The organism is Duganella sp. GW822-FHT06D06, from assembly GCF_058799615.1.
The window spans coordinates 224937-279435 of the sequence record NZ_JBXALQ010000008.1; the positions used below are offsets into that span (position 1 = coordinate 224937).

Below are 54499 nucleotides of genomic sequence, written 5' to 3' on the forward strand. Positions count from 1 at the left end.
CTTCCAGACCAACATCCTGGCGCTGAACGCCGCCGTGGAAGCGGCGCGCGCCGGCGAGCAGGGCCGCGGCTTCGCGGTGGTGGCCAGCGAGGTGCGCACGCTGGCGCACCGCTCGGCCGCCGCCGCCAAGGAAATCAAGGCGCTGATCTCGGCCTCGGTGGCCACCATCGACAGCGGCAGCGCCTCGGTGCACCAGGCCGGCGAGCGGATGGAGGCCATCGTCGAGTCGGTGCAGCAGGTCAACGAGGTGATCGCCCGCATCAGCAAGGCCAGCGTCGAACAGGCCCAGGGCATCGCCGAGGTCAACCAGGCGGTCGGGCAGATGGACGATGTGACGCAGCAGAACGCCGCGCTGGTCGAACAGGCCGCCGCCGCCGCCGCCAGCCTGCAGGAGCAGGCGGTGCAGCTGTCGCAGGCGGTGTCGGTGTTCAAGGTGGAGCCGCAATCAGCGCATGGGCTTGCTCAAAAAACGCGAGCCGGCCAGGCCGAAGCGCCACGGCAGCTCCATCGCCTTGCTGATGCCGATGCGCGGGCCGGCTAGCACCTCGGGCGCCGGCCGCCCGGGCGCCAGCAGCGCGAACGGCGCCGCGTCCAGCGCCAGGTTGTTGTGCGCGCGCGTGACGCCCAGCGCCTGGCACAGCCGCCCCGGCCCCGCGCACAGCAGCCGCTCGTCGTCCAGCCCGCGCCGTGCGCGCATCTGCGCCAGTCCCGCCAGCGGCTCCAGCGCGCGGATCAGCACGCCGGCGCCGTGGCCCTCCTCGCGGCAGACGAAATTCAGGCACCAGTGCAGGCCGTGCGAGCGGTACACATAGCTGCGCCCCGGCGGCCCGAACATGGAAAAATTGCGCGGCGTCGGGCCGTTGTAACTGTGCGCGGCCAGCTCGCTGCGGTCGTAGGCCTCGGCCTCGACGATGCGCCCGCCGACCCCGGCCACCAGCAGGGTGACGCCGATCAAGCGCCGCGCCACCTCGGCCGGGGGCGCGCTGAAATCGATGCCTGCCAGGTGCTGGTCCATGGCCGTATTGTAGACGCCCGTCTGGCCTGGACAACCACCAAACACATAACAAATGATTATCGAATCGCCGCACTTAACGGAAATTAGCGACAAAATATGGTGGGGGCGGCAGAAATTCAGGATAAATTCACGCCCGCCGCGCACGCTTGCGGCGATAATCGGGGTAAGCATGCCCAGCATGAGTGAGCGCCGCTGGTTTATAGTGCTGTATTGCATCGCCCACCCCGTACCCCTGAAGAACACCATGACGACAGTTGCAGCCCCAGCCATGCCAGTTGAAAACGCGGTGGAAGAAGCGCTGATGCGCTCCATCCGTATTCCGCCACGGCCCAGCCTGCTCGTCGACCTGCAGCGCGAGCTGGCCCAGTCCGACCCGTCGCCGCGCCGCATCGCCCGCATCATCGGCAACGACGTCGGCATGTCCGGCGCCCTGCTCAAGCTGGCCAACTCGCCGTTCTTCGGCGCCGCGCGCAAGGCCAAGTCGGTCGAGCAGGGCATCAACTTCCTCGGCATCAACCAGTGCGCGGCCCTGCTGACCGGGCTGCTGGCGCGCCAGGCCATCGACGGCAAGGAAGCCGACCTGAACGCGTTCTGGGAAATCTCGGCGCGCCGCGCCCAGGCCGTGGTGTTCTTCTCGCGCACGCTGCGCATCGCCCCGCCCGACATCGCCCACACCTTCGGCCTGTTCTGCGACATCGGCGTGCCGCTGCTGATGAACCGCTTCGCCGACTACGCCGCCACCTACGCCGACGCCTGCGACGACGCCGAGCAAGCCTTCACCGTCATCGAGGACAGCCGCTACAGCACCAACCACGCCGCCATCGGCTGCCTGCTGGCGCGCAACTGGGGGCTGTCGCCGGACGTCTCCTGGGCCATCCTGCTGCACCACGACTACCGGGTGCTGGACGACCCGGCCACCGACGACGCCGTGCGCTCGCTGGTGGCGCTGGCGCTGCTGGCGGAAAAAGGCATCGCCCGCTTCCACGGCAGCAAGCTGTCGTATGAGTGGGAAAAAGGCGGCGAGCGCGCCTGCCGCCACCTCGGCCTGTCCGAGGATGAAACCGCCGACCTGCTGGACGAACTGCACGAAGCCTTCCACACCGAACGATAAATAAAAATGCCAAAAAATAAGCGCCCGCAAGCGCGCAAATCCGCGAACTCCCCGGAACTCAAAGACGAACAGCAAACCACCGAATTGTGCGCGCTGGCGCTGGACCTGGCCGATGGCGAGTTCAACCACGACATCGTGGCCGACAGCACCCGCGCCGAACTGGCCCAGAAGACGCTGGACTTCCAGCGCCTGCTGCGCAAGCTGCTCAACCAAAGCAAGGACGAGGTGCTGTACGGCGCCATCGAGCTGGCGCGCGACGAGTCGCGCGACGGCTACCGCTACCTGCGCAACGCCGTCGAGGAGGGCGCCGCCAGCCTGATGCTGCGCCGCGAAGGCGCGCCCGAGATGGAGATCGACGCCTTCGCGATTCCGGTGTTCGTCCACAGCCAGGGCGGCCTCGACCCGGCCTTCGATTTCCAGGACGCCGCCGCCTACGAAGCCCTGCTGGCCAGCTTCACCGACGCCGGCCTGGAAAGCCCCAAGGCCAAGGTAGTGCTGGTCAGCCACGGCTACGACCTGGATCAGTTCGAACGCGTCAGCTACGGCCAGCTGCACACCATGGTGCGCGAGGCGGCGCAGTCGCTGACCGAGAAAAAAATCGCCGCCGCGCCGGCGCTCGAGCGCAGCATGGCGGCCGGCTGGGCGGCCACCGGCTTCGGCGCCGACGACACCGCGGTCGAGCTGCGCTTCCTGCTCGGCTTCGCGCTGAAGCGCGCCGACGACGCCTTCTACCAGGTGCCGGCCGGCGAGAAGGCGGCCGACGCCTATTTCGCCCGGCGCGCCGAGCGCTACCAGAAGTGGACCGAACAGCACGCGCCGCTGGTGGCGCGCTGCCTGGGGCGCGGCCGCGGTGACGGCGCGCTGCGCCTGAACTTCCTGTACCAGGACCTGTTCTTCGGCGCCCGCGAACAGGGCCAGTCCGAATACGCGATGCTGCAGCTGCTGTCGGCGCTCAACCAGGCCATCGACGGCCGCGCGCCGGCCGGGCTGAACGCCGTCATCGCGCCGGCCGACATCGACGACGAGATGGTGCTGCGGGTCCAGCTGCGCGACGGCGAGGCCGTGCTGGCCAGCGGCGACAAGCCGCTCGACCTCGGCGCCGACCTGGAACTGGAGGTCGACGACCTGCGCGACGCCCTGGCCAGCATCGGCATCGGCGCGGTGCAGGTGGCGCTGCGCTTCGACGCCGACGGCGAGCCGCTGGAGCTGCGCCCGCTGGCTTAAGCCGGCCGCAAATTCCCGTTTGACATCGCCCCGCGAGCCGAGGATACTTTCCTCAAGCGGAACCCAGAATCCGCTGCCTGGTGCGGCGCCGGCTTGTGCTCCGCAGCAAAGGGAGACACGTCATGAAACCATGGGCCCTGACCTTGTGCGCCGCGCTGCTGTGCGGTTGCGCCGGGCCGTCGTTGACGCCGCGCGCGGCGGCGCCGATGCTGTTCCACGATCCCCTGTTCCAGCCGCCGGCGGCGCCGGTCGACACCGCCCACGTGTTCGCCGTCAGCCCCGCCATGCGCAGCTACCTGAGCCGCGAAATCGGCCACAGCCTGACGCGCAAAGATCCGCGCCGCGAGCTGTTCGACGCCCTCTACCGCAAGGACAAGCTGCAGCTCGAATACGATTCCGCCATCACCCGCGACGCCGCGCAAACCTTCGAGGCGCGCGCCGGCAACTGCCTGTCGCTGGCCATCATGACGGCCGCGCTGGCGCGCGAGCTCAACCTGGTGGTGCAGTTCCAGCAGGTCGAGGTCGAGGAAAGCTGGAGCCGCGCCGGCAACCTGTACTTCGCCAGCAACCACGTCAACCTGGCGCTGGGCCGGCCGCGCCTGTCCCATGGCGACGCCTACAGCGTCGACCTGTCGAACGCGCTGACGGTGGACTTCATCCCCATCCCGCCCAAGGCGCGCGAGAACGCCCGGCCGCTGGAAGAACACACCATCGTCGCCATGTACCTGAACAACCGCGCCGCCGAGCTGCTGTCGCAAGGCCAGCTGGACGAGGCCTACTGGTCGGCCCGCAAGGCGGTCGAGCAGGACCCGGGCTTCCTGCACGCCTACAACACGCTGGCCGTGGTCTACCAGCACCACGGCAACCTGCCCGAGGCCGAGCAGGCGCTGCGCTACGCGCTGTCGCAATCGCCCGACAACACCATCTTCCTGTCCAACCTGGTGCAGTCGCTGGACGCCCAGCACACCCCGGACAAGCAGGCCGAGGCGGCCAGGCTGCGCATCCGCCTGACCCAGCTGGAACCCGACCCGCCCTTCCATTTCTTCAACCTGGGCCAGGCCGCCATGCAGGCCGGCGACTACCGCCGCGCGCGCGAGCTGTTCAAGCGCGAGGTGGAGCGGGTGCCGGACTACCACGAGTTCCACTTCTGGCTGGCGCTGGCCAATTACCAGCTGGGCAAGCTGCGCGAAGCCGACGCCCACATGGCCAAGGCGCTGGCCAACAGCACCACGCGCGGCGACCACGACCTGTATTCGGCCAAGCTGGACCGCATCCGCGCGTATGAGGCGCACGCGACGGGCAAATAGCTGCGCGCGATGGTATTCTGGCCGGGGCGCGGCCGTGCGCGCGTCCCGACGCTTGACACATAGTTGCAAATACGCAACAATTGTAAAATGTGTAAATCAAGCTGTGCTTACCCCAAGGATACCGCCATGCAGAGACCCAGGTCCGTCTACCTCCTGCCACTATTGCTGGCCGCCCTGCTGACCGGATGCGGCGGCGGCGGCGGCGGTGGCGGCGGCGCCGATCCTGGCACCCCGGTGGTCTCGCCGGCCCTCAGCTTCAATCCCGACACCGTCCGCGCCAGCGTCACCGCCGGCACCTCGACCACCCTCAACGTCATCGCCACCGTGGCCAGGCCGGCCGACTTCGCCAATACCGCCAGCGTGCTCGCCAGCGTGGTCGACAACAACGGCGTGCTGCTGCCGAACGCCCAGCTGATCCGCGACAGCGACAGCCAATACCACGCCGTGCTGCACACCGCGCCGTCGCTGACAGCCGGCACCTACAGCGGCACCTTCACGGTGCGCCTGTGCCGCGACAGCGGCTGCGCCTCGCAATTGCCCGGTTCGCCGATGCAGCTGCCCTACAGCCTGCAGGTGACGGCGGTCGGCCAGCTGGCCTTCAGCGCCACGCCGGCCGTCGCGCTGAGCGGCACCGCCCGCGTCGGCGCCGCCGCGCCGGCCGCGATCGACGTCGCCATCCGCAGCGAAGGCCGCAACTGGACCGCCAGCAGCGGCGCCGCCTGGCTCAAGCCGGGCGCCGCCGCCGGCAGCGGCAGCGGCAGCCTCAGCGTCGCCTTCGACGCCAGCGGCCTGGCCGTGGGCGACTACAGCACCACGCTGACCATCAGCGCCAGCGACGGCCAGAGCGCCATCCTGCCGGCCACGCTGTCGGTGCAGCCGAGCGGCCTGGTCACCGCCGGCAGCGTCACCTTCAACGCCATCAACGGCGCCCCGGTGCCGAACCAGGTGATCGCGCTCGACACCGACGACAAGCTCAGCGCCAGCTGGAGCGCCGTCGCCAACGGCGCCTGGCTGCGCGTCTCGCCCACCAGCGGCACCACGCCGTCCACCGCGGTGCTGACGGTCGATCCCACCGTCGGCACGCTGGCCAGCGCCAGCTACAGCGGCAGCGTCACGCTGAGCGCCAGCGGCCAGGCCGGCCGCAGCCTGCCGGTCACGCTCAACCTGAGCCCGGCCACCTTGAGCACCTCGCTCAACAGCATCACCCTGGGCGGCGCCTACGGCCGCGACTTCAGCACCAGCCCGAGCCTGTCGCTGAGCCTGAACACCGTCACCAATTCCTGGCCCTGGTCGTTCGACACGCTGCCCGCCTGGGCCGACGCCAGCCTGGCCGGCGGCGTCGTCAACCAGGCCGCCCGCAGCGTCGCCTTCAGCGCGCTGCCGGCCAACGCCGGCGTCGGCGTCAGCTCGACGCTGGTCAACGCCACCGCCCGCGTCAACGGCGACCGCGTGGTGGCGCCGGTGCTGCTGACCATCAACAAGGACCAGCACAAGCTGCTGCCGTCGGAAACCGGGGTCGCCTTCAGCGCCACGCCGTCCTGGACCAGGCTGACCCGCACCCTGACCGTGCGCGACAACTACGGCAGCTTCGGCGGCATGAGCGCCGTCTCCAGCCAGGGCTGGCTGGTGGCCGGCGTCAGCGGCAACCAGCTGATCCTGACGGCCGACCCGGTGTCGCTGGGCGCGAACACGCTGAGCATCGCCACCGTCACGCTGACCCCGCTCAATACCGACGCCAGCGCGCCCGAGCCGATCCGCGTCGCCCTGTGGAAAGGCACGCGCACGCCGCAGGCCAACGTCAGCACCGTGCTGACCTACGCCAACGTGGTCACCGACCCGATCCGGCCCTATGCCTATGTGCACAACGGCGGCGCCTACATCGACGTCTACAACCTCTACAGTGGACAAAAGACCGCCACCATCGCCGGCCTGGGCGCCAGCCTGGGCGACATGGCCACCAGCACCAACGGCGACTACCTGTACCTGTTGAACCTGAGCAGCCGTTCGCTGGTCACCATCGACCTCAACACCCAGACGGTGCTGTCGCAGATCGCGGTCGACGCCGACCAGGCCACCCGCCTCAAGGTGATCCGCCCGAACGGCGTGGAAATGCTGGTGCTGAGCAACGGCGCCGCCTACCTGACCGCCAACAACGCCCGCGTCAGCCTGCCGCTCAGCGGCGGCGGCACGCTGGCCGCCAGCGGCGACGGCAACCGCCTGCTGCAGCAGTCCGAGAACGCCGCCGTGGTGGCGATCACCACGCTCAGCGTCGACTACGCCGCGCTCAACGGCGGCACCCTGTACCCGGCCAAAATCCCGGCCGCCAGCCACGCCAACACCGGCACGCTGGGCCAGGACATCGCCGTCAGCCAGGACGGCACGCGGATCTACACCGCCAACAGCGCGCCCAAGCTGTGCAGCATCATCAATCCGAGCGACCTGGGGGTGCTGGGCTACCTGGCGGCCGGCGACGGCACGCCCAACAACATCGAGCTGGGCAGCGACGGCCGCATCTATTGCGGCGCCGCCGTCAGGGCCGCCTTCAGCGATGTGTGGATGTACGACAGCACCGGCAAGCTGCTGAACCAGTACAAGCTGGTCGGCAACGGCAAGCAGCTGCTGCCGCGCCAGCTGGCGGTGTCCGGCGACGGCCTGCTCTTGATCGGCATCACCGACGACGGCGTGGCCACCATCGTCCCGGTGGGGCCGTAAGGCGACTCAGTAGCCGGTGCTGCGGCCGGCGATGAGCGGCAGCTCGTCGTCGCTGGTCATGGCCCAGATCAGGCGGGCGATGGTTTCCGAGGCGATCACCGTGTGGTGATTGCCTTGCGCCATCAGTTTTTCGCGGATCTCGCGCCGCACGGCGGGGATGCCGGTCAGGTCGAACAGGATGTCGACGCCGCCGCCCAGGGCGACAATCTGGTCCAGCGTCAGCACCGCCAGGCCGGCGTCGAGCGCCAGCTGGCGGCCCGGCGTATCGCCGCTCTCGGCCACGCCCACCAGCTCCACGCCGCGCTCGCGGCGGCCCAGCATATTGCGCAAGAAGGCCGAGCCGATACGGCCCAGGCCGACGATGGCGATTTTCTGATTATCCATTTTGTCCCCAGCTAAGTTGAACTGCGATGTATACCCCTGTCAAATCTGTGTTAAAAAGAAAGTGTATTTAAAGCAAGCATAACCACGCTCCCTCGACAAGGCAAGCTGCATGGAACGCAACGACCTGCTGGACCACATCTTTTGGCACACCCTGACCGGCGCCCACGCGCGCCACGCCGACGGCAGCGGCGGCGCGCGCCGCTACACCCAGGGTTTCTCCCCCATCGTCGCCTTCGCCGATCCGGCCCGGCCGGACTTCGCCGCGCTGGCGGCGGTGTGCGCGCCGGGCGAACCGTTCTACTGCGACAGCTGGCACGGCGCCGCCCCGCCCGGCTGGAAGATAGACGCCGAGAGCACCATGTTCCGCATGCTCTGGAGCGGCGCCACGCCGGCCGCCGATCCGGCGCCGGAGGCCCTGCCGCTGGGCCCGCAGCACGCGGCGCAGGCGCTGGAGCTGGCCCTGCTCTGCAAGCCGGGGCCGTTCGGCCTGCGCACCATCGAGCTGGGCGACTACTTCGGCTACTTCGACGGCGAGCGGCTGATGGCCATGGCCGGCGAACGCCTGCGCGCGCCCGGGCTGTGCGAAATCAGCGGCGTCTGCACCCATCCCGACTACCAGGGCCGGGGGCTGGCCAAAAAACTGATACTCAAGCTGGTGCGCCGCCACCTGCGGCGCGGCGACCGCTCCTTCCTGCACGTCATGCGCAGCAATGACGCGCACCAACTCTACCTGCGCATGGGCTTCGAGGATTACCTGGAGTCGGTGGTGCGGGTGATCTCCCGCGAGGAAACATAAGATGCAAGCATTGATCATCATCGACATGCAACAAGGCATGGCCAGCCCGGCCGCCGGCGCGCGCAACAACCCCGACGCCGAGCGCCACATCGCCGCCCTGCTGGACGCCTGGCGCGCGGCCGGCGCCCCCGTGGTCCATGTGCGCCACCTATCGCGCACGCCGGGTTCGCCGTTCTGGCCGGGCCAGCCGGGCGCCGAATTCCAGCCGCGCCTGGCGCCGCTGGCGCACGAACATGTGGTGGAAAAGAATGTGCCGGACTGCTTCGTCAACAGCGGCCTGGAGCGCTGGCTGCGGGTGCGCGGCATCGATCGCCTGGTGCTGGCCGGCGTCAGCACCAACAACTCGGTGGAGGCCAGCGCCCGCAGCGCCGGCAACCTCGGCTTCGCCACCAGCGTGGTGGCCGACGCCTGCTACGCCTACGCCAAGAACGACTACGCGGGCGCGCCCCGCAGCGCCGACGATGTACACTACATGGCATTGTCCAACCTCGATGGCGAGTACGCCGCCATCGTCGATACGGCCGGCTTGCTGGCCACCTTCAAGGATAGCTAGCCATGCGCATCGCCATCGTCTCCGACATCCACGGCAACCTGGCCGCACTGGAAGCGGTGGTGGCCGACATCCGCCACCAGGGCGTGGACGCGGTGGTCAACCTGGGCGACAGCCTGTCCGGTCCGCTGCTGCCGCTGGAGACGGCGCGCTACCTGATGGCGCAGGACTGGGTCCACCTGGCCGGCAACCATGAGCGGCAGATCCTGGAACTGCATCCCGGCTCCGGCGCAGCCGACGCCTACGCCCGCGCGCAGCTGACACCGCCCGAACTGGCGTGGATCGCCACGCTGCGGCCGGCGCTGCAATACAGCGAAGACGTGTTCCTGTGCCACGGCACGCCCACCAGCGACCTCACCGGCCTGCTGGAAACGGCCGAGCGCCACGCCGGCGCCGCCGACATCGAACAGCGCCTCGGCCAGGTCGACGCCAGCCTGGTCGCCTGCGGCCACACCCACGTGCCGCGCAGCGTGCGCAGCGCGCGCGGCACCTTGCTCGTCAATCCCGGCAGCGTCGGCCAGCCGGCCTACGCCGACGACCATCCCTATCCCCACGCCATCGAATCCGGTTCGCCCGACGCCCGCTACGCCATCGTCGAGCGCCGCCAGCAACGCTGGCAGGCGCAGCTGCTCAGCGTCCCCTACGACCACCGCAGCATGGCCGAACTGGCCTGCGCCAACGGCCGCGAAGACTGGGCCGTCGCGCTGATGACCGGCTATGTCACATCTGGCGAAAGCGCCGCACAAACGCCTCGGCCACCGGCAGCGACTCGCGCCGGCTCTTGAGTTTCAAGGTCAGCTGGCCCGCCATATTGGGGGCGATGCTGGCGATCTCCGTCGCGTTGACCACCGTCGAGCGGTGGGTTTGCCAGAACTGATCCGGGTCCAGCTCGCTCATCAGCTCCTTCAGCGTTTTCTTGATCAGCACCTCGGAATCGGCCAGCACCACCCGGGTATATTTCTGGTCCGACTGGAAAAACACCACGTCGTCCGTCATGATCAGCCGGATCGCATCGCCCACCGACGCGGTGATCCAGCGCAGATACGACGCCGGCCGCTGCGGCGCGTGCGGCCCGACCTGCGGCGGCAGGCCGACCGGCCTGGCGGCCAGGCGCTGCTGGAGCCGGCCCACGGTCAGCGCCATCCGTTCGGGATCGATCGGCTTCAGGATGTAGTCGACCGCGCCATGCTCGAACGCTTCGATCGCGTGGGCGTCGAAGGCGGTCACAAACACCACGTGGCAGCGCTCGCGCACCAGGCGGGCAAGCTCGAGTCCATTGGGACCGGGAATCTGAATGTCGAGAAAGACGATCTCCGGCGCGTGGCGGGCAATCTGGCGCAAGGCCTCGTCGCCATCGGCCGCAAGGCCGGCGATCGTCAACGCCGGCCACAGCTCGCTGAGCAATTCGCGCAACTCGTCCTGCATCGCCGGCTCGTCTTCGACGATCAATGCCCTCGGGGCCGTTTCACTGGCAGACTTGCTTGACCACATATCCATACACTCCCGGGTTGACCACTGTTTGCAATCCAGACCGACCGGCCGGCAGCAGCGCCGCCACGGCCTGCGCCAGCGCGGCCATGCGCACCGGCGTGATGTTGACAGATCCAGTGGCGAGCTCGACACCGACATACCCGTCCCAGGCCGCCAGCTCCAGTTGCAGCGCGCGCGCGCCGGCATCGATGGCTTCGTCGAGCAAGGCGGACGCGATCAAGAACAAGGGGCCGGAACGGGTCTGCGTACCGGCGCCCTGAGGCAACACGCGCAGCTCGATCGCCATCCGGTGTTCGGCCGCGCGCAAGGCCACCAGCGCTCGGATCAGCGCTATCTCGGCGGCGAGGCTGTCCTGGCCGCCGCGTCCGCGGCTCATCGCCAGCCGTAGATAACTGATCAGATGGTCGAGCAAGGCCGATGCATCGGCCGGCGTGCCGCGGTAGCGACGCTGGACCACACTCAACACGCGCGCCACCATGGCCGGATCGACCTGGGCGCGGGCGCTCCCCAGGCGTGCCCGCGCCAGCTGGTGCGCGAGCCGCGCCCGCGTGCCCAGCAGGTCGGTGAACCTGGCATGGTCTTCGGCGCGCCGCAGGGAAAGCAGATACAGCCATCCGATCAGGCCGCCCCATAGCAGCGTCTGCATCCAGAAATTGACCAGCTGCGCGGGGTGCCCGCCGAAGTCGGCGCTCGGCCCATTGCCCAGCACCAGCGGCAAGCCTCTGGCGAGCAGCGTGGCGGCCGTGGTGCCGAGCGTTAGCAGGAGCAGGAATCTGGCCGGGTGGCGGATCAGCTCCGATCCGCTGTCGATGCACAGCCGGACAGAGAAAGCGACCACCAGCGCGGCCAGCGCGCAGGCCAGCGAATCCCAGGCAAACGCGGCCAGGAACACATCCCAGCCGTCGCGTTCGATGCGGACCAACCACGCCGGCACCTCCGTGAGCCGCTCGGTGACCGTGCCGATGGCGGCAAACGCCAGCGTCTGGCGGTAGTTCGAACGCAATCGTCCGAGCGCGGCAGCGCCCCGCTGTCGGCTCCACTCAAGCATGTCCGGCCCCCAATGCGATGCGGATCGCTGCGCGCACGCCAGCGCCGTCGCCTGGCGCCACCGCCAGCGTGGCGCCGCCGCCGAACTTGCCGCGCAAGCGGGCGCGCACGGTCGCAAGGCCCAGCCCATGTCCCGACGACAGCCGCAGACCGACGCCGTCGTCGCTGACGTCGATCGACAATACACGCTGGTCCAGTCCGACGTCAATCCGGACCAGGCCGCCGCCGGCCTGCGGACCGACTCCGTGGCGCACGGCATTTTCGACCAGGGTGGCGATGGTCAGCGCCGGCAAGTGGACCGCGTGCGACGCCGGCGACGCACAGATGGCGTAGCGCAAGCGGCCAGCGCTACGCTGTTCGATCAAGCCCAGGTAAAGGGTCACCAGATCGAGTTCGTCGGCGACGCTCCAGTCGGCCTTGCGCAACGCCGGCAGCGCTCGCTCCAGGTAGGCGATCAGGCTGCTCAGCACATTATCCGCCGCCGCGTCGTCCACGCGGTACAGCCGTTTCACATGCGCCAGCGTATTGAACAGGAAGTGCGGCTCGATCTGCGCTTCCAGCATCGCCAGTTCGCTGCGATCGACGTCGGTCCCCAGCATATCGGTTTCCAGCTGCAGGCGCAGCGCGCGCGCGGCCTGTCCATACGCATGGTCGCGCATCAACAACCAGCCATAGATGAACATCGCCACCATGACGGCGCGGTAGACCACCAGATAGTGGCCGGCGCGCACATCAGGACGCCCGGCCCCGGCAGGAAACAGATAGAGGTAGACCACGCCGGCGGCGAGTATTCCTCCCGCCAGCACGACCGGCAAACCCACCAGCATGCGCGCCGCCAACGCCAGCGGATAGCGCCGTTCGAGGAGCGGGCTCAGGTGCGTCGCGCAAGCCCATACCAGCAAGGCCATCAGTGTATGAAAAAACAGCAAGATGGTTTGCGCGGCCGAAAAGAAGGCGGGATCGTCCGCGAATAGCCAGTCGGGCAGGATCGAGTGCAGCGTCAGCACGCCCACGGCGAGCAGCCCCCACAGCGGCGCGGGAAGCTGACCATGCCGCAAGCGTTGGTATTGCTCATGCATACAGTAGACCTATAGTCATCGATGCCAGAGTATAAGCCTAGGCTCGCCACGCCCGGCATCGGTTCGGAATCCTACAACCATCCCTGGTATCGGTTGGCCAACCAGCCAGCGGCCTCGTCATACTGCTGCCACTGCATATAGACCAGCAAGACCAGGGTTACCACGCCAAAGCCGCGCCGCAGCGCCAGGCCGTTGCGGGCCAGGATGGGCAGACGCGCACTGATCGTTTTGCCGCCATACGCGATCAGCAGCATCGGCAGGCCGGTGCCCATGCCAAACGCCAGCAGCAAGGCCAGGCCCCGGCCCAGATTCCCGGAGCCCGCCACCAGGGCGATGATGGAGGCCAGGACCGGTCCGGAACACGGCGTCCACACCGCTCCCAGGCTCAAGCCGATGATGAATCCCCCGGTTTTCCCCGCGCCCGGGCTGGGAGCCAATTTCATGCCCAGGTCCGAAACACCCTGCAACATCAGGCTCATGCGCGCATACAAGGCAGGCCACAGCAGTACGACGGCAAACGCGGCAAGCAGGAGAATGGCTATTTGACGTATCAGGACCGGCGATGCCCCCGCAACACCCACGCCTTTCGCAAACGCCAACGCCACCGTGGTAAATGAAGTGACAAAACCCAGGATGATAAAAACGGGTCGGCTGCTCCGTTCTGTGGTGCTACCCAACAAAATCGGCAATACCATCAGTATGCAAGGGCTAGCAATCATCGCCAGGCCCGCCAGGAAGGCAAACCCCAACTCTATTCCATTCATTGTCTATCCCTGTCTTGATTGATGAAGCCTGGCTCCAGGCGAAATTCGTTTGTATCGGCGATCAGTCTAGGGCGTGCTTGCCAGGGCAGGTGAGCCAGGGGGATGAAGGCAGTTATTCCGGGGATGGAGCTGCGCTTTTCGGCGATACAGCGGCGGAGCGGCCTCCGGCCACTTGCAAAAATTCGCTTATAAGCTAATTTGTATCGCATAACCCACTATCTTGATGTTCATGGAAAAGATCACTATCAGGAATCGCCGCGGCCATTGAAATGCTGCGTGACTGGAAGGGAAGAAATGACAAAAGCACACCGCTCTCATGACGAAGCGACCGCCGCCATGTTCCGTAACGACCCTGCGCTCGCCGCTGAATATCTCAACGATGTACTCGCAACCGGCGACGAAGTGGACCTGATGCTGGCGCTCAGGGCCCTCAGCAAGGCGTTTGGAGGCATACAAGAAGTGGCGCGGCAGGCCGACTCCAATCCCAATACGATGTATCGCACTCTGTCGAAACAAGGAAACCCCTCACTGAAGACCTTGCGTGCGGTGTTGAATGCCATGGGTTTGCGCTTGGCGGTTCACCCCATCCGCTGAATCAAGCGAGCTTCCCTGGCGGACTTGGACCGAATACTGCAGGAGGTAAAAAAGTGATGAAACCGATTTTTATTGGCATCATGCCGCAAGAGAAAATTCGCGAGCGCGTGCTCGCGAGCGCCCGCGGCAGCTACAAACCGAAACCTAACGAACCCAAGTCTGGTTCACCTCCATGGCAGGACCGGCGTATTCAAGTGGCGTAAGATGAGCGATGTTGATCACTCGATCGTCAGAGGGAAACATGCGCACCACTTTAGCAATTGACGACGATGTCCTCGCTGCCGCCAAAGAGCTAGCATCGTTTCATCGCAAAAGCGTCGGTGAAGTTATCTCTGTGCTCGCCCGGCAAGCACTTCAACTGCAGGCGACCAGCCATGTCACGCGCAATGGTGTGCCGCTACTCCCAATGAAATCGAAAACCATGCCTTCCACACTGGAAATGGCCAACAAATTGCGGGATGAGCTCCCAGGATGAAATTCCTGCCAGACGTAAACGTTCTGATTGCACGGATGGCCCCTGGCCACATCCAATGCGACGGGATGGTCTACAGCAGCACTTTCCACTGCTCCAGCTTTTGAGCCAAACTAAGCGAGGCATGTGCCGGAGATGTCGAGGGCAGCACCAGCGTCCGATACCCCTCGGCGGCAAACTGCGGCGCGAACTTGCCCGAGGTCTGGCCGTTGAAACCCACCGTTTCCAGCTGCGGGCACAGCTCGCGCAGGCGGGCGAAGTCGTTGGCGGCCGGCTTGCGGATGGCGGAGTCGAGGCTGCCCTCGCGCTCGCAGGCGCCCAGCACATCCCACAGGCCGAAGCCGTGCGCCAGCAGACGCGGCAGGCGTTCGTCGTACGGCAGTTGGGCCAGCGGCTCACCCGTCAGCGCCGACAAAATCGGCCACAGCAGATTGCGCGGATGCGCGTAGTACTGCTGCGCCGCCAGCGAGGCGGCGCCGGGAAAACTGCCCAGCACCAGGATGCGCGTGCGCCCATCGATCACCGGCGCGAGGCCGGTCAGTGCGGGGCGGAGGGGATCTGTGGCATGGATCATGGCCGCATTGTACCCAAGCGCGGCGACGCCGCGTTTCAGGTGTAGAATTTACCGACGGCACGACCATACTAAAAAAAACCGGAGACACCCATGTCGCAACCCCGCACCATCGATACGCTGCTGGCCCAGTACAGCGAAAGCCACCTCAACCCCATCAATGAAATGATCCACTTCGTCTGCGTGCCGATCATCGTCTTTACGCTGCTGGGCTTGCTGTGGGCGGCGCATCCCTTGCTGGCGGTGGCGGTCACGCTGGCCTCGCTGGCCTACTACTTCAAGCTGTCGAAACCGTTCGCGGTGGGCATGCTGCTGATGACGACGCTGATGCTGGCCCTGCTGGCCGCCCTGCCCGACCGCGCCATCCTGCCGCTGTCGCTGGCGATCTTCGTGCTGGCTTGGATAGGACAGTTCATCGGCCACAAGATCGAGGGCAAGAAGCCGTCGTTTTTCGACGACCTGCGCTTCCTGCTGATCGGGCCGCTGTTTGTGCTGGGATTTTTGTATCGCCGGATGAAGCTGGCGTACTAGTGGAAGCCTGAAAACGCCAGCAGCGTCTGGGCGGCGCTCTGCATCTCCTCGTCGGCCAGCAACAGCACCAGCGCGGTACTGACCGCGACATAGCCCAGCAAGCCGACGACTTTGATTTGCAGCGCGGTATTCATGCCGCCCTCCCTTGATTGATGTGTCATTCCATCATACTTGCATTTTCAGCAAATTGCTCAAGATTTACGCAGCGATACCGACAAATCCGCCGATCTGTTGCGCCGCAACAAAATCATGGCTACTAGGCAAGGAATCGCCGGGGCGGCTATACTCGTTCGATGTCCTCACCACTCCTGTTCATCATTGCCTGCCTGATCTGGGGCTCCACTTTCTTCGCCATCACGCTGCAACTGGGCGAAGTCGCGCCCGCCGTGTCGGTGGTCTACCGTTTCGCACTGTCGGCGGCGGTGCTGTTCGCCTGGTGCCTGGTGCGCGGCGACAAGCTGCTGATGCCCTGGCGCACCCAGCGCTGGATGTTCCTGCAAGGCTGCGCCACCTTCGGCCTGAGCTACATCTGCACCTACAGTTCCGAGCAATACCTGGTCTCCGGCCTGGTCGCCGTGCTGTTCGCGCTGATGGTGTTCTGGAACCCCATCCTCAACCGCATGGCCTTCGGCACCTCGGTCAGCTGGCGCACCTGGAGCGCCGGCGCGGTCGCCATCTGCGGCGTCACGCTGCTGTTTTTCCAGTCGATCCGCGGCGCCTGGACCGAAATCATGTCCGGCGGCAACGGTCACTTCCTGCTCGGCCTGGGCCTGGCGCTGACCGCCACCATCGCCAGCTCGGTCGGCAACGTGGTGGTGATCAAGGTGCGCGAGCAATCGTCCAACGTGCTGCTGACGATGGCCTGGTCGATGCTGTGGGGCAGCCTGCTGGTGGCGCTGTGGGTGGTGGTCAGCGGCCAGTCCTTCACCGTGCCGGCCGGCCTGCCCTACTGGGGCGGACTGCTCTACCTGTCGCTGTTCGGCTCGGTGATCGCGTTCGCCGCCTACTTCACGCTGATCCACCGCATCGGCTCGCACAAGGCGGTGTACATCGGCGTGGTCACGCCGGTCATATCCGTGCTGCTGTCGATCCAGCTGGAGCACTTCCGCCCCGGACCGCTGCAATGGGCCGGCATGATTTTGTGCCTGTCCAGCGTCGCCTGGGCGCTGCAATCCGATTCCCCTTCCACCACACCAAGCACTGTAGAGGCCTAATGAGCACTTCCAACCTGACCATACGCCCGGCCCAGCCGGCAGACGTCGCCGCCATATTCAGCATGATTGTCGAATTGGCGGTATTTGAAAAACTGGAACACATGGTCGTCGCCAACGAAACCATGCTGCACGACAGCCTGTTCTGCGACAGGCCGGTGTGCGAAGCGCTAGTCGGCGAGACCGACGGCGAAGTCGTCACCTTCACGCTGTTCTTCCACAACTTCTCCACCTTCCTGTGCAAGAAGGGCCTGTACCTGGAAGACTTGTACGTCAGGCAGAGCGCGCGCGGCAAGGGCTACGGCAAGCAGATGCTGGTGGCGCTGGCGCAACTGGCGGTGGAACGCGATTGCGGCCGCTTCGAATGGTCGGTGCTGGACTGGAACAGCAACGCCATCAAGCTGTACGAAAGCATGGGCGCCTCGCTGCTGCCGGAATGGCGCATCTGCCGCGTCACCGGCGAGGCGCTGACGCATATGTCTCAAAGGGCTTGATATAGCGCAAAGCATGGCGTAGTCATGCTTGCAGAATGAATGTCGAACCTATCGCAGGAGACAGTCATGCCCAAATTGCCGCCCCTGGCCACCGCCGTCTACAAAGCCTGGCTGCGCGCCCGGCTGGAGCGCCACACGCAGGCGCTGGAAGCCATCGCCGCCCAGCGCGAGAACGATTTCCTCGCCGAGCGCCTGCTGCACAAGGAAATGGTGCTGCTGCGCTCCAAACTACACTCGCTGTGACGGCGCGCGGCTGGCCAGCCGCTCCAGCAGCTCGAACGCGGCCTGCGTCAGCAGCGCCAGCAACGCCGCCGGTATCGCCCCGGCCAGCAGCATGGCGTTATCGTTCAGCGCCAGGCCGATGGTGATGCGTTCGCCGTAGCCGCCGGCGCCGATGAAGGCGGCGATGGTCGCCGTCCCCACGCTCATCACCGCCGCCGTTTTCACGCCGGCCAGGATCACCGGCACGGCCAGCGGCAGCTCGACATGCACCAGCCGCTGCATCGGCCGCAGGCCCAGCGCCTGCGCCGCCAACCGCAAACCGGGCGGCACCTGCAACAAGCCGGTGCAGGTGTTGCGCACGATCGGCAGCAGCGCATACACCACCAGCGCCACCAGCGCCGGCGCCGTGCCTATCACGCCCAGCAAGGGTATCAGCAGCGCCAGCAAGGCCAGCGAGGGCACCGTTTGCAGCACGCCCGTCAATCCCAGCACCACCTGCCGCAGGCGCGGAAACGCCGCCGCCAGCACACCCAGCGGAATGCCGACCACGCAGGCCAGCAGCACCGCCACCAACACCAGCGTCACATGCTGGCGCGTCAGCGGCCACAGGTTCTTGTCGAAGAGCTTGGCCAGCAGGCCGTCGCGCAGCGGCGCCGCTTGCGCGGCCTTGCCGGCATCGGCGGATGGCGTCCCGGCGGCCAGCGGCTGGTGCGCGGCCAGCCAGTCGCGCGCCACCCCGGCGAAATTCTGGCCGTCGATTTCGGCGGCGGCGTTCATCGCGATCATGTCGGCCGCGCTGATGCGGCCCTCCAGTTGCGTGATCGCCTTCCACGCGGCCGGGAAGCGCTCGGCCGCATCGAGCCGGTACAGCAGCACCGCGTCGTAGCGCGGGAAGTAGGCGCGGTCGTCCTCCAGCACGCGCAAGCCATACTGGCGGATCTTGGCGTCGGTGGAGTAGATGTCGATCACGTCGACCTGGCGTTGCATCAGGCCCTCGTAGGCGATGCCGTGGTCCAGTCCTTCCGGTTGCTGCGGCAGGCCGTAGCGCTTGGCCAGGCCCGGCCAGCCGTCGGCGCGGCCGATGAATTCGTGCGACAGGCCGAAGCGCAAGCGCGGCTGCGCGGCCAGCTCGCTGAGTTTCGTCAGCCCGTCCGGCCCGCCGCGCATCGCCAGCGCGTAGGTGTTGTTGAAGCCCAGCGGCACCGCCACGCCCAGCCCCATGGGCGCCAGCTCGCGGCGGATCTGCTCCAGCGGCGCGGCCTGCGGGTGCTTGAGGATTTCCAGGTCGATGGTGCCGAGGTACTCGGGATAGACGTCGATGCGGCCGGCCTGCAAGGCCGCCAGCACGATGGCGGTATTGCCCAGTCCTTGCAGATGCTCTACTTTTGTGTGCGGGGCCGCGCTCTGCGCCAGCACCTCGCCCAAAATATAGGATTCGGTGAACCGCTTCGACCCCACGTGCAGCGTATCGGCCGACGCGGCACCCGCCGCGCCGGCCCACAACAGGGCCAGCAAAACTAGCAATCGTCCTTGCACACGCTCTCCGAAATGATGGTCAATCCAGAGAGCTTACCATCAAGCGCCCGCGCGCAACATGGCCGCCTTCAAGGCCTGGCTCAGCGTTTCATACGACTCCGACAGGTGCGCCTTGGCCTCGCGGCTCATCGGCTTCGCCATCGCGCCGCGGATATCGCGTTGCAGCGCCAGCGCGTTCTCGCGTTGCAGGCTGCGCGCATCGGCCGGCGTGATGGGCGAAGAGCGCAGCAGGATCGCGGTCAGGCGCTTCAAATGCTCGCGCTGCAGATTGCGGCGCATGCCGTTGATGTCCTTGCCGGTTTTTAGCTCGCTCCACACCGCGTCCTGCACGGTGGTGTACAACTCGTCGAGGCTGAGCGCCTGCTTGCGGTCGTCCAGCTTTTCCTGCGAATCGAGCAGGCGCACCGCCACCAGGTCGGACATCAGCTGGTCCAGCGCGCCGGACTGCAAGGACAGCACGCGGCCGCTGACCGACACGTCGGCCCGTCCACGCGACTCAAAATGGTCCGATCCCAGACGGCTGATCATCGCCGGCGAGAACTGGAAGCTGTCCGACTTGAACAGGCTGTTGGTCAGCATCTGCAAGGCGGCCCGCTGGCGCGGCAACGGCACCGGCGTGAAGGTGGCGCGGCCGGTGCCGGCGTGGTCGCGCAGATAGGTCACGCCGCCCACGTACTTGACCACCACCGGCATGGTGCGCGCGAACTGCTGGAAGCCGTAGTCGAAACTGCGGCGCAGCGTGTCATAGCTTTCGCCCGGTTTCAGCGTGCGGTTTTGCAGGCGGTCCCACAGCTCGCGCGAGATCGTCAGGCGGCGCTGGAAATAGGCCAGCGGATCGCTGCCCAGGTCGAACACGTTCACATCGGGATCGGAATTGAAGCCGCCCGCATCCTGGTCGGTGCCGAAGGCCAGCAGCGGCTCGTTCGAGCGCGCGGCGATCTTCGCCAGTTCTTCCTTCTCCTGCGCCGCTTCGAGCGGCTTGTAGGCGTACTCGATGGCCCAGTAATCGTAAGGCCCCAGCGTCGACGTCACATACTCGCCCTGCTTCTCGCCCTTGAGCGACAGGTTGAACGGCGTGTAGTCCATCACCGATCCGGCCAGGCCGTTCTTCCTGGTGAACTCCGGGTCCTGCAACTGCTTCATGCTGTAGATGGTCGACGAACGGAAGTTGTGCCGCAAGCCCAGCGTGTGCCCGATCTCGTGCATCACCACCGAGCGCACATAGGCTTGCGCCACCGCGTCCGCCTCCGGGCTGCCCATTTCCAGTTCGCCGCGCGCCTCCAGCAGGCCCATGGCGAAGCCCATCTCGGACGCCGACTCCAGCAAGTAGTCGCAGCGCGCTTCCTGTCCCGGCGTCGCCAGCGCATCCTGCAGCGGCATGCTGTCCTCGCCGATCATGCGGCGCGCGCCGCGCGCGAAGATGTCGGACATGCCGATGTCCGCATCGAGGATCTCGCCGCTGCGCGGATCGACCTGGCGCGGCCCGATGGCGAAGCCGACATCGCTGCCGACGAACCAGCGCACCGACGCATGCCGCGCATCCATCGTATCGAAGCGGTCCTTCTCGCCCTGCTGCCGGGCGACGATGGCGTTCTTGAAGCCGATGCGCTCAAACGCCTCGTTCCAGGCCAGGACGCCCTGCTTGACCGACTCGCGGTACTTCTCGGGGATGTTCGCGTCGAGCCAGTAGACGATGGGCTGCTTGGGTTCCGACAGCGCCTGCGCCGGGTCCTGCTTCTCCAGGCGCCAGCGGCTGATCAGGTGCACGGCGGTGGTCGGCGTCACGTCGTCGGAGTAGTCGTGCATGGTGTTGACAAAATGGCCGACGCGGTCGTCCGCCAGGCGGCCATGCATGGGCTGCGCCGGCAGCGGCATGAAGCTGTAGTAAAAACCGAGGAACATGCTGCGCGGGTCCGGCAGCGTGGTCGGCGGCATGGCGACCGCCACCGGCGTGGTCGGCATCACCAGCGGCGGCGCCGCGATGCGCGGCACGAAGAAGTGGGCGTTGACCTGCAGGCCGGTCATGGACTCGTCGGAACGGATGGTCTGGAAGCTGCTGTTGCGCGCGTCCATCGCATACGGCATGCGGAAGGCGGCCTCCAGCCGGGTCGTGAAACTTGGAATATCGCCGAACAGCAGGATGTTCGCCTCCACCAGGATCGCGCGGCTCTGCGGATGCGGGCCGCTGGCCACCGGCGCGATCGCCAGCAAGCTGTCGGAGAAGGCTTGCGACACCGCCAGCGCCTGCGGCGTGCCGGGCTTGGCGCCGTGGCGGGTGTTCTTGGCGATCATCTGCACCAGGTTGCCGACGCGGTGGAACACCACCACCTTGCTCAGGCCCATCTGGCTGCCATAGATACCGCGTTCGCCTATCCCGTTCGGCATGTTCACGGTCATGAAGATCGGCCGGTCGAACTGGTCGGGCCGCAGCTCGATCCAGACCTTCTCCTCCTTCTGGTACAGGTTCAGGAAGCCCTGCACATGGGCGGCGCCGCGCACCACCTCGGCGTAGGGCTTGGGCGCGGCTGCCGGAGCGGCGGCCGGCGCCGGAACGGAGGCTGGCTGCAAAGGCGTCGTGGCGACTACCGGGACTTCCGGTGCGTGGGGTACGGGCGTGGGCGGCACCGGCTCCTGGGCCAGCGCCTGCGCGCCGAGCGTCAGCAAGACGGCGGCGCGGAGAGAGTTCAAGACAGACATGGATATCCTGTTACGTTAGAAGAGGCATCCCGGTACTGTAACCGAAACAACAACTAACGAAACAGAATTTCCAGAGGCTGCGCTCTAAACATGCGGCGAACGCAACACGCCGGCATTGACCACGCCCCGGCAGGGATTGAGGCCGATGGCGTACGACAGGTCGGCCGGACGGGCGATGCGCCACAGCGCGAAGTCGGCGCGCTTGCCCACTTCCAGGCTGCCGATCTGCTGTTCGCGGCCCAGCGCGCGGGCGGCGTGCAAGGTGCAGCCGGCCAGCGCCTCCAGCGGCGTCAGACGCCACAGGGTGCAGACCATATTCATCGCCAGCAGCAGTGACGTCATCGGCGAGGTGCCGGGATTGCAGTCGGTGGCCACCGCCATCGCCACGCCGGCGGCGCGCATCGCGGCCACCGGCGGCGGCGTGGTGTCGCGCAAAAAGTAGTAGGCGCCGGGCAGCAGCACCGCCACGGTGCCGGCGGCGGCCATCGCCGCGATGCCGGCGTCGGTCAGGTGTTCGAGATGGTCGGCGGACAAGCCCTGGTAGCGCGCCACCAGCTCGGCGCCGCGCTGGTCGGACAACTGCTCCGCGTGCAGCTTGACCGGCAGGCCCTGCGCGCGCGCAGCCTGGAACACGCGCTCGGTCTGCTCGTGCGAGAAGCCGATGCGTTCGCAGAAGGCGTCCACCGCGTCGACCAGGCCTTCGGCGGCCAGCGGCGCGATCATCGCGCATACTGCGGTGATGTAGGCGTCGGCGCGGCCGGCGAACTCCGGCGGCAAGGCGTGCGCGCCGAGGAAGGTGGCGGCGACGCCGACCGGCAGCTCGCGGCCGATGCGGCGCGCCACGCGCAGCATATTGGCTTCCGATTCCAGCGTCAGGCCGTAGCCGGACTTGATTTCCAGCGTGGTCACGCCTTCGGCCAACAGGCTGCACACGCGCGGCAGGCTTTGCCGCAGCAGCTCGTCCTCCGACGCGGCGCGGGTGGCGCGCACGGTGGACATGATGCCGCCGCCGGCGCGGGCGATGTCTTCGTAGGTGGCGCCGTTGAGGCGCGCCTCGAATTCGTCGCTGCGGTTGCCGGCGTGGACGATGTGGGTATGACAGTCGATCAGGCCCGGCGTCAGCCAGCAGCCGCCGCCATCGTGCACGGTGACGGCCAGCACGTCCGGCGGCATCCCGGCCTGCGGCCCCAGCCACGCGATCTTGCCGTCCTTGACGGCGATGGCGGCATCGCGGATTTCACCGTAACCATCGGCCATCGTGGCCAGATGCACGTTCGTAAACAACACATCCCACATGCTTGCTACTTTCTTTAATTGTTGATGATGTCGACCACGAATACCGTCGCGCGCTGGGCTTCCATCGACCACTCTTCTTCCGCCTCCAGCACCAGCAGGTCGTAGCGCACCATGGCGATGCGTTCGCGCGCGCTGCTCACTGTCAGGCTTTCGCCGTCGGCCAGGAACAGCAGCGTGGTGCCGCTGCGGCGCTTGAGCTGCTCGGCGCCGCTTACCGCGCACGACTCCAGCCGGTGGCGGCAACGGCCGCGCCGTGTCATCACGTTGAAGTCGGTGGTCTGGCTGCCGGTGACGGTGGCGTGCACCGCCGCCTCGCCGTCGAACTCGATCAGCGGTTCGCTGGGGCTGAGCACAAAGCGCTCGTCGCCGAAATCCAGCAGCACGCCGTCGCCGTCGACCAGCGCCAGCGAACGGTCGATGCCGGGGAAGCTGGAAAAAGGCCCGCTCTGCGAGATGGTCGCCAGGCTGACGCGCCAGTCGAATTCATCGAAGCCGGCGCCGATCGGAGCGACGGCGATTTCCGTCGTGCTGCCGCCGCCGTTTTTCCACGGCGCGGGCCGCAGGCTTGCATACTGGATCAGCTGGGTCATCGGAACTCCCTCAGTTCGGCCAAGGTCTGCTTGAAGCGCGCAGCGATCGCCTGCTGCGCAACGTGCTGCTGATTGCGTACTACCCACTGGCCGCCGACCATAACGTCCTTGACCAGATTGTCATTGCCGCAGAAGACGAAGCTGCCGAGCACCTCGTCCAGCGCCAATCCATACAGATTCGGGTGCTGGTCGTCCAGCACGATCATATCGGCGCGGCGGCCCGGCGCCAACGCGCCCACCCGCCGACCGCTGGCCTGCGCGCCGCCGAGCAAGGCGCCCTGCCACAGGAAGTCGCCGACATTGCGCTGCTGCGCCGACACCGCGATATTGCGGCGCTGGTGTTGCAGGCGCTGGCCGTATTCCAGCCAGCGCAGTTCTTCCACCGCGCTTTGCGAAATATGGCTGTCGCTGCCGATGCCGAACCGTCCGCCCGCCGCCAGGAACTCCTCCAGCGGGAACAGGCCGTCGCCCAGGTTGGCCTCCGTGGTCGGACACAGCCCCGCCACGGCGCCGCTCCGCGCGATGTTGTCCACCTCGTCGCGCATCAGGTGCGTCGCGTGGATCAGGCACCAGCGTCGATCGACTTCCACCTGGTCCAGCAACCACTGCACCGGGCGGCGTCCGCTCCAGTCCAGCGACTGCTGCACTTCCTGCTTCTGTTCCGCGATGTGGATGTGCACCGGACGGTCGTCCGGCAGCGTCACCAGCACCTCGTTAATCTGCGCCACCGAGGCCGCGCGCAGCGAATGCGGCGCCACGCCCACTTCGGTTTGTCCATCGCGCAGGGGCTCGAGCGCCTCGATCACCCGCAGCACATCCTGCGGATCGGTCTTGAAGCGCTGTTGCTCCGGCTTCAAGGCGCTTTCGCCGAAGCCGGAATAACTATACAGCACTGGCAGCATGGTGATGCCGATTCCCGCCAAACGTGCGGCGGCGATGACACGCTCGGCCGTTTCCGCCGGGCGTGGATACATGGCGCCGTCCGGCGCGCGCTGCACGTAGTGGAACTCGCACATCGACGTGTAGCCGTGGCGCAGGCACTCCGAAAACAGCTGAGCCGCAATGGCCTCGATGTGCTCGGGCGTGATGTTGCGCGCGAAGCGGTACATCAGGTCGCGCCAGGTCCAGAAGCTGTCCTTGATGTTGCCAACTGCATCGCCGGCCTTTTCCGTGCGCCCGCCCAGCGCCCGCTGGAAGCTGTGCGAATGCAGGTTGATCATGCCCGGCAAGGCGTACTCCACCACCGGCGCGATCAGCTGCGCGCCGGCCGGCGCCACCACGCCGGCATCCACCCGGACGATGGTGCCGTTGGCGTCCCACTCGACCAGCACATCCTTGCGCCAGCCCTCCGGCAGCAGCGCGTTGCGCGCGAACAGCCGGTTCATGCGCGCCCCCAGTCGGCGGCGGCCTGCGTCATTTGCTGCAACACGCCTTGTATCTGCTGCGCGCGGTCCGCGCGGTAGCCGTACGGCGCTTCCTCATCCATGTAGGTCGACTGGCACATCTCCAGCTGGATCGCGTGCACATTGCTGGCCGGCTGGCCGTAGTGACGGGTGATGTGCCCGCCCTTGAAGCGGCCGTTGACCGCCACGCTGAACTGCTGCTGCGCCTGTGCGCGCGCGACGATGGCGTCGCTCAGGCCTTGCGCGCAGCTCTTGCCGTCGGCGGTGCCGAAGTTCAGGTCCGGCAGCTTGCCCTCGAAGAAGCGCGGCACCACCGACGCGATCGAATGCGCGTCCCACAGCACCACGCGGCCGTGCAGCGCCAGCAGCCGGTCCAGCTCCGCGCGCAGTTGATCGTGATATGGCTTCCAGTAGGCGGCCAGGCGGCGCTGTACTTCGGCCTCGTTTGGCGTATGGCCTTCGCGGTACAGCGGCTCGCGATGGAAGGTATCGACCGGGCACAGGCCGGTCGTATCCTGGCCCGGATACAGGTTGGTGTTTTCCGGCGGCCGGTTCAAATCGATGACGTAGCGCGACCAGCGCGCCGACAGCGTCGACGCCCCCATCTCGCCGAGGAACTCGTACAGGCGCACCAGGTGCCAGTCCGTGTCCTGCTTGTCGACGGCGGCCGGCGTCATCGCCGCCGCCACGTCGTCGGGAATATCGGTGCCCACGTGCGGCATGGACACCAGCAAGGGAATACTGCCTGCTTTGAACTGATAGTCCATGACGCCTCCTCTTATGGGTGCAGCGGCGTGAACAGGCTCTGGCACGACGCGCTCAACTCGCCGCGCATGACCATGCCCTTGGCCGCTTCGATATCCGGCGCGAAGAAGCGGTCGGCGTCGAAGAACGGCACCTTCTGGCGCAGCTGCGCATGCACGTGCTCCAGATGCGGCGAGGTTTTCAGCGGACGGTGGAAGTCGATGCCCTGGGCGGCCGCCAGCAGCTCGATGCCGATGATGACGGCGGTATTGTGCGCCATGTCGTCCAGTCGGCGCGCGGCGTAGGTGGCCATGCTGACGTGGTCTTCCTGGTTGGCCGAAGTCGGGATCGAATCGACGCTGCCTGGATGGGCCAGCGACTTGTTCTCCGACGCCAGCGCGGCGGCGGTGACGTGGGCGATCATGAAGCCCGAGTTCACGCCCGGATCGCGCACCAGGAACGGCGGCAGGCCGGACAAGGTGGCGTCGATCAGCAGCGCGATGCGGCGTTCGGAGATCGCGCCGATTTCGGCGATCGCCAGCGCCAGCGTGTCGGCGGCGAAGGCCACCGGCTCGGCGTGGAAGTTACCGCCCGAGACCACCACCGACAGTTCGCCGTCCTTGAACAGCAGCGGATTGTCGGTCACGGCGTTGGCTTCGATCAGCAGCGTGCGGGCGGCGTTGCCGATGATGTCCCAGCAGGCGCCCATCACTTGCGGCTGGCAGCGCAGGCAGTACGGGTCTTGCACGCGCTCGTCGCCGACCAGGTGCGAGGCGCGGATCGCGCTGTTGCTCACCAGTTGGCGATAGATCGAGGCGGCGGCGATCTGGCCGGGCTGGCCACGCACTTCATGCACGCGGGCGTCGAACGGCGAGTCGGAACCCTTGGCCGCATCCAGCGACAGCGCGCCGGACACCATGCCCGCTTCCAGCAGGCGCTCGGCCATGAACAGGCCGTGCAGCGCCAGCGCGGTCGACACCTGGGTGCCGTTGATCAGCGCCAGGCCTTCTTTCGCGGCCAGCACCACCGGCGCGATGTTGGCGGCTTTCAGTGCGTCGGCGGCAGGCATGATTTCGCCGTTGACGCGCACGTCGCCCACGCCCAGCATCGCCAGCGTCATGTGCGACAGCGGCGCCAGGTCGCCCGAGGCGCCGACCGAACCCTTGGCCGGGATGGCCGGCATGATGCCGGCGTTGTACAGCGCGATCAGCGTGTCGATGATCAAAGGACGCACGCCGGAGTAGCCGCGCGCCAGGCTGCCGATCTTCATCAGCAGGATCAGGCGGCAGACGGCGTCCGACAGCAGGCCGCCGGTGCCGACCGAGTGCGACAGGATCAGGTTGCGTTGCAGCTGTTCCAGCTTGTCGTCCGGGATGCGGGTCTTGGCCAGCAGGCCGAAACCGGTGTTGATGCCGTAGGCGGCGTCGCCCTTGGCGACGATGGCGCGCACGGCGGCGGCGGATGCTTCGATGATCGGGTAGGCTTCAGCGGCCAGCGCCAGCGGACCGGCGGCGCTCCACACGGTGCGCAGTTCGGTCAGGGTCATCGCGCCCGGTTTCAGGGTCAGTGCATTTTTCATAGAGGTTCTCAAATTATTTAATCATAGGAAGATTGAGGCCGTTGCGCTTGGCGCAGGCGACCGCTGTCTCGTATCCCGCATCGGCGTGACGCATCACGCCCGAACCGCTGTCGTTGACCAGCACGCGCGCCAGGCGCTTGGCGGCGGCGTCGGTGCCGTCGGCCACGATCACCACGCCGGAGTGCTGCGAATAGCCCATGCCCACGCCGCCGCCGTGGTGCAGCGACACCCAGGTCGCGCCGCCGGCGGTGTTGAGCAGCGCGTTCAGCAGCGGCCAGTCGGAGACGGCGTCGGTGCCGTCCTTCATGCTTTCGGTTTCGCGGTTAGGGCTGGCGACGGAGCCGGTGTCCAGGTGGTCGCGGCCGATGACGATCGGCGCCTTCAGCTCGCCGTTGCGCACCATCTCGTTGAATGCCAGGCCGGCGATGTGACGCTCGCCCAGGCCCAGCCAGCAGATACGCGCCGGCAGGCCCTGGAAGGCGATGCGCTCGCGCGCCATGTCCAGCCAGCGGTGCACGTTGGCGTGGTGCGGGAACAGCTCCTTGATCTTGGCGTCGGTCTTGTAGATGTCTTCCGGGTCGCCGGACAGGGCCACCCAGCGGAACGGGCCGCGGCCTTCGCAGAACTGCGGGCGGATATAGGCCGGCACGAAGCCAGGGAAGTCGAAGGCGTTCTTGACGCCGTGGTCGAACGCGACCTGGCGGATGTTGTTGCCGTAGTCGACCACCTTGGCGCCCAGCGTCTGGAAGTCCAGCATCGCCTGCACGTGCACGGCGCAACCCTCGGTGGCGGCGGCCTTCAGTGCTTCATGACGAGCGACGTCGTGCTGCGCGGCCTTCCACTGCTCGACGGTCCAGCCCTGCGGCAGGTAGCCGTTGATCAGGTCATGCGCGGAGGTCTGGTCGGTGACGATGTCGGGCACGACGCCGCCGGCCTTGGCGCGGCGCACCAGTTCCGGCAGCACGTCGGCCGCGTTGCCCAGCAGGCCGATGGAGATGGCGTCGCCATTGGCCTTGTGCAGTTTGATCATCTCCAGCGCCTCGTCGATGCTGGCGGCCTGCTTGTCGAGGTAGCGGGTGCGCAGGCGGAAATCGATGCTGCTCTGCTGGCACTCGATGGTCAGCGACACAGCGCCGGCCATGGTCGCGGCCAGCGGCTGCGCGCCGCCCATGCCGCCCAGGCCCGCGGTCAGCACCCAGCGGCCTTTGAGGTCGCCGCCGAAATGCTGGCGGCCCGCTTCGGCGAAGGTCTCGAAGGTGCCCTGCACGATGCCCTGGGTGCCGATGTAGATCCATGAACCGGCGGTCATCTGGCCGTACATGAACAGGCCTTTGCGGTCCAGTTCATTGAAGTGTTCCCAGTTGGCCCACTTCGGCACCAGGTTGGAGTTCGCGATCAGCACGCGCGGCGCGTCTTCGTGGGTCTGGAACACGCCGACCGGCTTGCCGGACTGGATCAGCAGGGTTTGATTGTCTTCCAGCTCGCGCAGCGAGGCCAGGATCTGGTCGTAGCATTCCCAGTTGCGGGCCGCGCGGCCGATGCCGCCGTAGACCACCAGGTGTTTCGGGTTTTCCGCCACTTCCTTGTCCAGATTATTCTGGATCATGCGGTAGGCCGCCTCGGCGCCCCAGTTTTTACAGGTACGCTCCGGTCCGCGGGGGGCGCGGATTTCGCGGCTGGCGTCAAAACGTGGATCGCTGTCTAAATGGGTCGTCATGGTGGCTCCTGCTCCTGAGTGAGTGGGACCGGCCAAGCGCGCAACAACGCACGCACGGCCAGCGCATCCTCAAAGGATAAGTTGTATATACAACCAAGTCAATCAGTTTTTAAGCGCTTCGCAGGGAACAAACAATTCCTGAGCTTGTCAAATATGTCATCAGTGCTTGATATCTTGCCAGCATACGCCGGCGCATGCTCACCGGGAGCTTCGATATGGTTGCCTTGCCGATCAACCTACAGAATCTGTTGCGCCATCGCACAGTGGAAAGCGAACGCATTGAGTACAAGGCGGCATGGAACCCGGATGCAATTATCCGCACCCTCTGCGCCTTCGCCAACGACTTCGAAAATCTCGGCGGCGGCTACATCATCATCGGCCAGGACTGCGATGCCGAAGGCCGGCCGATAACACCGCCTCTCGGATTGGTCGAGAGTCAGATCGACAAAATCCAGCGGGAATTGCTGGCCGCATGCCAGCAGATACGCCCGCCCTATTTCCCCAGTCTGAGCATCTGCGACGTCGATGATCGCAAGCTGATCTCGTATCAAGAGCGGGAGCCGATAGAAGTGCGCATCATGCGCGATGAAATACTGGTACTAAGCTATCCGGGCCCGGACCGGTCGATAAAACTAGCGGACTGGATCGCTGGACATGCAACCTGCCACCGCTATCGGAACCGGCGCATCTGAGAATTTCTGAAGGAACTTGGCCTGACCGAGGGGCGCTCCACCGGCGTCCCCAAAATCCTGAAGGCGATGGCAGCGAATGGTTCGCCACCGCCGCAGTTTGACACCGACGACGATCGCAGCGGGTGTTTGGTCAGGCTGCCGGTTCACCCACTGGCGCAATGGCCCGTCGATCAGTCCACCCCGGAAGTTACCCCCCAAGTTACCCCCCAAGTTACCCCCCAAGTTACCCCCGAAGTTCGAAGCATCCTCGACTTGCTGGTGGCAGAATCGACGCGCCTGCAACTTCAGGAGGCGCTAGGGCTGAAGGACAGCAAACACTTCCGTAAGACATACCTGCAACCAGCAATCGCGGCAGGCTTGGTGGTGATGACTCAACCCGACGCACCTCGCAGCAGAAGCCAGCGATATCGACTGACCCCGGAGGGCCAGCAATGGCTTAAGCAACACGCCGACGGCTAATCCGGCCGCTTGTCTTTCTTGTACACCCGCTTGCCGCCCATCCAGGTCTGCAGCACCTGCGTCTTGCCGATCTGCTCGGCCGGCACTTTGAACAGATCGCGGTCGATCAGGATGAAATCGGCCCACTTGCCCGGCTCCAGCGTGCCGATGACGTTTTCCTGGTGCGCCGCGTAGGCCGCGTCCAGCGTGAAGCAGCGGAACGCTTCGGTCAGCGTCATCGCCTGGTTCTTGTACCAGCCGCCCGCCGGCACGCCGGCGTTGTTCTGCCGCGTCACCGCCGCATGCAAGCCCTCGAACGGATTCGGCGACTCCACCGGGAAGTCCGACCCGCAGGCGATCCGCGAGCCCTGGTCGAGGAAGCTGCGCCACGCATAGGCGCCCTTGATGCGCTCATGCCCCACGCGCTGCTCTGCCATGTTCTGGTCCGAGGTCGCATGGGTCGGCTGCATCGACGGGATGATGCCCAGCGCCTTGAAGCGCGGGATGTCCTCCAGCGCCACCACCTGCGCATGCTCGACGCGGTGGCGCAGCTCGACGTTGTTATATTTCGGGATCAGCTGCGCATAAGCGTCGAGGATCTGGCGGTTGCCGGCGTCGCCGATGGCGTGCACGTTGACCTGGTAGCCGGCCTTCATGGCCTTGTTCATCTTGGCCAGCATCTCGGCGGTCGGATAGAACAGCAGGCCCCGGGTCGACGGCATGTCGCTGTACGGCGCCAGCAGGGCCGCGCCGCGGCTGCCCAGCGCGCCGTCCGAGTACAGCTTGACGGCGGCCAGCGCGTACACGTCGTTGCCATAGGATTTGAGCGGGCCTTCCTTGGACAGTTCGTCGAAATCGGCCGTGGTGTCGCCGATCATCGCGTACACGCGGGTGGTCAGCTTGCCGTGGTCGGCGTAGTCGCGATACAGGTCGTCCTGCACCACCTTGACGCCGGCGTCGTGCACGCTGGTCAGGCCGGCCTTGGCCAAGGCGAGCAGCGCGTTGTCCAGCATGCCGCGCGCCTCGTTGGGCGTGGGCAGCGGCACCACCTTGTCGACCAGCTCCATCGCCGCATCCACCAGCACGCCGCTAGGCTTGCCGGCGGCGTCGCGCTCGATCTTGCCGCCCTTCGGGTCCGGCGTATCCTTGGTGACGCCGGCCATTTCCAGCGCCTTGGTGTTGACCCAGGTGGCGTGGCCGTCGACCCGATGCAGCAGCACCGGACGGTCGCCCACCGCTGCATCGAGCTCGGCGGCGGTCGGGAAGCGGCCCAGCTTCCACACTTCCTGGTTCCAGCCGAAGCCGATCACCCAGGCGTTCTTCGGGTGCGCGCGGCTGAACTCCGCCACCGCCCGCACCGCCCCGCCCAGCGAGGTGGCGCTGAACAGCTCCACGCCGGAGGCGATTTCGCCCAGTTCGAACACGTGGCCATGGGCGTCGATCAAGCCTGGCAGCAGGGTCTTGCCCTGGGCGTCGATGTGCTCCGCCTTCGGCAGCCGGATCGCCGTTTCGCGCTCGCTGCCCACCGCGACAATGCGGCCCAGGTCATCGAAAGCCAGCGAACTGAATCGCTGCAAAGCGCCGGCCGCATTCAGCGTGTAGCCGTTGGCGTGGTCGATGATGGTGTCGGCCTGCGCCAGCGGCAGCACGGTGGACAGGGCAAGGCTGACGGCGGCGGCCAGCGGGACGGGCGAAAACTGGGATGTGCGCATCGAAACTCTCCATTCAGAAGCAAGAACAGAGTGTAGCGCACAACCCGCCGAACGCAACGTCTAGAAGAGCCCCTGCAGCGACACCGACAACAGGCGCGAGTCGCCGAAGAACGGATAGCTGTAGTGCGACTTGTCCTTGCTGACGTCGTACTGCACCTTGAGCGCGGTGTTCTTGCGGAAATCCCAGCGCAGCGACAGGTACTGCGTGTTGCGCGCCTCGATAGGCTCGTTGACGGTGGTGTAGCGCGAGAAGGTGTACATCGGCGTCCACGCCTCGTACTGGTAGCCGACGGCGATCAGCGCATACTTGTAGACGTTGTTGAGCCCCTTGCCGGCGTCGACCTGCTCGTAGCGATCCAGCTCGGACTTGACCAGCCAGTTCTTGTAGTCGACGTTGGCCGACAACCCGGCGATGCGGGTGCTCTGGCCGTCGACGAAGAACACTTTGCCCGCCGGGCTGTCTTGCCAGGTGGTGTCCTTGTAGTGCATCAGCATGGCGCGCACGTCGAACACGCCGTTGTTGGCCGACACATAGCCGCCCACCATGCTCTTCCACGATTCATGGGTCGGCGTGGCGTAGTAGATCTGCGTGTCGTAGGTGTCGTTGTGCTGGGTGTAGCCGCCGGCCCACAGGTGGAAGGTGGCGGCCCAGTCGGATTGCCCCAGCTGCGTGCGATAGCTGGCGTTGGCGCCCTGGTAGGCGTAGATCGGCCAGCCGTAGACGTCCGGCGCCGGCCGCACCCACGGGTAGGCATAGCCGATGTACAGGTAATCGCTGTAGTAGTACAGCGGAATGCGGAACTGGCCGGCCTGGAAGGTCCAGGCGGAATCGGCGGACGGCTGCCAGGTCAGGTAGGCCCAGTCCAGCGTCGGCTTCAGGCCGTGGCCGGGATTGTGCGCGCGCACCAGCACCTGCGCCGTGGCCGACAAGGTCGGCGAGAACTCCTTTTTCAGCTGGAAGCCGACCGACGACTCCTGGTTGAACTGCCAGCCCTCGCTGCGTTCGTAGACGGCCGCGTATTCCCAGTTCTGCACCGTGCAGGGGCATTTCCATTGCATGTAGTCCCACGGCGCGCCGCTGCCCTGGGCTTTGCCGCTCAGCACGCGCGCGCCGGTCAGGTTGTAGAAGCCGGTCAGCTTGAGGGTGCCGTCGGCGGTCAGGTCGGTGGCGCCGGCCAGGCCGGTCAGCGCGGCCAGTGCCATCGCTATCAGTGTTTTTTTCATCGAGCAGACTCCAGTAAAGGGAAGGACACGCCAGTTCAAGGAACGATCGCCACGACCTTGACCGTGTCGTCCACCGCCGATTTTTCGATGTAGCCGATGGCGTTGACGTTCTCGGCCACGGCTTTCTTGACTTCGGCACTGCTCTTGTATTCCTTGGGGGGCTTGCCCTTGGCGGTGAAGACGATCTTGGACCAGATGGCTTCGACCTGGGCCGGTGACTTCTCCAGCACTTTTTTACAGAATTCGGCGCGCAGCGGCGAGTTTTCCGGCTGCTCCACCGGCGTGAACTGCACCGAGCCGCCAAGGAAGAACTGCGCCGCCTGGGACGGGAACATGCGGGTGGCCGGGTTTTGCGGATTGACGATGATGACCAGTTCGGCCTGCGCCGACAACGACGCGCCGCCCAACAGCGCTGCCGCCAGCAGCAGCGCCAGGCGCCGCCGGGGAATGAGCAAATGCAGATCCATATCACCTCTCTGAAAGTACACGAGGAAACTATTTCAGTGTGAATTCATTCTAGTCCGTAGAATTTTTGCATTACAGTAATTTTTGACGGGTAAAGGTTTTTCTAAGCCGTAAGTGTTTCGATTGAACAACGCGGTAGCTTGCGTTCGCGGCCGGGCAAGCCGGTTACAATGCAGTCTTTGCCGCCCGATAAGCACCTCTCGTGTCCAGCCGACTACTCTATTTACGCCTGCTCAAGCAGTTCTATCCCTACGCCTGGATCGGCGTCGTCACCCTGTTCGCCGTCGGCCTGGCCGCCGCCACCGACGTCCTGCTGATCCAGCAACTGCAAAATGTCGTCGATGCGTTGGCTCCAAGCCACAATCTGGCCGCCGTCCGTCCTCCGGCGGGCCTGTTGGCCGAAGTGCAGGGCTGGTTGAAGCATTTGCTGCCGCGCGATCCGGTCAACGCGGCGCTGTGGTCGATCCCGGCGGTGATCTTCGGGCTGGCCGTGATGCGCATGTTTTCCAGCTTCGCCGGCGAATACGGCGCCGCGTGGCTGAGCAGCCGGGTCCAGGCCAATCTGCGCGAGCTGATGTTCGCCCGCATCATGCGCCTGCCGAACGGCTATTTCGATCTGTCCTCCACCGGCACCACGCTGTCGCGCGTGGCCTTCGACGCCGCCCAGGTGGCGCAGGCCGGCCTCACCGTGGTCAACGTGGCGGTGCGCGATTCGGTCGCCACCATCGGCTACCTGGCCACGCTGTTCATCGTCGACTGGCAACTGGCCCTGTTCTGCCTTGGCCTGCTGCCGCTGGTGGCGATCATCGTCACCTTCGCCGGGCGCCGCATGCGCCACCTGAGCAAGAGCGCGCAGGCGGCCATGGGCTACCTGACCAATGTGCTCGACGAAAGCATCAGCGGCCAGCGCGTGGTGAAGATCTTCGGCGGCCAGAAGTACGAGCAGGCCCGCTTCGACGGCGTGGTCAAGCTCAATCGCCAGCTGGCCGTCAAGCACGCGGCGACGTCGGCGCTCAACTCCGGCATCATCATGCTGCTGATCGGCACCACGCTGTCGTCGGTGATCTACTTCGCGCTGTTGCGCGCCCAGGCCGGCGCGCTGACGCCGGGCGCCTTCGTGGCCTTCATGTCGTCGCTGATGGCGATGCAGTCGCCGATCAAGAACCTGACCAAGATTAACGAGCCGATGCAGCGCGGCCTGGCCGCCGCCGAATCCGTGTTCGGCCTGATCGACACCGAGGCCGAAGCCGACACCGGCACCAAAAAGGTGGAGCGCGCCGTCGGCCGCCTGGCGCTGGAGGAAGTCAGCTTCCACTACGGCGCCGACGCCGACGCCAAGCCGGCGCTGGACCGCGTATCGCTCGACATCGCCGCCGGCGAGACGGTGGCCCTGGTGGGCAGCTCGGGCAGCGGCAAGACCACGCTGGCCGGCCTGCTGCCGCGCTTCTATGAAGTCAGTGAAGGCAGCATCAAGCTCGATGGCGTCGACCTGCGCGACTACACCATGGCTTCCCTGCGCCAGCAGATCGCGCTGGTCAGCCAGGACGTGGTGCTGTTCAACGACACGCTGGCGGCCAATATCGCGTATGGCGATCCCGAGCCGTCGATGCAGCGCATCGAGGCGGCGGCCCGCGCCGCCCATGCGCATGAATTCATCGAACGCCAGCCCAACGGCTACCAAACCTCGGTCGGCGAGAACGGCCTGCGGCTGTCGGGCGGCCAGCGTCAGCGTCTGGCGATCGCACGCGCGCTGTACAAGAACGCGCCCATCCTGATCCTGGACGAAGCCACCAGCGCGCTGGATACGGAATCGGAACGCCTGGTGCAGGCGGCGCTGGAAGTGCTGATGCAGGGCCGCACCACGGTGGTCATCGCGCACCGCCTGTCAACCATCGAAAACGCCGACCGCATCGTGGTGCTGGACGGCGGCCGCATCGCCGAAGTGGGCACCCACGAGGCGCTGCTGGCGCGGCAGGGCATCTACGCCCGCCTGTATCAAACACAGAAGAGCGTTCAGGTCGCGTCGTGAAAGATCAGTCCCAGCGTGTGTCTCGCAGTTGGAGCTGACGATGCGGCCCGGATCCGGCTCACGCCATGCCGCATGGCGACCCGGTAGACCCCGCGCGCGCCCTGCGCCGGCCGGTGGTTGACCGGGAAGATCACCATGTCGCCGCGCTTCAGCGGCACCACCTCCACCCGCGACTGCATGCGCGGGCGCTGCTCGGTCAGCACGAACTCCCCTCCTTCGAAGTCTTTGCCCGGTTGGCTCAGCAAGATCGCCGCCTGCAGCGGGAACACGTGCTCACCGTACAGGTCCTGGTGCAGGCAGTTGTAGTCGCCGGCGCCGTATTGCAGCATCAGCGGCGTCGGATGCTGCTGGCCGGCGGCGTGGCAGCGCGCCAGGAAGTCGGCATGGTCGGGCGGGAAGCGCGCTTCCATGTCCATCAGCTCATGCCAGCGGTTGGCGATGTCGGCCAGCGGGCCATACAGCGATTGCCGCAGCGCCGAGATCATCGACGGCAGCGGATAGCGGAAGTACTGGTACTCGCCGCTGCCAAAGCCATGCTGCGCCATCACCACCCGGCTGCGGAACAGCGAGGCTTGGCGGTACTGCGCCGCCGTGGCGACGCATTCGTCGGCGCCCAGCATGCCGGGGACGATGGCGTAGCCGTGCGCGTTCAGCTCGTCGGCGATGGCCTGCCAGTCCAGCCCCGCCACGTGCACCGCGATGCCGGCCGCCGCGCCGACCGCCTTGCGGGCGTTGGCCAGCGCCTGCGCGTTGGCGGCGGCTAGTGCGGCCGCGTCGGCGTCGCTGCCCGCCGGGTCGGCGATGCCTGCAGCCTGCGCCGGCGGCGCCACGCTCACCGGCAGCGTCTTGCGCGGCTTGCGCTCGGCCGCGCCGCCGCCGAAATCGAACTCGCCGTTCGTCATTTGCCCGCCTCCCGGTCCAGCAGCGCGGCCTTGCGGTCCACGCCCCAGCGGTAGCCGGAGATCGAACCATCGTTGCGCACCACGCGGTGGCACGGTATCGCCACCGCCAGTGCGTTCGCCGCGCAGGCCCCGGCCACCGCCCGCGCGCCCTTGGGCGAGCCGACCAGCAGCGCCAGTTCCGCATAGCTGACCGTGCGCCCGGCCGGAATCTCGCGCAGCACCTGCCACACGCGCTGCTGGAAGGCGGTGCCGCGCACGTCGAGCGGCAGGTCGAGGCCGATCTCCGGCCGCTCCACCATGCCGACCACGCGCGACACCACCTGTTCATATTCCGGCTCGGCGCCGATCAGCTCCGCCTTCGGGAAGCGGTCCTGCAGATCGCGCACCAGCACATCGGGATCGTCGTCGATCAAAATCGCACAGATGCCCTGCTCCGTGCTGGCCACCAGGATCGCGCCCAGCGAGCAGGCGCCGATGGCGAAGCGGATCTGCGCGCCGCGTCCGCCGGCGCGGAAGGCGGTCGGCGTCATGCCCAGCACCGACGGCGACTGCGCATAGAACCGTCCGCTGGAATTGTAGCCGGCCGCGTACATCGCGTCCGTCACCGTGGCCTGCTGCGCCAGCCCGTCCTGCATGCGGCGCGCCCGCTGCGCATTGGCGTAGGCCTTGGGCGTGATCCCCGTCACCGCCTTGAACATGCGGTGAAAATGGAAGCGGCTCACGCCGACCGCGGTCGCCAGGCGGTCCAGGTCCGGGGCGGTCCCGGCGTCGGCGGCGGCCGCGTCGATCAGGCGGCAGGCCTGCGCCACGATGGCGGCCTGGCGCTCGGCCAGCGGCGGCTGGTCCGGTTTGCAGCGCAGGCAGGGACGGAAGCCGGCCTGCTCGGCCGCCTCGCGGCTGTCGTGGAAGGCCACGTTCTTGCGCAACGCCGGCTTCGACCCGCACGACGGCCGGCAATACACGCCGGTGCTGCGCACCGAGTACCAGAACGCGCCGTCGGCGCCGGCGTCGCGCTGCCGCACGGCGTCCCAGCGCAGCTCCTCGCCCTGGTAGGCGGTCCGCGTCACTTCTTTATTTGCTGTCTTGCCCATCTCAGACTCCATGATCGGATAAGGAATGCAGCCATCCTATCCAGCGCCGCGCCGCGACGCACTCCGGCTCTTGCTTTTGAATTGTAGATTGTACGTCGGGCCGGCACGCGATGCTAAAATGTCCTCCTGCCGCCAGCCAGGCGCGCCCTCGGAGAAACCGTTTGGACGAACAAGCCCTGCAAGACACCACCCCCATATTCCAACGCATCAAGGATTACCTGGTGGCGCAGATCGCCGCCGGCACCTGGAAGGAAGGCGACGTGATCCCGTCCGAGCAGGCGCTGGTCAAGCAGTTCGGCGTGTCGCGCATGACCGTCAACCGCGCCGTGCGCGAGCTGACCGCCGACCAGATCCTGACCCGCCGCCAGGGCTCCGGCACCTACGTCGCCCAGCAGAAGTACCAGGCCACGCTGCTGGAAATCAAATCCATCGCCGACGAGATCCGCGCCCGCGGCCACGCCCACCGCAGCAGCCTGCAACAGCTGGAGCGGGTCAAGGCCAGCGATTTGATGGCCAAGCAGTTCGAGCTGCCGGCCGGCCATCCGCTGTTCCATTCGGTGATCGTGCACTTCGAGAACGGCGTGCCGATCCAGGTCGAAGACCGCTGGGCCAATCCGCTGTGCGCGCCGGACTACATGGAGCAGGACTACGCCGCCATCACGCCCAACGAATACCTGATGAAGGCGGCCCCGCTGCAGGGCGCCAACTACAGCATCGAAGCGCTGGCCGCGCCGCGCGACATCGCCGAGATGCTGGCCATCGACACCAAGCAAGCCTGCCTGGTGCTCAAGCGCCAGACCCGTTCCAACGGCCAGATCGCCTCGATCGCCACCATGTGGCACCCCGGCCACCGCTACCAGTTCGCCGGCAGCTTCGCGCAGTAAAAGTCCGCTTACAACTTAGTCGACTACAGGCCAGCCGTCGATGCTATAGTTGCCCGGCCACAGCACAAATACCAGCAACGCCTTGCGGATTGAAAGGGAAGCTCTTGTTGCACCGCCGTCCCAGGTCCGGCCGGACCCTCTTCTGGCGCCGTCTGCCACGCAGCCTGACGGCGGTCGCGCTCGTGCTGGCGTGCAGCCTCGACGGCGCCCAGGCGGCGGAGAAGGTCAGCATCCAGCTCAAATGGATGCACCAGTTCCAGTTCGCCGGCTACTACGCCGCCCAAGACCAGGGCTACTACCGCGACGTCGGCCTCGACGTCACGCTGCTGGAAGCCCGTCCCGGCATCGATCCCATGCAGTCCGTGCTCGACGGCCGCGCCCAGTACGGCGTCGGCAACACCTCGCTGCTGGTGGCGCGCGGACGCGGCCAGCCGGTGGTGGTGCTGGCCTCGATCTTCCAGCACTCGGCCAGCGCGCTGCTGGTACGCCACAACGCCGACGGCAAGGCGCGGCCCTGGCCCGGCAGCCGCGTGATGCTGGCGCCGAACAACGAAGAACTGCTCATCTTCCTCAAGAAGCTGGGCGTGCGGCCCGACACCCTGGTGCCGGCCGTGCACAGCTTCAACACCGAAGACCTGCTCGAGGGCCGGATCGACGCCATGTCGATCTACCTCACCGAAGCGCCGTATCTGCTCGAACGCAACAACATCGGCTACGAAATCCTGTCGGCGCGCTCGCTGGGCGACGACTTCTACGGCGACATGCTGTACACCACCGAGAGCGAACTGCGCGAGCACCCGCTGCGCGCCCAGGCGCTGCGCGACGCCACGCTGCGCGGCTGGCGCTACGCGATGGCGCATCCGGGCGAGATCGCCGACCTGATACGGGCCCGCTATCCCGAGCGCCACAGCCGCGAGCACCTGATGTACGAGGCCCAGCACACCGCGCCGCTGCTGGAACAGGGCTTGATCGAACTCGGCTACAGCAACCCCGAACGCTGGCGCGCCATCGCCCGCGCCTACATCGAGCAGGGCATGCTGCCGGCCGACTTCAAGCTGGACGGCTTCCTGTACCAGCCGCAGGCCAGCGACCGCCTGCTGCGCTACGCCGGCGCGCTGGCGGCGGCGCTGCTGCTGCTGTTGACGGCGGCCGGCCTGTGGCGCCTGCGGCGGCAGGCGGCCGCGCTGCGGACGGCGCGCGCGGAACTGGGCGACGCCGAGCGCCTCGCCAGCTTCGCGCTGGAGAGCACCGGCGAAGGCATGTGGGAGTGGCGGCTCGACACCGGCGCGCTGAGCTTGTCGCCGCGCTACGGCGCGCTGCTGGGCTACGGCGCCGGCGAATTCACGCCGACGCTGGAACAGTGGCTGGCCCACGTGCACCCGGACGACCAGGCGCGCGTCGAGCGCAGCATCCAGGACTGCCAGGCCAGCGGCCCGGAGCTGAACACCCAGATCGTCAGCGAGCACCGCATGCGCACCAGGGACGGCGGCTGGATCTGGGTGCTGGCGCGCGGCATGATCGTCGAACGCGACGCCGCCGGCCGGCCGCTGCGCGCCACCGGCACCATGGCCGACATCAGCGAGCGCGCCGCCGCCGAAGAGGCGCGCATGTGCGCCGTGGTCGACGCCACGCCGGGCGCGATGCTGATCGCCGACAAGAGCGGCCGGGTGCGCTACGCCAATCCGGCCTGCGCCCGCAGCTTCGGCTACGAGGGCACGATGGCCGGGCGCTCGGTCGAGCAGCTGGCGCCGGAGGCCATGCGCAGCAACGGCCGCACGCGCGAGCTGTTCTCGCGCCCCAACCTGCCGGGCCGGGTGCTGAGCGCGATCCGCGCCGACGGCGGCAGCTTCCCGGCGATGGTGCACATCGCGCCGGTGATGCTGGCCGGGCAGGAGCTGGTGGTGATGGCGCTGCGCGACATGACCCAGCGCCAGCGCGCCGAGGAGGCGCTGCACGCCAGCTCCGAGCGCTACCGCCTGATCGTGCAGACCGCCGCCGAAGGCATCTGGATGACCGGCGCCGACGACCGCACCAGCTTCGTCAACCCGACCATGGCGCGCATGCTGGACTACGACGTCGAGCAGATGCTGGGCCGCGCCATGACCGACTTCATGGACGACGACGGCCACGCGCTGCTCAAGCAGCACCTGCAGCGGCGCCTGGCCGGCGAGGCCTGCCAGGGCGACGTCTGCTTCCGCCGGCGCGACGCCAGCGTGGTGTGGTGCCTGCTGTCGACCACCGTCATCAACTCCGACGCCGGCCACTACGCCGGCACCCTGGCGATGCTGACCGACATCACCGAACGGCGCCTGGCCGACAGCGCGCTGCGCAGCTCCGGCCAGCGGCTGGCGTCGATCTTCAACGCCGTCACCAACGGCCTGGTGATGATAGCCGGCGACGGCGTTGTCTTGGAAAGCAACGCCGCCGCCGCCCACATGCTGGCCCATGCGCTGGCGGTCGACGGCGGCCGCCTGTGGCGCGGCGTGCGCGAGGACGGCTCGCCGTTCGATGTCGCCAGCCATCCGGTGCAGCAGGCCATCGTCACCGGCGTCTCGGTGCGCGACGTGGTGATGGGCGTGCGCCAGGCCAGCGGCGAGGTGCACTGGCTGTCGGTCAACGCCGAGCCGATACCCGACGAGCGCGGCGTGGTGCCGCTGGTGGTGGCCAGCCTGACCGACATCACCGACCGCAAGCGCGGCGAAGACCAGTTGCGCGAACTGAACGAGCACCTGGAGGAACGGGTGGCGATCCGCACCGATGAGCTGAACCAGGCCCGCATGCTGGCCGAGGAAGCCAGCCAGACCAAGGGCCAGTTCCTGGCCAATATGAGCCACGAGATCCGCACGCCGATGAACGGCGTGATCGGCATGGCCTACCTGGCGCTGAAGACCGACCTCGATCCGCGCCAGCGCGACTACCTGGAAAAAATCCGCTTCGCCGGCGAGCACCTGCTGGGCATCATCGACGACATCCTCGACATCTCCAAGATCGAGGCCGGCAAGCTGGAGATCGAGCAGGTCGACTTCGCGCTCGACCATGTGATCCAGACCTTGACCACGGTGGTGGCGCCGAAGGCGGCCAGCCGCGACCTGGAGCTGGTGTTCGACCTCGACCCGACGCTGCCCAAGGTGCTGCGCGGCGATCCGCTGCGGCTCGGCCAGGTGCTGATCAACTACGCCAACAACGCCATCAAGTTCAGCGAAAAGGGCCGGATCGAGGTGCGGGTGCGCCAGGTGGTGGGCGACGCCCACGGCTGCCTGCTGCGCTTCGAAGTGAGCGACTGCGGCATCGGCCTGTCGGAAGCCGAGATCGACAAGCTGTTCCAGTCGTTCCAGCAGGCCGACACCTCGACCACGCGCGAATACGGCGGCACCGGCCTCGGCCTGTCGATCTGCAAGCAACTGGCGCAGCTGATGGGCGGCGACGTCGGCGTGCGCAGCCGGCCGGGCCTGGGCAGCACCTTCTGGTTCACCGCGCGGCTGGGCATTTCCAGCGCGACGGTGCCGGCGCTGATCGACCGCGTCAAGGACGCCGCCGCCGAGCTGCTGGCCTCCTCGCGCAGCGCGGCGGTGATGGCGGCGCTGAAGAACGCCCGCATCCTGCTGGTCGAGGACAACACCTTCAACCAGCAGATCGCGCTGGAGATGCTGGAGGAGGTCGGCTCCTCGGTGTGCCTGGCCGCCAACGGCATGGAGGCGCTGGAGCTGCTGCGCCAGACCGTGTTCGACTGCGTGCTGATGGACGTGCAGATGCCGCTGATGGACGGGCTGGAAACCACGCGCCGCATCCGCGCCGACCCCGCCCTGGCCGACCTGCGGGTGCTGGCCATGACCGCCACCGCCACCAACGAGGACCGGGTGCGCTGCATCGAGGCCGGCATGGACGACTTCATCTCCAAGCCGATCCAGCCGGCGCTGATGTACCAGACCATCGCCAACTGGCTGCCCGAACGCAGCGACGACGACGCGCGCGCGGCGCCGGCCGTGGCCGCGCGCCCGGTGTTCAAGACCACGCTGGGCGGCGACCCGGCGGTGATCGACCTGTCGATCCTGGCCAAGCTGCTGGGCTATCATCCGCACAAGGTGCGCAAGTTCGCCTTCAAGTTCCTGCAAAACACCCAGGAAGGCCTGGGCCAGATCGAGCGCGCGCTGCAACGGGGCGACCTGGCGCGGGTGCGCGAGCTGGGCCACCGCCTGAAGTCGCCGGCGCGCACCGTCGGCGCGCTGGGCATGGGCGAGCTGATGCTGGAGATCGAGCAGTTGCCGGCCGACGCCCCGCCCGAACAGGGCGCGCAGCGGGCGCAAGCCATCCTCGCGCAGCTGTGGCCGCTGCTGGAACAGATCACCGAACAAATCATGACCAACACCACTTTCGCCGACGATAACTAGGACCAGACATCATGCGGGTACTGCTGCTGGACGACGACAAATTCATGCTGGACGTGCTGGCCGACATGATCGCCGGCCTGGGGCCGCACCAGGTGCTGCGCGAGACCGACGGCCGCCGCGCGCTGGTGGAACTGCGCCTGCGCCCGCCGGAGTTGCTGATTTGCGACTTGAGCATGCCGGTGATGGACGGCATCGACTTCCTGCGTCTTGCGGCGGCGCAGCAATACCGCGGCTGCGTGGTGCTGCTGTCGGGGGTGGACGGCGCCGTGCTGAAAACCGCGGCCCGCCTGGCCGAGGCGCAGGGACTGGCGATCCTGGACGCCTGCGCCAAGCCGCTGGCGAGCGACACGCTGGCCGCGCTGATGGCGCGCGCCGCCGGCCGTTGCCCTGCCCAGTCCGGCCCGCTGCTTGACAACAATGGCAAATAGTTTAGATGGTTTCTACAATCTGCCGCACATTTCTAAAAAATGGGTTATTATTTACGCCATCCCCGCCTGCCGACCTTGTTGCCATCCCTTCCAAGACATTGAATTCGCGCAATTGGCCACCATCTGCTGCCTGTAACCGGCAACGTTGAGGCACGCGAACAACATGGCATGTCGCAGGCGTTATTGACCCCACAGACCTCGAATGAGGAATATATGAGCGAAAACATCAAACACATCACCGACAGTTCTTTTGACGCCGACGTCCTGAAATCCGACCGCCCGGTGCTGGTCGACTTCTGGGCCGAGTGGTGCGGTCCCTGCAAGAGCATCGCCCCGATCCTGGAAGAAGTGGCCAAGGAATACGACGGCAAGATCCTGATCGCCAAGATGGACGTCGACGCCAACCAGGCGGTGCCTGCCAAGTTCGGCATCCGCGGCATCCCGACCCTGATCTTGTTCAAGAACGGCGTCGCCGCCGCGCAAAAGGTTGGCGCCATGGCGAAAGGCCAGCTGACCTCTTTCATCGACAGCAATATCTAAGTAAGATAGTATTACGCTGGACAAAAACGGTGCCGCGCCCGCGGCGCCGTTTCATAACAGAGACCACCACGCAGTTCCCTCCCCTACCTTTACTTTCCCGTCACGGGACACTCAACACATATGCATCTATCTGAATTAAAGGCCTTACACGTCTCGGCATTGCTGGAGATGGCCATCGGTCTTGATATCGATAACGCGGCGCGTCTGCGCAAACAGGAACTGATGTTTGCGATCCTGAAAAAGCGCGCCAAGACCGGCGAACAGATTTTCGGCGACGGCGCCCTGGAAGTGCTGCCGGACGGCTTCGGCTTCCTGCGCTCGCCCGACGCCAGCTATATGGCGTCCACCGACGACATCTACATTTCCCCGTCGCAGATCCGCCGCTTCAACCTGCACACCGGCGATTCGATCGAGGGCGAAGTGCGCACCCCGAAAGATGGCGAGCGCTACTTCGCGCTGGTCAAGGTAGACAAGGTCAACGGCGAATCGCCGGAAGCCTCGAAGCACCGCATATTGTTTGAGAACCTGACGCCGCTGCACCCGAACGAGCCGCTGCGCCTGGAGCGCGACATCAACGGCAGCGAGAACATCACCGGCCGCATCATCGACCTGATCGCGCCGATCGGCAAGGGCCAGCGCGGCCTGCTGGTGGCGTCGCCGAAGTCCGGCAAATCGGTGGTGCTGCAGCACATCGCGCATGCGATCACCGCCAACCATCCGGACTGCACGCTGATCGTGCTGCTGATCGACGAACGTCCGGAAGAAGTGACCGAGATGCAACGCTCGGTGCGCGGCGAAGTGGTCGCCTCGACCTTCGACGAACCGGCCACCCGCCACGTGCAGGTGGCCGAGATGGTGCTGGAAAAAGCCAAGCGCCTGGTCGAGATGAAGAAGGACGTGATCATCCTGCTGGACTCGATCACCCGCCTGGCGCGCGCCTACAACACCGTGATCCCTGCCTCCGGCAAGGTGCTGACCGGTGGTGTGGACGCCAACGCGCTGCAACGTCCGAAGCGCTTCTTCGGCGCCGCCCGCAACATCGAGGAAGGCGGCTCGCTGACCATCATCGCCACCGCGCTGATCGAAACCGGTTCGCGCATGGACGACGTGATCTACGAGGAATTCAAGGGTACCGGCAATATGGAGGTGCACCTGGAGCGCCGCCTGGCCGAGAAGCGCGTCTACCCGGCGATCAACCTGAACAAATCGGGTACCCGCCGCGAAGAACTGCTGATCAAGCCGGACCAGCTGCAGAAGATCTGGATCCTGCGCAAGCTGCTGTACTCGATGGACGAGATCGAAGCGATGGAGTTCATCCTCGACAAGATGAAGGCCACCAAGAACAACGGTGAGTTCTTCGACATGATGAGACGTGGTGGTTAATTAACCCCGTAGTAATCATGATAAACAGGCAACCTACGTGGTTGCCTGTTTGCGTTAACGCCGGTATAATCGCCGATCGCATCAACTTTAACTCTGGCAAGTGAGCGGCAATCGGGTCAAGAGGCTGGACCGACCGACGAAGTGCTGTTTGGCTACCTAACTAACCGAAGGCTTCAAAATGAAACCAGAAATCCATCCAGAATACCGCGAAGTTGTGTTCCACGATCTGTCGTGCGACTTCAAATTCGTTACCCGTTCGACCATCCAAACCCGCGAAAAGATCGAGCACAACGGTAAAGAATACCCGCTGGTCAAGATCGAGGTATCGGCTGAATCGCACCCGTTCTACACCGGCAAGCACAAAATCGTCGACACCGCTGGCCGCGTTGAGAAATTCCGCCAGAAATTCGGCGCAGTTGGCTCGAAGACCCAAGTCGCACAAGGCTGATTTTCGCCGCGATGAACAAAAAAGCAGCCTCTGGCTGCTTTTTTTGTTTGTCGGCCTCGCCGGCCGGCCGTTTTCCTTCATACTCCCGTTCACCTCTCACTTGCATACCGATCGATGAAGCCAGTCCGTCTTCCCGCCGCCGCTACCCTGGCACTGCCGCGCTGGGCGCTGTTCGCCCTGGGCCTGCTGTACATCCTGCCTGGCCTGATCGGCCGCGACCCGTGGAAGAACGACGACGCCGCCAGCTTCGGCATCATGTGGACCATGGCGCACGGCACTTGGCAGGACTGGCTGTGGCCCAACATCGCCGGCCTGTCGATGCCGGACGAAGGCCCGCTGGCGTTCTGGCTGGGCGCGCTCGGCATCAAGCTGTTCGGCTGGCTGATGGGCGACGTGCTGGCGGCCCGCGTCGGCACCGTCGGCGTCTTCCTGCTGGGCGTGCTGTCGCTGTGGTACGCCACCTTTAACCTGGGGCGCCGCCAGGATGCGCAGCCGCTGCGCCTGGCCTTCGGCGGCCAGCCCGAACCGAACGACTTCGGCCGCACCCTGGCCGACGCCGCCGTGCTGCTCTACCTCGGCTGCCTGGGCCTGCTGCTGCACAGCCACGAGTCCACCTCGGAGGCGCTGCAGGTGTCGCTGGTGGCGCTGCTGCTGTACCGCACCGTGCGCTACGTGGAAGGGCCGTCGCTGCGCAACGCCGCCCTCAGCGGCCTGGCGGTCGGCCTGCTGACCCTGACGCGCGGCTGGGTCACGCCGGTGTTCCTCATGCTGGCCCTGTTCGCCTGCACCCGCTTCCTCGACCAGCCCGCCATCCGCGCGATGCGCGACCTCGGCGCCACCATCGCCGTCGGCGGCGCCGTCGCCGCGCTGTGGCTGCTGCCGGCGCAACTGCTGCAACCCTACCACCAGTTGCCGCTGAACGCCTGGCTGGCCTGGAACCTCAAGCTGTTCGACCTGCCGAGCGCGCTGTCTCTCAAATTCTTCTTCCGCGTCGGCGTCTGGTTCTTCTGGCCGGCCTGGCCGTTCGCCGGCTGGGCGGTGTGGGCCTGGCGCCGCCAGCGCCGCGCGCTGCACATCGTGGTGCCGCTGGCCTTCGTCACCATGGGCGCGCTGCTGACGCTGTTCAACGGCCAGCCCGAGCAGGGACAACTGCTGGTGCTGCTGCCGCCGCTGTCCATCATGGCCGCCTTCGGCCTGCTGACCATGAAGCGCGGCGCCATCAACGCCATCGACTGGTTCTCGGTGATGGCGCTGACCTTGTGCGCGGGCGTGATCTGGCTGTTCTGGATCGCCAAGCTGACCGGCTGGCCGGCCAAGGCCGCCAAGAACGCGCTCAAGCTGGTGCCGGGCTTCCACCCCGAGCTGGGCTGGATCGCGCTGCTGGTGGCGCTGGCCGCCACCGCCGGCTGGTTCGCACTGGTGCACTGGCGCATCTCGCGCCAGCCGGCCGTGCTGTGGCGCGCCGTGGTGCTGTCGTCCGGCGGCCTGATCCTGATCTGGATCTTGCTGATGACCTTGTTCCTGCCCGACGTCAACTACAGCAAGAGCTACGCCAGCGTGGCGCACCAGATCGCCGAGAAGCTGCCGCCTGGCGCGCGCTGCATCGAGACCAATGTCGGTCCGGCCCAGCGCGCCTCGTTCGCCTACTACGCCCAGCTGCCGTTTGCCGGCGTCGAAGGCGACCACTGCGATCTGCTGCTGCTGCAAGACAGCATCAAGCTGCGCGACGAGCGCGAGATCCCGGCGCGCTACCGCGACCAGCAATGGCGCCTGCTGTGGGAAGGCCGGCGCCCGGCCGACCGCGACGAGCGTTTCCGCCTGTACCGCCGCGCCGACTAGGCGCATCGGCGGGCGCGCGCGTTGCCGCCCGCTGCGCATTGCCGCTATGCACCGAAGAGCGCGAAAAACTGTTCAAATGGATAGGACCAACCGACGAGGCCGAATGGGTGCTGTGGGGGCGCGCCGACCACGCGTTCCCTTTGAAGACGCTGGAGGATGCGCGCCATCTGCGCATCGGCACCTACATCGGCGATGCGCGCGACGAGTACCTGCGCAGCCGCGGTTTTCATGTCGAGCCGGTCAGCAACGACCTGGCAGCCCCGGACCGAACCAGTACGACTGGGCGGACAAGGTGGTGCCGCTGCTGGTGTTCAACCGGGTCAAGGTCTATCTGGCCTGCAACCCCTCAATGCCGGATGAACTGGTCGCCCAGCTCAACGCGGCACTGGTCGAGATGCGGCGCGACGGCAGCATGGCTCGCCTGGAACGGAAGTACCAACACTGGACCCTGCCCAACTAAAACCCGCCATCAGCGCTTGGCCATGACGATGGTGTTGGCCGGCAGCTGGGCCGTCATCGGCAGGCGCTCGTAGTTGCTGACGGTGAGCGCGTCGCCCTCCTGCTCGAACACCATGCGCGAACCGTTGCGGGTGATGAATTCCGCCGGCCCCACCGCAAAGATTTCCACCCGCGCCTGGCCCTGGATCTCGGTGTAGAAGCGGCCGACCTGGCGCGTGAAGCGCATGGTGTCGCCGTTGCTGAGATGGTAGGAGGACTGGTAGTCGAGGAACTGCTGCGGCTCCATGTGGTAGCGCGCTGCGCTGATCTTCACGCTTTCGCTGGCGGCCTCGGCGGAGGCGGAGGCGGAGGCCGGCGCGGCGGAAGCCACGGCGGCGAAGGACAAAGCAGCGGCTACAGCCAGGCTCAACAGAGTGGTCTTCATGGTCTTGCTCCAATCAATTTTTTAGGATGGGCAACGTGCCCGGTGTGCTTCGTTGTTAAGGCTTAGCGGCGGGCCATGACGATGGCATCGCCGGCGGCTTTGGCCAGCGGCAGGCGGCCGAAGTTGGCCACGCCGACGTTCTCCGCTTCATCGCTGAATTCAAAGCGGGTGCCGGCGTCGCTGATGAACTGGTCCCTGGCGATCGGGAAGATTTCCACCCGTTGGCCCTTGTCCACCTGGGCGTAGAAGTGGGTCTGGCGCTGGCTGAATTTCAGGATCTGGCCGTTGGTCAAGCGATACGCATTTTTGTAGTCCGCGAAGTCTTCCTGCATCAGATGGATGCGCTGGTATCCGCCTTTAATCTGGACGCTGGCGTCTTCCGCGTGGGCGGCGGGAATGGCGGCGAAAGCAAGGGCGGCGACAAGGCCGACGAGTGTGGTTTTCATGGTGTGCTCCGTAAGATAACTGGGTCATTAAAACTGCCGGGGAGCCACCGCTGCATTTTTCGGATCAGCGGTAGACAGGTGCAGATTAACAAAGACTTTGCGCAAGATCAGGCGTATGCGACGAGCGGTTAATCCGCGTGCGCCAAGTGTAAAAAACCGCGATGAACGGCGGCGCCGGCCCACGCCGGCAAACCGGCCAGGTTCAGCCGCGGTATCGAGGAATACCCGCCTCAATCTTGCACAAATATAAAAATTCCGCGCCATGGCTTGCGGCTTGCGGGCAAATCAGTGATAATGCGGGTCGCGTTGCCGGGATGGCGGAATAGGTAGACGCACGGGACTCAAAATCCCGCGCCGCAAGGCGTGCCGGTTCGATTCCGGCTCCCGGCACCACCCAACACCGTGAAAGACCCGCTATGCCTTCCCCGGCATAGCGGGTTTTTTATCGTCTGGCGCCGGCGCTCGCGCGACCGCGCATCGATGAGCTTGCGAAACAACAGCCACTGGACCGCTTCAGTGTAGTTTCCCGCTAAAACGGCATAAACCATATGCAAGATTATTCCGACATCTATATTTCCATTATGCATATGCTATCGTCATTTCACGCAAACCCGCCTGTACAGGGTTGCGTGGCCCGGTGCGGCGGGGGCCCGCCGGTATTCTTTCGATAGTTTGATGGAGGTGTAGAAATGGCTGTATCGTTTAAACCTGCTGTGTTGTCCACCCTGTTGTTGGCCATGGCCTTGAGCGCGGGCGCCGCGTCGGCCAACCCGCTCAGCGAGAATTTCGACGGCGGCGTGCCGAGCGGCTGGACGGTCGTCAACAACAGCGATCCACGGGGCGACATCAACTGGTACCAGGGTGATCCTGTCGTGTTCGCCGCCCAGGAGGGCGCAGCCACTTCCTTTATCGGCGCCGGCTGGACCAGCGGCAAGGACGTGTCGGCCATCAGCAATTGGCTGATCATGCCAACCTCGTCCTACCAGAATGGCGACACCCTGTCGTTCTATACCCGCACCGTCGAAAATTCGATCTTCCCCGACCGCCTGGAAGTACGCTTCAGCAACGTCGGCGGCACCAACGTCGGCGGCTCGGCCGACAGCGTCGGCTCGTTCGGCTCGCTGCTGATGTCCGTCAATCCCGGCCAGCACGCCGGCGGCTATCCAGAGGCGTGGACCAAGTACAGCGTGACGCTGAGCGGCCTGTCCGGCGCCACCAACGGCGCCTTCGCCTTCCACTACTCGGTCGATGACGGCGGCCCGAACGGCACCCGCTCCAACTATATCGGCATCGACACCGTGTCGATCAGCGCCGTGCCGGAACCGGGCACCTACCTGATGCTGGGCGCCGGCCTGGGCCTGCTGGGACTGGCCCGCAAGCGCCAAGCCAAGGCCGCCTGAAGAAACACGCCCCACCCGCCGGCGCGGGTGTCGTAAATTATATAAATCATATGCAAAATTGTTTTAATTTCCATAATTTTATTGTGCATATGTTATTGTCAGGCCATGCGATCTGATCTGTACAGGATTGCATGGCCCGGCGTGGCGGGGGCCTCGCCGGTATTCCCCTAGATGGTTTGATGGAGGTGTAGAAATGGCTGTATCGTTTAAACCTGCTTTGATTTCCACCCTGTTCCTGGCAATGACTTTGAGCGCAGGCGCCGCATCGGCAAATGCGCTCAGCGAGGGTTTCGACAGCGGCGTACCAACCGGCTGGACGGTCGTCAACAATAGCGTTCCGCTGGGCTCGAACAACTGGTTCCAGGGCAATCCAACCGTGTTCGGTTCGCAGCAAGGCGCAGCCAACTCCTACCTCGCAAGCAATTTCCACAGCGGCGCCGGCATATCCACCATCAGCGATTGGCTGATCCTGCCCACCTCCACCTACCACAACGGCGACACCCTGTCGTTCTACACCCGCACCGTCGATGAACCGAATTTCGCCGACCGCCTGGAAGTCCGCTTCAGCAACGTCGGCGGCACCAACGTCGGCAGCACGGCCACCAGCGTCGGCACGTTCAGCTCGCTGCTGCTGTCCGTCAATCCCGACCTCGACGTCGACGGCTATCCGAATGACTGGACCAAGTACAGCGTGACCTTGAGCGGCCTGTCCGGCGCCACCAACGGCGCGTTCGCCTTCCACTACTCGGTGCCCAACGGCGGCCCGTCCGGCGCCAACTCCGACTATATCGGCATCGACACCATATCGGTCAGCGCCGTGCCGGAGCCGAGCACCTACCTGATGCTGGGCGCCGGCCTGGGCCTGGTGGGCCTGGCACGCAAGCGCAAGGCCAAGGCGGCCTAAGTAGTACGCCAGTACGCCGGCGCGGCGGCGGCAGCTTCCGCCGCGCCGGCCCATTCCGCTAGAATGGCGGCATGCCTCCCGCCAAACTTCCCAAATTCCCCGGCCCGCTGACCGCGCGCGGCGCCGTGCTGGCCATCCTGATTTCCGACGCCGACCAGACCGGCGCGCCGCCGCTGCAAGGGCGCACCTCGCTGGCCGCCATCGTCAAGACGCTCAAACGCAAATACCACTGGCCGGTGGAGACCAGCAGCTTCCCGTCCAACACCGGCGACGGCCGCGCCAGCTGGGCCACCGTCTACAGCCTGCCGCCCGCCGTCATCGCCAAGGCGCTGGCCAGCGGCGGCCGCGAATGGCTGGAGCGCCGCCATGCCGCCCACGGCGCGCCGTAACATCTGCTTACTCTGGAAACACTTTCTGCGTCACCGGCTTCGCTCTCCGGCTCGTTATATGGACAAGCGCCGCTGTGGCGCAATCCAGGAGAAAAAAAATGACGACCACCCCAAGCACCCGCATCCACCCATTGATGGCCGTTGCCGCCGTGTCGCTGACGCTGGTCAGCCTGGTCGGCGCCGCGTCGATCGCCGGCCTGCTGCCGAGCTCGCACGCCACCCCTGACACCGCCCCGCTGGCCGCCGCGCCTGCGCTGGCCAACCCGGCGCCGACCAGCAGCGCGCCACTGGCCGCCCAGCCGGCGCCGGAAACGCGCAAGCAGGTGGTGGAACACCGCACCGTGGTGCATCACGTGACCCCGCAGGTGCGCCACGTCAACAGCAACGCCGACAACGTCCAGGCGCCGGTGGCCCAGGCGCCTGCGCCGGCCCCGGCCCCGGTGGCTCAGAACAGCCCGCTCGGCATGGGCATCGGCGCGGTGGTCGGCGGCTTGATCGGCAACCAGGTCGGCGGCGGCAAGGGCAAGACCGCGGCCACCATCGCCGGCGTGGTCGGCGGCGCCTACGTCGGCAACGAGATCGCCAAGAAGAACTAAGCGCCATCCCGCAGCAGCACGGCCCGGCCCCGCACAGGGGACCGGGCCGTTTTGTTTGCAGCGGCGCAAGGCCGCATTTAGTTTCCAGGTGGAAAATATGACATAATGCTTGCCGCCCTGCCGCCACACATAGCCATCGTCATGACCACCGCCACCGACCCACACGAAGAACTACGCCATTTCTGGAACCAGCGCGTCAGGGCCAGCCGTTGGCTGATCGTCAAGACTGCGGCGCTGGGTGTGCTGGCGGCGATCTGCGGCGTGCTGGGCCAGGGCTGGCTGGAGGACGCCAGTCCGCTGTTCCCCATCATCAGCCAGAACTACGGCACCTGGCAGGCCGGCTATCTGCTGGCCTTGCTGGTGATCTTCCTGCTGTGGGCCGCCGCCATGCTGCAAAAGTTCGGCCTGCTGCAAAACAGCAAGCAGGGGCGCGCCATGCAGCAGCGCATCGACCAGCACAACGAGCGCATCGCCCAGCAAAAGCTGGAAGCCAAACAGCGCCGCGAGCTGGAACAGCAGGAACGGGAGGCCGCCCCGTCCTTCTTCAAGACCTCCCCGCGCAGCAACAAGTTCGACTACTGAACTACTCGTAGCGCAGGCAGTCCACCGGCAACAGCTTCGACGCCCGGCGCGCCGGGTAGAAGCCGAAGAACACCCCCACCAGGCTGGAGAAGCCGCACGCCACCACCACCGCCTGCACGGTGATGAACACGTCGAACTTGCCGGTCGAGGTGATCGCGGCCGCCGCCCCGGTGGCCAGCAGGATGCCGAACACCCCGCCCACCAGGCAGATCACCACCGCCTCCGTCAGGAACTGCAGCAGCACGTCGCGCGGCTTGGCGCCGATCGCCATGCGGATGCCGATCTCGCGGGTGCGCTCGGTCACCGACACCAGCATGATGTTCATGATGCCGATGCCGCCGACGATCAGCGAAATCGCGCCGATCAAACCCAGCAGGGCCGCCAGGCCGGCGCTAATCTTTTGCGCGGTCTCGGCGAACGAGGCCAGGTTGTCGATGCGGAAATCGTCCGGTTGCTCGAACTTGATGTGGTGCCGGTCGCGCAAGGTTTCGTTGATGTCCTCGATGGCGTCCTGCAAATTGCCGCCGGACTTGCCCTGCGCCACCACGTAGTGCACATTGCCGGGGAACGGCAGCCGCACCAGGCTGGCCGCCGAGGCCGTGATCGGCACCAGCACGTAGTCGGCCAGGTCGCCGCCGTCGACCTGCTTGCCCTCGCCGTACAGCACCCCCACCACCTGGAACGAAACGTTCTCGATGCGGATGTACTTGCCCAGCGGGTTGACCTTGTAGAAGAACTGGTCGGCGATCTTCTTGCCGATCACCACCATGCGCGAGGCGGCGCGCACGTCGGCGTCGCTGAAGGCGCTGCCCTTGTCGATCTTCCAGCCGCGGATCTTGAACATGGCCGGCGTCACCCCGTGCACCGTCTTCGACGCGTTCTCGTTGCCGACCGCCAGGTTGAAGCCGCCCTGCAGCACGCCGGCCGCGCCGGCCAGCGACGGCAGCGCGTTCAGCGCCGCGGCGTCGGCCATGGTCAGGGCCGGCGCCGCGCCGGTGCGCATGCGCTGCTGCTGCGCGCGGTCGCCGCCGGGCGAGACGAACAGCATATTTGTGCCCAGCTGCTCCAGCTCCTTGGCGATGAAGCGCTTCATGCTGTCGCCCACCGCCAGCAGCAGCACCACCGAGGTGATGCCGATGATGATGCCCAGCATGGTCAGCAACGTGCGCAGGCGGTTCGCCATCATCGAGCGAAACGCCTCCACCACTATCTGTAAAGGATTCATCTGCTTTACGCCCTTATCGGTTCGTGGCCCTGCGACATCAGCCGCAGGCCTTCGGCGGCCGGGCCGTCGTACAGCACGTGGCCGTCCTTGAGCCGCATCAGCCGCTTGCTGTAGGCGGCGATGTCCGGCTCGTGTGTGACCAGCAGGATGGTGATGCCGCGCTCCGCGTTGAGCTGCTGGAAGGAACGCATGATCTCTTCGCTGGTCTGGGTGTCGAGGTTGCCGGTCGGCTCGTCGGCCAGGATCAGCGGCGGGTCGCCCACCAGCGCGCGGGCGATCGCCACCCGCTGCTGCTGGCCGCCGGACAGCTGGTTCGGCGTGCGCCTGGCGTAGTCCTTCAGGCCGACCCGCTCCAGCTCCACCAGCGCCTTGGCGTGCGCCTTGCCGCGCGAGACGCCGGCGTAGATCAGCGGCAGCGCCACGTTCTCCGCCACGCTCATGCGCTTGATCAGGTTAAAGCTCTGGAACACGAAG

General features: G+C 66.3%; 57 protein-coding genes and 1 tRNA gene (2 of these 58 only partly in view). 32 read left to right on the forward strand and 26 right to left on the reverse strand.

Annotated elements, in window-relative coordinates:
* On the forward strand, window positions 1-541 hold the 3' end of the coding sequence (locus AC1RMD_RS17100) for a methyl-accepting chemotaxis protein (protein ID WP_492927883.1). It extends 1118 nt beyond the left edge of the window; only the last 541 of its 1659 coding nucleotides appear in the window; the start codon falls outside the window, past its left edge; its stop codon occupies window positions 539-541.
* Here the strand turns inward: AC1RMD_RS17100 and AC1RMD_RS17105 are convergent.
* Window positions 446-1015, reverse strand: a complete 570-nt coding sequence (locus AC1RMD_RS17105) for a DNA-3-methyladenine glycosylase (RefSeq protein ID WP_492927884.1) — start codon at window positions 1013-1015, stop codon at window positions 446-448. The genes AC1RMD_RS17100 and AC1RMD_RS17105 overlap by 96 nt on opposite strands.
* A gap of 244 nt (window positions 1016-1259) precedes the next feature.
* Here AC1RMD_RS17105 and AC1RMD_RS17110 point away from each other — a divergent pair, with 244 nt between their 5' ends.
* The 4 genes from AC1RMD_RS17110 to AC1RMD_RS17125 all read left to right on the forward strand — a co-directional run bounded on the left by AC1RMD_RS17110 (window position 1260) and on the right by AC1RMD_RS17125 (window position 7369).
* Window positions 1260-2126 carry an HDOD domain-containing protein gene (locus tag AC1RMD_RS17110; protein ID WP_492927885.1) on the forward strand — a complete coding sequence of 289 codons (867 nt, stop codon included), beginning with the start codon at window positions 1260-1262 and terminating at the stop codon, window positions 2124-2126.
* 6 nt (window positions 2127-2132) lie between these two features.
* Window positions 2133-3350: a DUF2863 family protein gene (locus AC1RMD_RS17115; RefSeq protein ID WP_492927886.1), complete on the forward strand. Its 1218-nt coding sequence runs from the start codon at window positions 2133-2135 to the stop codon at window positions 3348-3350.
* Between the two features lie 122 nt (window positions 3351-3472).
* Entirely contained in the window at window positions 3473-4657 is a 1185-nt protein-coding gene (locus AC1RMD_RS17120) for a tetratricopeptide repeat protein (RefSeq protein ID WP_492927887.1), read from the forward strand.
* A 126-nt stretch (window positions 4658-4783) separates the two neighbouring features.
* Complete coding sequence (locus AC1RMD_RS17125) at window positions 4784-7369, forward strand: BACON domain-containing protein (protein ID WP_492927888.1); 2586 nt, start codon at window positions 4784-4786, stop codon at window positions 7367-7369.
* Between the two features lie 6 nt (window positions 7370-7375).
* On the opposite strand, the gene AC1RMD_RS17130 is transcribed toward AC1RMD_RS17125, so the two are convergent.
* Complete coding sequence (locus AC1RMD_RS17130) at window positions 7376-7753, reverse strand: Rossmann-fold NAD(P)-binding domain-containing protein (RefSeq protein ID WP_492927889.1); 378 nt, start codon at window positions 7751-7753, stop codon at window positions 7376-7378.
* Between the two features lie 109 nt (window positions 7754-7862).
* Here AC1RMD_RS17130 and AC1RMD_RS17135 point away from each other — a divergent pair, with 109 nt between their 5' ends.
* The 3 genes from AC1RMD_RS17135 to AC1RMD_RS17145 are packed head-to-tail and all read left to right on the forward strand — an operon-like array spanning window position 7863 to window position 9884.
* Window positions 7863-8549: a GNAT family N-acetyltransferase gene (locus AC1RMD_RS17135; RefSeq protein WP_492927890.1), complete on the forward strand. Its 687-nt coding sequence runs from the start codon at window positions 7863-7865 to the stop codon at window positions 8547-8549.
* 1 nt (window position 8550) lies between these two features.
* On the forward strand, window positions 8551-9102 hold the full coding sequence (locus tag AC1RMD_RS17140; RefSeq protein ID WP_492927891.1) for a cysteine hydrolase family protein: 552 nt from the start codon (window positions 8551-8553) through the stop codon (window positions 9100-9102).
* A gap of 2 nt (window positions 9103-9104) precedes the next feature.
* Window positions 9105-9884: a metallophosphoesterase family protein gene (locus tag AC1RMD_RS17145; RefSeq protein WP_492927892.1), complete on the forward strand. Its 780-nt coding sequence runs from the start codon at window positions 9105-9107 to the stop codon at window positions 9882-9884.
* Here the strand turns inward: AC1RMD_RS17145 and AC1RMD_RS17150 are convergent.
* The 4 genes from AC1RMD_RS17150 to AC1RMD_RS17165 all read right to left on the reverse strand — a co-directional run bounded on the left by AC1RMD_RS17150 (window position 9820) and on the right by AC1RMD_RS17165 (window position 13480).
* Window positions 9820-10548 (reverse strand): LytR/AlgR family response regulator transcription factor, encoded by a 729-nt coding sequence (locus tag AC1RMD_RS17150; RefSeq protein WP_492927893.1) that lies wholly within the window; start codon window positions 10546-10548, stop codon window positions 9820-9822. The two genes, AC1RMD_RS17145 and AC1RMD_RS17150, sit on opposite strands and share 65 nt — an antisense overlap.
* A 16-nt stretch (window positions 10549-10564) precedes the next feature.
* Entirely contained in the window at window positions 10565-11593 is a 1029-nt protein-coding gene (locus tag AC1RMD_RS17155; protein ID WP_492927894.1) for a hypothetical protein, read from the reverse strand.
* Window positions 11594-11630: 37 nt separating this feature from the next.
* The gene (locus AC1RMD_RS17160; protein WP_492927895.1) at window positions 11631-12716 is read right to left on the reverse strand and encodes a sensor histidine kinase; all 1086 of its coding nucleotides are present in this window, start codon (window positions 12714-12716) and stop codon (window positions 11631-11633) included.
* A 71-nt stretch (window positions 12717-12787) separates the two neighbouring features.
* The gene (locus AC1RMD_RS17165; protein ID WP_492927896.1) at window positions 12788-13480 is read right to left on the reverse strand and encodes a cytochrome c biogenesis CcdA family protein; all 693 of its coding nucleotides are present in this window, start codon (window positions 13478-13480) and stop codon (window positions 12788-12790) included.
* 294 nt (window positions 13481-13774) lie between these two features.
* On the opposite strand from AC1RMD_RS17165, the gene AC1RMD_RS17170 reads away from it, so the two are divergent.
* The 3 genes from AC1RMD_RS17170 to AC1RMD_RS17180 are packed head-to-tail and all read left to right on the forward strand — an operon-like array spanning window position 13775 to window position 14549.
* Complete coding sequence (locus tag AC1RMD_RS17170) at window positions 13775-14074, forward strand: helix-turn-helix domain-containing transcriptional regulator (RefSeq protein WP_492927897.1); 300 nt, start codon at window positions 13775-13777, stop codon at window positions 14072-14074.
* A 56-nt stretch (window positions 14075-14130) separates the two neighbouring features.
* Window positions 14131-14277 carry a hypothetical protein gene (locus AC1RMD_RS17175; RefSeq protein ID WP_492927898.1) on the forward strand — a complete coding sequence of 49 codons (147 nt, stop codon included), beginning with the start codon at window positions 14131-14133 and terminating at the stop codon, window positions 14275-14277.
* A gap of 38 nt (window positions 14278-14315) precedes the next feature.
* The gene (locus AC1RMD_RS17180; RefSeq protein ID WP_492927899.1) at window positions 14316-14549 is read left to right on the forward strand and encodes a CopG family transcriptional regulator; all 234 of its coding nucleotides are present in this window, start codon (window positions 14316-14318) and stop codon (window positions 14547-14549) included.
* 70 nt (window positions 14550-14619) lie between these two features.
* On the opposite strand, the gene AC1RMD_RS17185 is transcribed toward AC1RMD_RS17180, so the two are convergent.
* Window positions 14620-15120: a DNA-deoxyinosine glycosylase gene (locus AC1RMD_RS17185; RefSeq protein WP_492927900.1), complete on the reverse strand. Its 501-nt coding sequence runs from the start codon at window positions 15118-15120 to the stop codon at window positions 14620-14622.
* Window positions 15121-15210: 90 nt separating this feature from the next.
* Between AC1RMD_RS17185 and AC1RMD_RS17190 the strand changes: the two genes are divergently transcribed.
* Window positions 15211-15648: an Mpo1 family 2-hydroxy fatty acid dioxygenase gene (locus AC1RMD_RS17190; protein WP_492927901.1), complete on the forward strand. Its 438-nt coding sequence runs from the start codon at window positions 15211-15213 to the stop codon at window positions 15646-15648.
* Here the strand turns inward: AC1RMD_RS17190 and AC1RMD_RS17195 are convergent.
* Window positions 15645-15782 (reverse strand): hypothetical protein, encoded by a 138-nt coding sequence (locus AC1RMD_RS17195; protein WP_492927902.1) that lies wholly within the window; start codon window positions 15780-15782, stop codon window positions 15645-15647. The two genes, AC1RMD_RS17190 and AC1RMD_RS17195, sit on opposite strands and share 4 nt — an antisense overlap.
* A 159-nt stretch (window positions 15783-15941) precedes the next feature.
* Between AC1RMD_RS17195 and AC1RMD_RS17200 the strand changes: the two genes are divergently transcribed.
* From AC1RMD_RS17200 to AC1RMD_RS17210, 3 genes are all read left to right on the forward strand, one after another.
* Window positions 15942-16862 (forward strand): DMT family transporter, encoded by a 921-nt coding sequence (locus AC1RMD_RS17200; protein WP_492927903.1) that lies wholly within the window; start codon window positions 15942-15944, stop codon window positions 16860-16862.
* The gene (locus AC1RMD_RS17205; protein WP_492927904.1) at window positions 16862-17353 is read left to right on the forward strand and encodes a GNAT family N-acetyltransferase; all 492 of its coding nucleotides are present in this window, start codon (window positions 16862-16864) and stop codon (window positions 17351-17353) included. Before AC1RMD_RS17200 ends, AC1RMD_RS17205 begins: the two co-directional genes overlap by 1 nt.
* A gap of 66 nt (window positions 17354-17419) precedes the next feature.
* Entirely contained in the window at window positions 17420-17596 is a 177-nt protein-coding gene (locus tag AC1RMD_RS17210) for a hypothetical protein (RefSeq protein WP_492927905.1), read from the forward strand.
* On the opposite strand, the gene AC1RMD_RS17215 is transcribed toward AC1RMD_RS17210, so the two are convergent.
* The 8 genes from AC1RMD_RS17215 to hutU all read right to left on the reverse strand — a co-directional run bounded on the left by AC1RMD_RS17215 (window position 17582) and on the right by hutU (window position 29137).
* Entirely contained in the window at window positions 17582-19111 is a 1530-nt protein-coding gene (locus AC1RMD_RS17215; RefSeq protein WP_492927906.1) for a glycine betaine ABC transporter substrate-binding protein, read from the reverse strand. The genes AC1RMD_RS17210 and AC1RMD_RS17215 overlap by 15 nt on opposite strands.
* A gap of 39 nt (window positions 19112-19150) precedes the next feature.
* The gene (locus AC1RMD_RS17220) at window positions 19151-21808 is read right to left on the reverse strand and encodes a zinc-dependent metalloprotease (protein WP_492927907.1); all 2658 of its coding nucleotides are present in this window, start codon (window positions 21806-21808) and stop codon (window positions 19151-19153) included.
* Between the two features lie 84 nt (window positions 21809-21892).
* On the reverse strand, window positions 21893-23104 hold the full coding sequence (gene hutI, locus AC1RMD_RS17225) for an imidazolonepropionase (protein ID WP_492927908.1): 1212 nt from the start codon (window positions 23102-23104) through the stop codon (window positions 21893-21895).
* Between the two features lie 14 nt (window positions 23105-23118).
* Entirely contained in the window at window positions 23119-23694 is a 576-nt protein-coding gene (locus AC1RMD_RS17230) for a HutD/Ves family protein (protein WP_492927909.1), read from the reverse strand.
* Window positions 23691-25079 (reverse strand): formimidoylglutamate deiminase, encoded by a 1389-nt coding sequence (locus tag AC1RMD_RS17235; protein ID WP_492927910.1) that lies wholly within the window; start codon window positions 25077-25079, stop codon window positions 23691-23693. The genes AC1RMD_RS17230 and AC1RMD_RS17235 overlap by 4 nt, the downstream gene beginning before the upstream one ends.
* A complete protein-coding gene (gene hutG / locus AC1RMD_RS17240; protein ID WP_492927911.1) occupies window positions 25076-25864 on the reverse strand; it encodes an N-formylglutamate deformylase in 789 nt (262 codons plus the stop codon). The genes AC1RMD_RS17235 and hutG overlap by 4 nt, the downstream gene beginning before the upstream one ends.
* Before the next feature lie 11 nt (window positions 25865-25875).
* Window positions 25876-27420 (reverse strand): histidine ammonia-lyase, encoded by a 1545-nt coding sequence (gene hutH, locus AC1RMD_RS17245; protein ID WP_492927912.1) that lies wholly within the window; start codon window positions 27418-27420, stop codon window positions 25876-25878.
* Window positions 27421-27433: 13 nt separating this feature from the next.
* Window positions 27434-29137, reverse strand: a complete 1704-nt coding sequence (gene hutU / locus AC1RMD_RS17250; RefSeq protein WP_492927913.1) for a urocanate hydratase — start codon at window positions 29135-29137, stop codon at window positions 27434-27436.
* Between the two features lie 215 nt (window positions 29138-29352).
* Here hutU and AC1RMD_RS17255 point away from each other — a divergent pair, with 215 nt between their 5' ends.
* Together AC1RMD_RS17255 and AC1RMD_RS17260 are read left to right on the forward strand one after the other, a co-directional pair.
* A complete protein-coding gene (locus AC1RMD_RS17255) occupies window positions 29353-29829 on the forward strand; it encodes an AlbA family DNA-binding domain-containing protein (protein ID WP_492927914.1) in 477 nt (158 codons plus the stop codon).
* Between the two features lie 66 nt (window positions 29830-29895).
* Complete coding sequence (locus AC1RMD_RS17260) at window positions 29896-30288, forward strand: Fic family protein (RefSeq protein ID WP_492927915.1); 393 nt, start codon at window positions 29896-29898, stop codon at window positions 30286-30288.
* Here AC1RMD_RS17260 and AC1RMD_RS17265 read toward each other — a convergent pair.
* The 3 genes from AC1RMD_RS17265 to AC1RMD_RS17275 are packed head-to-tail and all read right to left on the reverse strand — an operon-like array spanning window position 30285 to window position 33670.
* Window positions 30285-31979 carry an amidohydrolase gene (locus tag AC1RMD_RS17265; RefSeq protein WP_492927916.1) on the reverse strand — a complete coding sequence of 565 codons (1695 nt, stop codon included), beginning with the start codon at window positions 31977-31979 and terminating at the stop codon, window positions 30285-30287. The two genes, AC1RMD_RS17260 and AC1RMD_RS17265, sit on opposite strands and share 4 nt — an antisense overlap.
* A 60-nt stretch (window positions 31980-32039) precedes the next feature.
* On the reverse strand, window positions 32040-33203 hold the full coding sequence (locus tag AC1RMD_RS17270; protein WP_492927917.1) for a hypothetical protein: 1164 nt from the start codon (window positions 33201-33203) through the stop codon (window positions 32040-32042).
* A gap of 35 nt (window positions 33204-33238) precedes the next feature.
* Entirely contained in the window at window positions 33239-33670 is a 432-nt protein-coding gene (locus AC1RMD_RS17275) for a type 2 periplasmic-binding domain-containing protein (protein ID WP_492927918.1), read from the reverse strand.
* 200 nt (window positions 33671-33870) lie between these two features.
* Between AC1RMD_RS17275 and msbA the strand changes: the two genes are divergently transcribed.
* Entirely contained in the window at window positions 33871-35697 is a 1827-nt protein-coding gene (gene msbA, locus AC1RMD_RS17280; protein WP_492927919.1) for a lipid A export permease/ATP-binding protein MsbA, read from the forward strand.
* Here msbA and AC1RMD_RS17285 read toward each other — a convergent pair.
* Together AC1RMD_RS17285 and ada are read right to left on the reverse strand one after the other, a co-directional pair.
* Window positions 35682-36599: a 2OG-Fe(II) oxygenase gene (locus AC1RMD_RS17285; protein WP_492927920.1), complete on the reverse strand. Its 918-nt coding sequence runs from the start codon at window positions 36597-36599 to the stop codon at window positions 35682-35684. The genes msbA and AC1RMD_RS17285 overlap by 16 nt on opposite strands.
* Window positions 36596-37702 (reverse strand): bifunctional DNA-binding transcriptional regulator/O6-methylguanine-DNA methyltransferase Ada, encoded by a 1107-nt coding sequence (gene ada, locus AC1RMD_RS17290; protein ID WP_492927921.1) that lies wholly within the window; start codon window positions 37700-37702, stop codon window positions 36596-36598. The genes AC1RMD_RS17285 and ada overlap by 4 nt, the downstream gene beginning before the upstream one ends.
* 149 nt (window positions 37703-37851) lie before the next feature.
* Here ada and hutC point away from each other — a divergent pair, with 149 nt between their 5' ends.
* The 7 genes from hutC to AC1RMD_RS17325 all read left to right on the forward strand — a co-directional run bounded on the left by hutC (window position 37852) and on the right by AC1RMD_RS17325 (window position 47600).
* Window positions 37852-38574 carry a histidine utilization transcriptional repressor HutC gene (gene hutC, locus AC1RMD_RS17295; protein ID WP_492927922.1) on the forward strand — a complete coding sequence of 241 codons (723 nt, stop codon included), beginning with the start codon at window positions 37852-37854 and terminating at the stop codon, window positions 38572-38574.
* Window positions 38575-38678: 104 nt separating this feature from the next.
* The gene (locus AC1RMD_RS17300) at window positions 38679-42962 is read left to right on the forward strand and encodes a PAS domain S-box protein (protein WP_492927923.1); all 4284 of its coding nucleotides are present in this window, start codon (window positions 38679-38681) and stop codon (window positions 42960-42962) included.
* Between the two features lie 11 nt (window positions 42963-42973).
* Window positions 42974-43390, forward strand: coding sequence for a response regulator (locus tag AC1RMD_RS17305; RefSeq protein WP_492927924.1), 417 nt, complete (start codon window positions 42974-42976; stop codon window positions 43388-43390).
* A gap of 213 nt (window positions 43391-43603) precedes the next feature.
* Window positions 43604-43930, forward strand: a complete 327-nt coding sequence (gene trxA / locus AC1RMD_RS17310; protein ID WP_020701014.1) for a thioredoxin TrxA — start codon at window positions 43604-43606, stop codon at window positions 43928-43930.
* 120 nt (window positions 43931-44050) lie between these two features.
* Window positions 44051-45313 carry a transcription termination factor Rho gene (gene rho, locus AC1RMD_RS17315; RefSeq protein ID WP_026334025.1) on the forward strand — a complete coding sequence of 421 codons (1263 nt, stop codon included), beginning with the start codon at window positions 44051-44053 and terminating at the stop codon, window positions 45311-45313.
* Window positions 45314-45491: 178 nt separating this feature from the next.
* A complete protein-coding gene (locus AC1RMD_RS17320) occupies window positions 45492-45761 on the forward strand; it encodes a type B 50S ribosomal protein L31 (RefSeq protein WP_020701012.1) in 270 nt (89 codons plus the stop codon).
* A gap of 114 nt (window positions 45762-45875) precedes the next feature.
* Entirely contained in the window at window positions 45876-47600 is a 1725-nt protein-coding gene (locus tag AC1RMD_RS17325) for an ArnT family glycosyltransferase (protein ID WP_492927925.1), read from the forward strand.
* A gap of 44 nt (window positions 47601-47644) precedes the next feature.
* On the opposite strand, the gene AC1RMD_RS17330 is transcribed toward AC1RMD_RS17325, so the two are convergent.
* Window positions 47645-47830 (reverse strand): hypothetical protein, encoded by a 186-nt coding sequence (locus AC1RMD_RS17330; RefSeq protein WP_492927926.1) that lies wholly within the window; start codon window positions 47828-47830, stop codon window positions 47645-47647.
* Window positions 47831-47892: 62 nt separating this feature from the next.
* Between AC1RMD_RS17330 and AC1RMD_RS17335 the strand changes: the two genes are divergently transcribed.
* Window positions 47893-48060, forward strand: coding sequence for a hypothetical protein (locus AC1RMD_RS17335; protein ID WP_492927927.1), 168 nt, complete (start codon window positions 47893-47895; stop codon window positions 48058-48060).
* 9 nt (window positions 48061-48069) lie between these two features.
* Here the strand turns inward: AC1RMD_RS17335 and AC1RMD_RS17340 are convergent, their stop codons facing one another.
* Together AC1RMD_RS17340 and AC1RMD_RS17345 are read right to left on the reverse strand one after the other, a co-directional pair.
* Window positions 48070-48483 carry a hypothetical protein gene (locus AC1RMD_RS17340; RefSeq protein ID WP_492927928.1) on the reverse strand — a complete coding sequence of 138 codons (414 nt, stop codon included), beginning with the start codon at window positions 48481-48483 and terminating at the stop codon, window positions 48070-48072.
* Between the two features lie 62 nt (window positions 48484-48545).
* Window positions 48546-48929 carry a gel scht gene (locus tag AC1RMD_RS17345; RefSeq protein WP_492927929.1) on the reverse strand — a complete coding sequence of 128 codons (384 nt, stop codon included), beginning with the start codon at window positions 48927-48929 and terminating at the stop codon, window positions 48546-48548.
* A 308-nt stretch (window positions 48930-49237) separates the two neighbouring features.
* Between AC1RMD_RS17345 and AC1RMD_RS17350 the strand changes: the two genes are divergently transcribed.
* From AC1RMD_RS17350 to AC1RMD_RS17375, 6 genes are all read left to right on the forward strand, one after another.
* Window positions 49238-49322, forward strand: a tRNA-Leu gene (locus AC1RMD_RS17350).
* A 296-nt stretch (window positions 49323-49618) separates the two neighbouring features.
* Window positions 49619-50329 carry a choice-of-anchor J domain-containing protein gene (locus AC1RMD_RS17355; RefSeq protein ID WP_492927930.1) on the forward strand — a complete coding sequence of 237 codons (711 nt, stop codon included), beginning with the start codon at window positions 49619-49621 and terminating at the stop codon, window positions 50327-50329.
* Window positions 50330-50522: 193 nt separating this feature from the next.
* The gene (locus AC1RMD_RS17360) at window positions 50523-51233 is read left to right on the forward strand and encodes a choice-of-anchor J domain-containing protein (protein WP_492927931.1); all 711 of its coding nucleotides are present in this window, start codon (window positions 50523-50525) and stop codon (window positions 51231-51233) included.
* Window positions 51234-51304: 71 nt separating this feature from the next.
* Window positions 51305-51622 carry a hypothetical protein gene (locus tag AC1RMD_RS17365; RefSeq protein ID WP_492927932.1) on the forward strand — a complete coding sequence of 106 codons (318 nt, stop codon included), beginning with the start codon at window positions 51305-51307 and terminating at the stop codon, window positions 51620-51622.
* Window positions 51623-51720: 98 nt separating this feature from the next.
* A complete protein-coding gene (locus AC1RMD_RS17370; protein ID WP_492927933.1) occupies window positions 51721-52218 on the forward strand; it encodes a glycine zipper 2TM domain-containing protein in 498 nt (165 codons plus the stop codon).
* 105 nt (window positions 52219-52323) lie between these two features.
* Window positions 52324-52800 (forward strand): hypothetical protein, encoded by a 477-nt coding sequence (locus AC1RMD_RS17375; protein WP_492927934.1) that lies wholly within the window; start codon window positions 52324-52326, stop codon window positions 52798-52800.
* A 1-nt stretch (window position 52801) separates the two neighbouring features.
* Here the strand turns inward: AC1RMD_RS17375 and AC1RMD_RS17380 are convergent, their stop codons facing one another.
* Entirely contained in the window at window positions 52802-53986 is a 1185-nt protein-coding gene (locus tag AC1RMD_RS17380) for an ABC transporter permease (protein WP_492927935.1), read from the reverse strand.
* Window positions 53987-54030: 44 nt separating this feature from the next.
* A protein-coding gene (locus AC1RMD_RS17385) for an ABC transporter ATP-binding protein (protein ID WP_492927936.1) crosses the window boundary here: on the reverse strand, window positions 54031-54499 show its 3' portion. It continues 275 nt past the right edge of the window; the window shows 469 of its 744 coding nt (coding positions 276-744); the start codon falls outside the window, past its right edge; the stop codon is at window positions 54031-54033.

Bases quoted from the DNA above. Each gene is read 5' to 3' on its own strand.
- AC1RMD_RS17105 (WP_492927884.1), bottom strand. From the start codon at position 1,015: ATGGACCAGCACCTGGCAGGCATCGATTTCAGCGCGCCCCCGGCCGAG.
- AC1RMD_RS17110 (WP_492927885.1), top strand. From the start codon at position 1,260: ATGACGACAGTTGCAGCCCCAGCCATGCCAGTTGAAAACGCGGTGGAA.
- AC1RMD_RS17115 (WP_492927886.1), top strand. From the start codon at position 2,133: ATGCCAAAAAATAAGCGCCCGCAAGCGCGCAAATCCGCGAACTCCCCG.
- AC1RMD_RS17120 (WP_492927887.1), top strand. From the start codon at position 3,473: ATGAAACCATGGGCCCTGACCTTGTGCGCCGCGCTGCTGTGCGGTTGC.
- AC1RMD_RS17125 (WP_492927888.1), top strand. From the start codon at position 4,784: ATGCAGAGACCCAGGTCCGTCTACCTCCTGCCACTATTGCTGGCCGCC.
- AC1RMD_RS17130 (WP_492927889.1), bottom strand. From the start codon at position 7,753: ATGGATAATCAGAAAATCGCCATCGTCGGCCTGGGCCGTATCGGCTCG.
- AC1RMD_RS17135 (WP_492927890.1), top strand. From the start codon at position 7,863: ATGGAACGCAACGACCTGCTGGACCACATCTTTTGGCACACCCTGACC.
- AC1RMD_RS17140 (WP_492927891.1), top strand. From the start codon at position 8,551: ATGCAAGCATTGATCATCATCGACATGCAACAAGGCATGGCCAGCCCG.
- AC1RMD_RS17145 (WP_492927892.1), top strand. From the start codon at position 9,105: ATGCGCATCGCCATCGTCTCCGACATCCACGGCAACCTGGCCGCACTG.
- AC1RMD_RS17160 (WP_492927895.1), bottom strand. From the start codon at position 12,716: ATGCATGAGCAATACCAACGCTTGCGGCATGGTCAGCTTCCCGCGCCG.
- AC1RMD_RS17165 (WP_492927896.1), bottom strand. From the start codon at position 13,480: ATGAATGGAATAGAGTTGGGGTTTGCCTTCCTGGCGGGCCTGGCGATG.
- AC1RMD_RS17170 (WP_492927897.1), top strand. From the start codon at position 13,775: ATGACAAAAGCACACCGCTCTCATGACGAAGCGACCGCCGCCATGTTC.
- AC1RMD_RS17175 (WP_492927898.1), top strand. From the start codon at position 14,131: ATGAAACCGATTTTTATTGGCATCATGCCGCAAGAGAAAATTCGCGAG.
- AC1RMD_RS17180 (WP_492927899.1), top strand. From the start codon at position 14,316: ATGCGCACCACTTTAGCAATTGACGACGATGTCCTCGCTGCCGCCAAA.
- AC1RMD_RS17185 (WP_492927900.1), bottom strand. From the start codon at position 15,120: ATGATCCATGCCACAGATCCCCTCCGCCCCGCACTGACCGGCCTCGCG.
- AC1RMD_RS17190 (WP_492927901.1), top strand. From the start codon at position 15,211: ATGTCGCAACCCCGCACCATCGATACGCTGCTGGCCCAGTACAGCGAA.
- AC1RMD_RS17195 (WP_492927902.1), bottom strand. From the start codon at position 15,782: ATGAATACCGCGCTGCAAATCAAAGTCGTCGGCTTGCTGGGCTATGTC.
- AC1RMD_RS17200 (WP_492927903.1), top strand. From the start codon at position 15,942: ATGTCCTCACCACTCCTGTTCATCATTGCCTGCCTGATCTGGGGCTCC.
- AC1RMD_RS17205 (WP_492927904.1), top strand. From the start codon at position 16,862: ATGAGCACTTCCAACCTGACCATACGCCCGGCCCAGCCGGCAGACGTC.
- AC1RMD_RS17210 (WP_492927905.1), top strand. From the start codon at position 17,420: ATGCCCAAATTGCCGCCCCTGGCCACCGCCGTCTACAAAGCCTGGCTG.
- AC1RMD_RS17220 (WP_492927907.1), bottom strand. From the start codon at position 21,808: ATGTCTGTCTTGAACTCTCTCCGCGCCGCCGTCTTGCTGACGCTCGGC.
- hutI (WP_492927908.1), bottom strand. From the start codon at position 23,104: ATGTGGGATGTGTTGTTTACGAACGTGCATCTGGCCACGATGGCCGAT.
- AC1RMD_RS17230 (WP_492927909.1), bottom strand. From the start codon at position 23,694: ATGACCCAGCTGATCCAGTATGCAAGCCTGCGGCCCGCGCCGTGGAAA.
- AC1RMD_RS17235 (WP_492927910.1), bottom strand. From the start codon at position 25,079: ATGAACCGGCTGTTCGCGCGCAACGCGCTGCTGCCGGAGGGCTGGCGC.
- hutG (WP_492927911.1), bottom strand. From the start codon at position 25,864: ATGGACTATCAGTTCAAAGCAGGCAGTATTCCCTTGCTGGTGTCCATG.
- hutH (WP_492927912.1), bottom strand. From the start codon at position 27,420: ATGAAAAATGCACTGACCCTGAAACCGGGCGCGATGACCCTGACCGAA.
- hutU (WP_492927913.1), bottom strand. From the start codon at position 29,137: ATGACGACCCATTTAGACAGCGATCCACGTTTTGACGCCAGCCGCGAA.
- AC1RMD_RS17255 (WP_492927914.1), top strand. From the start codon at position 29,353: ATGGTTGCCTTGCCGATCAACCTACAGAATCTGTTGCGCCATCGCACA.
- AC1RMD_RS17260 (WP_492927915.1), top strand. From the start codon at position 29,896: ATGGCAGCGAATGGTTCGCCACCGCCGCAGTTTGACACCGACGACGAT.
- AC1RMD_RS17265 (WP_492927916.1), bottom strand. From the start codon at position 31,979: ATGCGCACATCCCAGTTTTCGCCCGTCCCGCTGGCCGCCGCCGTCAGC.
- AC1RMD_RS17270 (WP_492927917.1), bottom strand. From the start codon at position 33,203: ATGAAAAAAACACTGATAGCGATGGCACTGGCCGCGCTGACCGGCCTG.
- AC1RMD_RS17275 (WP_492927918.1), bottom strand. From the start codon at position 33,670: ATGGATCTGCATTTGCTCATTCCCCGGCGGCGCCTGGCGCTGCTGCTG.
- AC1RMD_RS17285 (WP_492927920.1), bottom strand. From the start codon at position 36,599: ATGACGAACGGCGAGTTCGATTTCGGCGGCGGCGCGGCCGAGCGCAAG.
- ada (WP_492927921.1), bottom strand. From the start codon at position 37,702: ATGGAGTCTGAGATGGGCAAGACAGCAAATAAAGAAGTGACGCGGACC.
- AC1RMD_RS17305 (WP_492927924.1), top strand. From the start codon at position 42,974: ATGCGGGTACTGCTGCTGGACGACGACAAATTCATGCTGGACGTGCTG.
- trxA (WP_020701014.1), top strand. From the start codon at position 43,604: ATGAGCGAAAACATCAAACACATCACCGACAGTTCTTTTGACGCCGAC.
- rho (WP_026334025.1), top strand. From the start codon at position 44,051: ATGCATCTATCTGAATTAAAGGCCTTACACGTCTCGGCATTGCTGGAG.
- AC1RMD_RS17320 (WP_020701012.1), top strand. From the start codon at position 45,492: ATGAAACCAGAAATCCATCCAGAATACCGCGAAGTTGTGTTCCACGAT.
- AC1RMD_RS17325 (WP_492927925.1), top strand. From the start codon at position 45,876: ATGAAGCCAGTCCGTCTTCCCGCCGCCGCTACCCTGGCACTGCCGCGC.
- AC1RMD_RS17330 (WP_492927926.1), bottom strand. From the start codon at position 47,830: ATGAAAACCGCGGCTGCGCAGGTACTCGTCGCGCGCATCGCCGATGTA.
- AC1RMD_RS17340 (WP_492927928.1), bottom strand. From the start codon at position 48,483: ATGAAGACCACTCTGTTGAGCCTGGCTGTAGCCGCTGCTTTGTCCTTC.
- AC1RMD_RS17345 (WP_492927929.1), bottom strand. From the start codon at position 48,929: ATGAAAACCACACTCGTCGGCCTTGTCGCCGCCCTTGCTTTCGCCGCC.
- AC1RMD_RS17355 (WP_492927930.1), top strand. From the start codon at position 49,619: ATGGCTGTATCGTTTAAACCTGCTGTGTTGTCCACCCTGTTGTTGGCC.
- AC1RMD_RS17360 (WP_492927931.1), top strand. From the start codon at position 50,523: ATGGCTGTATCGTTTAAACCTGCTTTGATTTCCACCCTGTTCCTGGCA.
- AC1RMD_RS17365 (WP_492927932.1), top strand. From the start codon at position 51,305: ATGCCTCCCGCCAAACTTCCCAAATTCCCCGGCCCGCTGACCGCGCGC.
- AC1RMD_RS17370 (WP_492927933.1), top strand. From the start codon at position 51,721: ATGACGACCACCCCAAGCACCCGCATCCACCCATTGATGGCCGTTGCC.
- AC1RMD_RS17375 (WP_492927934.1), top strand. From the start codon at position 52,324: ATGCTTGCCGCCCTGCCGCCACACATAGCCATCGTCATGACCACCGCC.
- AC1RMD_RS17380 (WP_492927935.1), bottom strand. From the start codon at position 53,986: ATGATGGCGAACCGCCTGCGCACGTTGCTGACCATGCTGGGCATCATC.